This window comes from Actinomyces sp. Marseille-QA0893, from assembly GCF_976954355.1.
Genome location: NZ_CDRJSY010000006.1, coordinates 1 through 57,671, shown reverse-complemented (window position 1 = coordinate 57,671; position 57,671 = coordinate 1). Strand labels below are relative to the sequence as shown.

At 57.0% G+C, this 57,671-nt stretch carries 52 protein-coding genes (1 of these 52 running past the window's edge); 25 read left to right on the top strand and 27 right to left on the bottom strand.

What is annotated here, in order from left to right; all coding sequences use genetic code 11:
- A protein-coding gene (hemQ, locus tag ACWNMW_RS07695) for a hydrogen peroxide-dependent heme synthase (protein WP_449490542.1) crosses the window boundary here: on the bottom strand, nucleotides 1-2,160 show its 5' portion. The gene continues 51 nt to the left of window position 1, outside the view; 2,160 of the gene's 2,211 nt are visible here — the first part of the coding sequence; its start codon is at nucleotides 2,158-2,160; the stop codon falls past the left edge of the window.
- 155 nt (nucleotides 2,161-2,315) lie between these two features.
- Between hemQ and ACWNMW_RS07690 the strand changes: the two genes are divergently transcribed.
- Complete coding sequence (locus tag ACWNMW_RS07690) at nucleotides 2,316-3,458, top strand: ADP-ribosylglycohydrolase family protein (protein WP_449490541.1); 1,143 nt, start codon at nucleotides 2,316-2,318, stop codon at nucleotides 3,456-3,458.
- A 141-nt stretch (nucleotides 3,459-3,599) separates the two neighbouring features.
- On the opposite strand, the gene ACWNMW_RS07685 is transcribed toward ACWNMW_RS07690, so the two are convergent.
- Together ACWNMW_RS07685 and ACWNMW_RS07680 are read right to left on the bottom strand one after the other, a co-directional pair.
- Nucleotides 3,600-4,244 carry a DUF4230 domain-containing protein gene (locus ACWNMW_RS07685; protein WP_449490540.1) on the bottom strand — a complete coding sequence of 215 codons (645 nt, stop codon included), beginning with the start codon at nucleotides 4,242-4,244 and terminating at the stop codon, nucleotides 3,600-3,602.
- Nucleotides 4,245-4,399: 155 nt separating this feature from the next.
- A complete protein-coding gene (locus ACWNMW_RS07680) occupies nucleotides 4,400-4,717 on the bottom strand; it encodes a heavy metal-binding domain-containing protein (protein ID WP_034501898.1) in 318 nt (105 codons plus the stop codon).
- A gap of 131 nt (nucleotides 4,718-4,848) precedes the next feature.
- On the opposite strand from ACWNMW_RS07680, the gene ACWNMW_RS07675 reads away from it, so the two are divergent.
- The 4 genes from ACWNMW_RS07675 (at nucleotide 4,849) to ACWNMW_RS07660 (ending at nucleotide 8,552) form a co-directional block, all read left to right on the top strand.
- Nucleotides 4,849-5,895, top strand: a complete 1,047-nt coding sequence (locus ACWNMW_RS07675) for an alpha/beta hydrolase (RefSeq protein WP_449490539.1) — start codon at nucleotides 4,849-4,851, stop codon at nucleotides 5,893-5,895.
- A gap of 224 nt (nucleotides 5,896-6,119) precedes the next feature.
- Entirely contained in the window at nucleotides 6,120-7,043 is a 924-nt protein-coding gene (locus ACWNMW_RS07670; protein WP_449490538.1) for an ABC transporter ATP-binding protein, read from the top strand.
- The gene (locus ACWNMW_RS07665) at nucleotides 7,030-7,791 is read left to right on the top strand and encodes an ABC transporter permease (protein ID WP_034501901.1); all 762 of its coding nucleotides are present in this window, start codon (nucleotides 7,030-7,032) and stop codon (nucleotides 7,789-7,791) included. Before ACWNMW_RS07670 ends, ACWNMW_RS07665 begins: the two co-directional genes overlap by 14 nt.
- Nucleotides 7,792-7,811: 20 nt before the next feature.
- On the top strand, nucleotides 7,812-8,552 hold the full coding sequence (locus tag ACWNMW_RS07660; RefSeq protein WP_449490537.1) for a TetR/AcrR family transcriptional regulator: 741 nt from the start codon (nucleotides 7,812-7,814) through the stop codon (nucleotides 8,550-8,552).
- A gap of 271 nt (nucleotides 8,553-8,823) precedes the next feature.
- Here ACWNMW_RS07660 and ACWNMW_RS07655 read toward each other — a convergent pair whose 3' ends face one another.
- Both ACWNMW_RS07655 and ACWNMW_RS07650 read right to left on the bottom strand, forming a co-directional pair.
- Nucleotides 8,824-9,966 (bottom strand): glycosyltransferase, encoded by a 1,143-nt coding sequence (locus tag ACWNMW_RS07655; RefSeq protein ID WP_449490611.1) that lies wholly within the window; start codon nucleotides 9,964-9,966, stop codon nucleotides 8,824-8,826.
- A gap of 30 nt (nucleotides 9,967-9,996) precedes the next feature.
- Entirely contained in the window at nucleotides 9,997-10,347 is a 351-nt protein-coding gene (locus ACWNMW_RS07650) for a winged helix-turn-helix transcriptional regulator (RefSeq protein WP_449490536.1), read from the bottom strand.
- A gap of 160 nt (nucleotides 10,348-10,507) precedes the next feature.
- Here ACWNMW_RS07650 and ACWNMW_RS07645 point away from each other — a divergent pair, with 160 nt between their 5' ends.
- Complete coding sequence (locus ACWNMW_RS07645; protein ID WP_449490535.1) at nucleotides 10,508-11,143, top strand: NAD(P)-dependent oxidoreductase; 636 nt, start codon at nucleotides 10,508-10,510, stop codon at nucleotides 11,141-11,143.
- 84 nt (nucleotides 11,144-11,227) lie between these two features.
- Nucleotides 11,228-12,133, top strand: coding sequence for an SIR2 family NAD-dependent protein deacylase (locus tag ACWNMW_RS07640; RefSeq protein WP_449490534.1), 906 nt, complete (start codon nucleotides 11,228-11,230; stop codon nucleotides 12,131-12,133).
- Between the two features lie 31 nt (nucleotides 12,134-12,164).
- Here ACWNMW_RS07640 and ACWNMW_RS07635 read toward each other — a convergent pair whose 3' ends face one another.
- Both ACWNMW_RS07635 and ACWNMW_RS07630 read right to left on the bottom strand, forming a co-directional pair.
- On the bottom strand, nucleotides 12,165-12,743 hold the full coding sequence (locus ACWNMW_RS07635; RefSeq protein WP_449490533.1) for a GNAT family N-acetyltransferase: 579 nt from the start codon (nucleotides 12,741-12,743) through the stop codon (nucleotides 12,165-12,167).
- A 240-nt stretch (nucleotides 12,744-12,983) separates the two neighbouring features.
- Nucleotides 12,984-13,529 (bottom strand): N-acetyltransferase family protein, encoded by a 546-nt coding sequence (locus ACWNMW_RS07630; RefSeq protein ID WP_449490532.1) that lies wholly within the window; start codon nucleotides 13,527-13,529, stop codon nucleotides 12,984-12,986.
- Between the two features lie 192 nt (nucleotides 13,530-13,721).
- Here ACWNMW_RS07630 and ACWNMW_RS07625 point away from each other — a divergent pair, with 192 nt between their 5' ends.
- From ACWNMW_RS07625 to ACWNMW_RS07605, 5 genes are all read left to right on the top strand, one after another.
- Nucleotides 13,722-14,516 carry a protein-ADP-ribose hydrolase gene (locus ACWNMW_RS07625; protein ID WP_449490531.1) on the top strand — a complete coding sequence of 265 codons (795 nt, stop codon included), beginning with the start codon at nucleotides 13,722-13,724 and terminating at the stop codon, nucleotides 14,514-14,516.
- Between the two features lie 38 nt (nucleotides 14,517-14,554).
- Entirely contained in the window at nucleotides 14,555-15,322 is a 768-nt protein-coding gene (locus ACWNMW_RS07620; protein ID WP_449490530.1) for a hypothetical protein, read from the top strand.
- Between the two features lie 155 nt (nucleotides 15,323-15,477).
- The gene (locus ACWNMW_RS07615; RefSeq protein ID WP_449490529.1) at nucleotides 15,478-15,819 is read left to right on the top strand and encodes a DUF4357 domain-containing protein; all 342 of its coding nucleotides are present in this window, start codon (nucleotides 15,478-15,480) and stop codon (nucleotides 15,817-15,819) included.
- Nucleotides 15,820-15,822: 3 nt separating this feature from the next.
- A complete protein-coding gene (locus ACWNMW_RS07610; protein WP_449490528.1) occupies nucleotides 15,823-18,378 on the top strand; it encodes a type I restriction-modification system subunit M in 2,556 nt (851 codons plus the stop codon).
- A gap of 1 nt (nucleotide 18,379) precedes the next feature.
- Nucleotides 18,380-19,570, top strand: coding sequence for a restriction endonuclease subunit S (locus tag ACWNMW_RS07605; RefSeq protein ID WP_449490527.1), 1,191 nt, complete (start codon nucleotides 18,380-18,382; stop codon nucleotides 19,568-19,570).
- Nucleotides 19,571-19,685: 115 nt separating this feature from the next.
- Here ACWNMW_RS07605 and ACWNMW_RS07600 read toward each other — a convergent pair whose 3' ends face one another.
- Nucleotides 19,686-20,222, bottom strand: coding sequence for a restriction endonuclease subunit S (locus ACWNMW_RS07600; RefSeq protein ID WP_449490610.1), 537 nt, complete (start codon nucleotides 20,220-20,222; stop codon nucleotides 19,686-19,688).
- Between the two features lie 65 nt (nucleotides 20,223-20,287).
- Between ACWNMW_RS07600 and ACWNMW_RS07595 the strand changes: the two genes are divergently transcribed.
- Nucleotides 20,288-23,488: a type I restriction endonuclease subunit R gene (locus ACWNMW_RS07595; RefSeq protein ID WP_449490526.1), complete on the top strand. Its 3,201-nt coding sequence runs from the start codon at nucleotides 20,288-20,290 to the stop codon at nucleotides 23,486-23,488.
- 59 nt (nucleotides 23,489-23,547) lie between these two features.
- Nucleotides 23,548-24,054: a restriction endonuclease subunit S gene (locus ACWNMW_RS07590; RefSeq protein WP_449490609.1), complete on the top strand. Its 507-nt coding sequence runs from the start codon at nucleotides 23,548-23,550 to the stop codon at nucleotides 24,052-24,054.
- Here the strand turns inward: ACWNMW_RS07590 and ACWNMW_RS07585 are convergent.
- The 5 genes from ACWNMW_RS07585 to ACWNMW_RS07565 form a co-directional block, all read right to left on the bottom strand.
- On the bottom strand, nucleotides 24,051-24,977 hold the full coding sequence (locus ACWNMW_RS07585) for a tyrosine-type recombinase/integrase (protein ID WP_449490525.1): 927 nt from the start codon (nucleotides 24,975-24,977) through the stop codon (nucleotides 24,051-24,053). The genes ACWNMW_RS07590 and ACWNMW_RS07585 overlap by 4 nt on opposite strands.
- Nucleotides 24,958-25,536 (bottom strand): restriction endonuclease subunit S, encoded by a 579-nt coding sequence (locus ACWNMW_RS07580; RefSeq protein WP_449490524.1) that lies wholly within the window; start codon nucleotides 25,534-25,536, stop codon nucleotides 24,958-24,960. The genes ACWNMW_RS07585 and ACWNMW_RS07580 overlap by 20 nt, the downstream gene beginning before the upstream one ends.
- Nucleotides 25,533-26,546: a 3'-5' exonuclease gene (locus ACWNMW_RS07575; protein WP_449490523.1), complete on the bottom strand. Its 1,014-nt coding sequence runs from the start codon at nucleotides 26,544-26,546 to the stop codon at nucleotides 25,533-25,535. Before ACWNMW_RS07575 ends, ACWNMW_RS07580 begins: the two co-directional genes overlap by 4 nt.
- A gap of 152 nt (nucleotides 26,547-26,698) precedes the next feature.
- Nucleotides 26,699-27,163, bottom strand: a complete 465-nt coding sequence (locus ACWNMW_RS07570) for a hypothetical protein (RefSeq protein WP_449490522.1) — start codon at nucleotides 27,161-27,163, stop codon at nucleotides 26,699-26,701.
- Entirely contained in the window at nucleotides 27,163-27,786 is a 624-nt protein-coding gene (locus ACWNMW_RS07565; RefSeq protein ID WP_449490521.1) for a TetR/AcrR family transcriptional regulator, read from the bottom strand. The genes ACWNMW_RS07570 and ACWNMW_RS07565 overlap by 1 nt, the downstream gene beginning before the upstream one ends.
- 92 nt (nucleotides 27,787-27,878) lie before the next feature.
- Here ACWNMW_RS07565 and ACWNMW_RS07560 point away from each other — a divergent pair, with 92 nt between their 5' ends.
- Genes ACWNMW_RS07560 through ACWNMW_RS07535 form a run of 6 tightly spaced genes read left to right on the top strand, consistent with a single transcriptional unit; the run spans nucleotide 27,879 to nucleotide 32,991 of the window.
- Nucleotides 27,879-28,445 carry a TetR/AcrR family transcriptional regulator gene (locus tag ACWNMW_RS07560; RefSeq protein WP_449490520.1) on the top strand — a complete coding sequence of 189 codons (567 nt, stop codon included), beginning with the start codon at nucleotides 27,879-27,881 and terminating at the stop codon, nucleotides 28,443-28,445.
- 50 nt (nucleotides 28,446-28,495) lie between these two features.
- Nucleotides 28,496-29,002 (top strand): HsmA family protein, encoded by a 507-nt coding sequence (locus ACWNMW_RS07555; protein ID WP_449490519.1) that lies wholly within the window; start codon nucleotides 28,496-28,498, stop codon nucleotides 29,000-29,002.
- 59 nt (nucleotides 29,003-29,061) lie between these two features.
- On the top strand, nucleotides 29,062-30,486 hold the full coding sequence (locus ACWNMW_RS07550) for an AAA family ATPase (RefSeq protein ID WP_449490518.1): 1,425 nt from the start codon (nucleotides 29,062-29,064) through the stop codon (nucleotides 30,484-30,486).
- The gene (gene mcrC, locus ACWNMW_RS07545) at nucleotides 30,483-31,517 is read left to right on the top strand and encodes a 5-methylcytosine-specific restriction endonuclease system specificity protein McrC (RefSeq protein ID WP_449490517.1); all 1,035 of its coding nucleotides are present in this window, start codon (nucleotides 30,483-30,485) and stop codon (nucleotides 31,515-31,517) included. Before ACWNMW_RS07550 ends, mcrC begins: the two co-directional genes overlap by 4 nt.
- Before the next feature lie 45 nt (nucleotides 31,518-31,562).
- Nucleotides 31,563-32,141, top strand: coding sequence for a hypothetical protein (locus ACWNMW_RS07540; RefSeq protein ID WP_449490516.1), 579 nt, complete (start codon nucleotides 31,563-31,565; stop codon nucleotides 32,139-32,141).
- 4 nt (nucleotides 32,142-32,145) lie between these two features.
- Nucleotides 32,146-32,991 (top strand): class I SAM-dependent methyltransferase, encoded by an 846-nt coding sequence (locus tag ACWNMW_RS07535; RefSeq protein ID WP_449490515.1) that lies wholly within the window; start codon nucleotides 32,146-32,148, stop codon nucleotides 32,989-32,991.
- 56 nt (nucleotides 32,992-33,047) lie between these two features.
- On the opposite strand, the gene ACWNMW_RS07530 is transcribed toward ACWNMW_RS07535, so the two are convergent.
- From ACWNMW_RS07530 to ACWNMW_RS07520, 3 genes are all read right to left on the bottom strand, one after another.
- Nucleotides 33,048-34,007: a DUF5692 family protein gene (locus ACWNMW_RS07530; RefSeq protein WP_449490514.1), complete on the bottom strand. Its 960-nt coding sequence runs from the start codon at nucleotides 34,005-34,007 to the stop codon at nucleotides 33,048-33,050.
- 30 nt (nucleotides 34,008-34,037) lie between these two features.
- Nucleotides 34,038-35,060 carry a DUF5692 family protein gene (locus ACWNMW_RS07525; protein WP_449490513.1) on the bottom strand — a complete coding sequence of 341 codons (1,023 nt, stop codon included), beginning with the start codon at nucleotides 35,058-35,060 and terminating at the stop codon, nucleotides 34,038-34,040.
- Between the two features lie 136 nt (nucleotides 35,061-35,196).
- Entirely contained in the window at nucleotides 35,197-36,066 is an 870-nt protein-coding gene (locus ACWNMW_RS07520; protein WP_449490512.1) for a DUF2262 domain-containing protein, read from the bottom strand.
- Nucleotides 36,067-36,259: 193 nt separating this feature from the next.
- On the opposite strand from ACWNMW_RS07520, the gene ACWNMW_RS07515 reads away from it, so the two are divergent.
- Nucleotides 36,260-37,225: an Abi family protein gene (locus tag ACWNMW_RS07515; RefSeq protein WP_449490511.1), complete on the top strand. Its 966-nt coding sequence runs from the start codon at nucleotides 36,260-36,262 to the stop codon at nucleotides 37,223-37,225.
- 283 nt (nucleotides 37,226-37,508) lie between these two features.
- Here ACWNMW_RS07515 and ACWNMW_RS07510 read toward each other — a convergent pair whose 3' ends face one another.
- From ACWNMW_RS07510 to ACWNMW_RS07470, 9 genes are all read right to left on the bottom strand, one after another.
- A complete protein-coding gene (locus tag ACWNMW_RS07510; RefSeq protein WP_449490510.1) occupies nucleotides 37,509-37,739 on the bottom strand; it encodes a hypothetical protein in 231 nt (76 codons plus the stop codon).
- Nucleotides 37,740-37,823: 84 nt separating this feature from the next.
- On the bottom strand, nucleotides 37,824-39,395 hold the full coding sequence (gene guaA, locus ACWNMW_RS07505; RefSeq protein WP_449490509.1) for a glutamine-hydrolyzing GMP synthase: 1,572 nt from the start codon (nucleotides 39,393-39,395) through the stop codon (nucleotides 37,824-37,826).
- Between the two features lie 73 nt (nucleotides 39,396-39,468).
- Nucleotides 39,469-40,926, bottom strand: coding sequence for a cell division protein PerM (locus ACWNMW_RS07500; protein ID WP_449490508.1), 1,458 nt, complete (start codon nucleotides 40,924-40,926; stop codon nucleotides 39,469-39,471).
- A complete protein-coding gene (sucD, locus tag ACWNMW_RS07495; protein WP_072456406.1) occupies nucleotides 40,923-41,846 on the bottom strand; it encodes a succinate--CoA ligase subunit alpha in 924 nt (307 codons plus the stop codon). The genes ACWNMW_RS07500 and sucD overlap by 4 nt, the downstream gene beginning before the upstream one ends.
- 18 nt (nucleotides 41,847-41,864) lie before the next feature.
- Nucleotides 41,865-43,037 (bottom strand): ADP-forming succinate--CoA ligase subunit beta, encoded by a 1,173-nt coding sequence (gene sucC / locus ACWNMW_RS07490; protein WP_449490507.1) that lies wholly within the window; start codon nucleotides 43,035-43,037, stop codon nucleotides 41,865-41,867.
- A gap of 82 nt (nucleotides 43,038-43,119) precedes the next feature.
- Nucleotides 43,120-45,816, bottom strand: coding sequence for an ATP-dependent helicase (locus ACWNMW_RS07485; protein WP_449490506.1), 2,697 nt, complete (start codon nucleotides 45,814-45,816; stop codon nucleotides 43,120-43,122).
- Between the two features lie 2 nt (nucleotides 45,817-45,818).
- A complete protein-coding gene (locus tag ACWNMW_RS07480) occupies nucleotides 45,819-47,309 on the bottom strand; it encodes a DUF1846 domain-containing protein (protein WP_449490505.1) in 1,491 nt (496 codons plus the stop codon).
- A 107-nt stretch (nucleotides 47,310-47,416) separates the two neighbouring features.
- Nucleotides 47,417-48,073 (bottom strand): LuxR C-terminal-related transcriptional regulator, encoded by a 657-nt coding sequence (locus ACWNMW_RS07475; RefSeq protein ID WP_072456414.1) that lies wholly within the window; start codon nucleotides 48,071-48,073, stop codon nucleotides 47,417-47,419.
- A gap of 27 nt (nucleotides 48,074-48,100) precedes the next feature.
- Complete coding sequence (locus ACWNMW_RS07470) at nucleotides 48,101-49,396, bottom strand: ATP-binding protein (RefSeq protein ID WP_449490504.1); 1,296 nt, start codon at nucleotides 49,394-49,396, stop codon at nucleotides 48,101-48,103.
- 128 nt (nucleotides 49,397-49,524) lie between these two features.
- On the opposite strand from ACWNMW_RS07470, the gene ACWNMW_RS07465 reads away from it, so the two are divergent.
- Both ACWNMW_RS07465 and ACWNMW_RS07460 read left to right on the top strand, forming a co-directional pair.
- Nucleotides 49,525-51,033: a PspC domain-containing protein gene (locus tag ACWNMW_RS07465; RefSeq protein WP_449490503.1), complete on the top strand. Its 1,509-nt coding sequence runs from the start codon at nucleotides 49,525-49,527 to the stop codon at nucleotides 51,031-51,033.
- A gap of 11 nt (nucleotides 51,034-51,044) precedes the next feature.
- Nucleotides 51,045-51,689, top strand: a complete 645-nt coding sequence (locus ACWNMW_RS07460) for a hypothetical protein (RefSeq protein WP_449490502.1) — start codon at nucleotides 51,045-51,047, stop codon at nucleotides 51,687-51,689.
- Between the two features lie 113 nt (nucleotides 51,690-51,802).
- On the opposite strand, the gene metG is transcribed toward ACWNMW_RS07460, so the two are convergent.
- Complete coding sequence (metG, locus tag ACWNMW_RS07455; protein WP_449490501.1) at nucleotides 51,803-53,644, bottom strand: methionine--tRNA ligase; 1,842 nt, start codon at nucleotides 53,642-53,644, stop codon at nucleotides 51,803-51,805.
- Between the two features lie 86 nt (nucleotides 53,645-53,730).
- Between metG and ACWNMW_RS07450 the strand changes: the two genes are divergently transcribed.
- Nucleotides 53,731-54,303 carry an isochorismatase family protein gene (locus tag ACWNMW_RS07450; protein WP_449490500.1) on the top strand — a complete coding sequence of 191 codons (573 nt, stop codon included), beginning with the start codon at nucleotides 53,731-53,733 and terminating at the stop codon, nucleotides 54,301-54,303.
- Between the two features lie 18 nt (nucleotides 54,304-54,321).
- On the opposite strand, the gene rsmI is transcribed toward ACWNMW_RS07450, so the two are convergent.
- Entirely contained in the window at nucleotides 54,322-55,176 is an 855-nt protein-coding gene (gene rsmI / locus ACWNMW_RS07445) for a 16S rRNA (cytidine(1402)-2'-O)-methyltransferase (protein WP_449490499.1), read from the bottom strand.
- 65 nt (nucleotides 55,177-55,241) lie between these two features.
- Between rsmI and ACWNMW_RS07440 the strand changes: the two genes are divergently transcribed.
- Nucleotides 55,242-57,092: a phospholipid carrier-dependent glycosyltransferase gene (locus tag ACWNMW_RS07440; RefSeq protein WP_449490498.1), complete on the top strand. Its 1,851-nt coding sequence runs from the start codon at nucleotides 55,242-55,244 to the stop codon at nucleotides 57,090-57,092.
- Nucleotides 57,093-57,671: the final 579 nt, after the last annotated feature.

Here is a 57,671-nt window from a genome sequence, read left to right as displayed (position 1 = left end):
CGTGAAGAACGGGGTGTCCTCACGCACATAGAGGCGCGCCTCGGTGTAACGCTGGGCGTGCATGACGCCCTCGAGGCGGTCTAGCGAATCGGCCTCGAAAGCCAAAACCCACTCATAGTCGGAGAAGCCGAAAGCCGACAGGGTTGAGCCCTTGACATCGGGGTACTGCGAGAAGCCGTTCCGCCCATGCTCAGCCATGATCCGCGAGCGCTCTTCGGGAGCCTTCAGATACCAGTCGTAGGAGCGCACGAAGGGGTAAACCATCGCCCAATCACGCGGTGCAACCCCTCCAAAGCACGCAGGAATGTGGCGCTTGTTGAACTCGGCGGGAGTGTGCAGACCCATGCAGGACCACACGGGTTCCAAGAACTTGCCGAGCGCGCTGGCACGCAGGCGGTGGTAGGCGTCCTGCAAGACCTCGGGGTCATCATCAAGCCACCACACCATCAGGTCCGCCTCAGCGCGGAAGCCGGACACGTCATAGAAACCGCGGATTTCCGCGCCCGCGCCCTTCACGTAGTCCAGGGATTCGGCGACGATGCGGCCGCGCTCACCATCGTCGGCGGGCAGGGACTCACCCAGTGCGAACACGGAATACAGCGCGTAGTGCTGCTTGCCGTTGACCTCGTCTAGGTCAATATCTGTCCTATCGCGCGGGTCGGGAACGTAGGAGTGCGCGGCGTGGTGGTGCGGAGCATGCTCGGCAACGTGTTCGGGCGCAGCCTCAGAGTGAGCGCTGTTTTCGGCATTTTCAGCGGGCTGTGCCGCACGACGGTTCAAGAACGCCATTGATTCCTCCTGTTGTATGGCGGATTGACCGGCGACTCGCTCAGGGCCGTCGGAAGAAAGTGGGGCATGCGAGCTCATGTGCTGAGCGCCCGTTTCTGCAGAATGCTGGGAATGCGCGGGCCGGGCCGGAGCTAGGCAGCAATCCTGGGGGCACACCGTATGGAAAGGCCCCGTACCCGTCACGGTTATGCGGAAGGGGTTTTCTCCCCTCGCTTGAGCCGCGCGTTCTTCCAACACGTCCACCAGCGATGAGACAAACGCGGGGTCCGTAGAGATGGTTTCTGCGCGCTTATACGCAATCCCAAGCTCCGCAGCGGTTCCCTTCGCCTCGGTGTCCAGATCGTAGACAACCTCCATGTGGTCGCAAATAAAGCCGACCGGCACGACGACTACACCGCTTGGCTTTCCACTTCCCGAGGCCTCGTTTCCTTTCGGCATTCCCTGGCCTTCCGGGGCAATGAGTTCGCGGAGGAAATCGTTGATGTCGGGCTCCAGCCAGCGCGCTTGCGGCGGGCCTGAACGCGAACAAAATGCTAGGTCGTACCCCAAATCTTCGCGTCCCAAGACCCGACGTACTTCCGGCATGATCGCTTGAATCAGTGCATGGTGCTGGGCCACGTAACTAATTTCGGAAGCGGGAGTACCTAGAGATGAGTTTTCTTCAACTTCAAGCTCTTCACTGGCCTCGGTAGCGGGGGAAGAAACAGCCGAAGGGAAGGGGAAGGGAGAGGACCCTTCTTCCATGCTCACGGGGATGGAGTGGGTGACGAAAATCAGTCGGATCCCGTTTGGATCAGCCCCACACTCAACTAGGGCCGACCACGCGCGCCGGATAGAGGCAATTTCAGCACTGGCCATGCCGGGCGTCGAATAGTAGGGGCGCACTTTATCGACAATGATGTCGGCGCTCGGGTTGTCCGCACTGTCCTCTGCGCCAAGGACGATACTCCCCCACTTTTCGCTGAGGGACCGCGCGGCCTCGGCAAGGTCTTCGCGGTACTGACGGCACCCCGAATACGAGGCATACGCGGAAGTCGGGAGCACAAGGATGCGTCGCGCGCCAGCTTGGGCGAGCTCGTCCAGGCCCTCGGCGACGAAGGGATGCCAATTGCGGTTTCCCCAGCCGACGGGGATGTCATATCCGCGACGCGAGAGCTCGGCGGATAGCTCAGCGATCAGGCGCTGATTACAGGCATTAATGGGCGAAATTCCACCGAAACGCTCGTAGTGCTTCGAGACTTGAAGAAGGCGTTCGTCGGGGATTCCACGGCCTCGCGTTGCGTTGCGCATGAAGGGGAGGACATCCTCCATGCCGTTGGGGCCACCGTAGGACAGCAGCATGATTGCGTCATAGGGTTCCAATCCCGGCACTGTGAGGCCTCCTTCGTGGGTAACGTGGCAAGTTTAGGACTGCACGCCCGCCCTTCGCAGCGACAAAGTGTCAGAAAAACGCGAGATTGCGCCATTTTTGCGCACGTGCTGGCCAATCCGAACACTGTAAAATATTCATGTTCTAAGGAGGATTCATGGACAAACGCGATCGCTACCGCGGCGCACTCATTGGCGAGGCCGCCGGAGACGCCTTGGGCTACACCGTCGAGTTCCTCCGCGAACCACAGATTTTCCACCGCTTTGGCCCTGCAGGAATTACCGATTGCGTCCTTGATGAGCAGGGCGTTGCGCGTTTTTCTGACGATACTCAGATGACTCTCTACACCGCGGAAGGCTTGCTTTTTGCGCATACCCGAGGGGCCTTGCGCGGCATTATGGCGTCGATCAGCTACTACATGTCCTTCATGTATCAGGATTGGTACCGGACGCAAACCGAGGAATTTAGCGAACGCACTCGCTGCGCTTGGGTCAGCGGGTTCCCCGAGCTTTTTGCGCGGCGAGCGCCCGGGACAACGTGCATGACGGCATGCGCTGCGGGGGCTAACGGAACTCTCGAGTCCCCGATCAACGATTCAAAGGGCTGCGGTGGGATCATGCGCGTTGCACCGGTCGGCCTCTTTTACTCAAAGAGTTTTTCAAACATGACTCGCCACATGACCTACGCCGATATCCAGCTCCAGGGCGCGGAAATTGCGGCCCTCACTCACGGCCATGAGCTGGGGTGGCTTCCCGCGGGAGCCTTCGCGCAGATCGTATCGATGATCGTCCATGAGGATTCTTCCCTTCCCGAGGCCGTCGCCGCCGCGAGCGCAACCCTTCCCGAGGCATTCCCCAAGGCGCGGATGATTGGCGCCTTGCAAGAAATCATGGAACGCGCAGTTTCACTGGCGTCTTCTAATTTGAGCGACCTCGAAGCGATCCACGAGCTTGGCGAGGGCTGGGTTGCGGAAGAAACCCTGGCGATCGGGGTCTTGTGTGCGCTGCGCCATCAGGGGGATTTCGCGGGAGCGATCGCCGCGGCCTCGAACCACAACGGCGATAGCGATTCAACCGCCGCGCTCGCGGGCACGATCATAGGTGCACAAATTGGTTACGAGGCAATTCCGCATCGCTTTATTGATCCGCTTGAATTGCACGAGGCCATTGTTGAAATTGCCGATGACCTATCGACCGGCTGCGGCCACCTCAGCGAGTTCGCACCCCTCGACCGCGCGTGGGCGCACAAGTACATCCACCACGACTACGTTCAGTGGAGTCGTGAGGGAAGCAAATACTGAACCTAAGCTGCGCAAGAACTGGCGTCGCTACTTGAGACAACCTGCGCCGCACTCCCCACCGACAGCGGTACTCTCCCAACTCTGCCCGAGGCGAATGCAGACGGGGAGCTTTCTCCCAAAAGCTAGCCCCGGCCTCGGCAATCAGTTCTTCGACTCAGCGACGCTTACGCTCACCTCGTAGTCCTTGGCCTCGTCACCCAAAACTGCCTTGACGTGACCGGTGACGATTTCGTCCAGACGCTTTTGCGCCTTTTCAAGCAGGCCACGCTTCACGGCGTCCTCGGATGCGCGCTTCTCCTCATTCGCAAGGAAGCCAGTGACTTCATTGACCTCAAGGCGGTTTGCCAAACTAAAGGTCTGGTCGTAGGTCTTGACCGAGGAAGGATCGATTTTAGTCGAGATCACCTGGGCAGCCGGCACGGTGACCTTAATGGTTTTCTTGCTTTCGTCCCGTTCAACCTTGATCGCGCTGATATCGGTGATGCCGGCTTTCACTTCACCCGAGTAGGTGATGAGGAATGACGCTCCTGTTCCGGGAACCTCCAGGCCAAAAATCTGCGTTCCTTGCTCAGAGTATTTACCAACCTCAGTGAAGATATAGGACTCAGTCGCAAGCTCGGCGATATCAGAGAAAGAGTTGGTGATGGTCGTGGTGTCGGTCGTGACCTTCTTGGAATTAAATCCCAAGAATCCCAGGTAGGGGGCCATTTTCATTCCGCCGAGGAAGACCAGGGCAATAACGACAAGAGCACCCAGTACTCGAAATAAACCGCGAAGTTTCGCCATGACACAACCACCATTGCTTGTTGATACAGGATTGAATACTGTGCGATTTTACAGAGTTCGCCAAGGGTAAATCAAGGAAGCAACAAGAAATATCCCCACACCTCGAGCCGCGAGATTCCGCCTGAAGTGCGGGGATTCTTAGTGAATAAATACGCTCACACCTCAACAGCAGTGCCCGTGGCGATTGCTGCGAGCATTCCATTGTCAGCTCCGGCGGTGAAGTAGTCGACATGCACGCCGACGACCGCGTTCGCGCCCATTGCCTTCGCGCGCTGACACATCTCGTCGATCGCAGTTTTCGAGGCCTCGGACAGCTCCTCTTCATAGTTCGTGGCCCGGCCGCCAAAGAGGTTCGACAAACCCGCGCCGATGTCCTTGAAGAAGTTCACACCCGAGATCGTCTCTCCGGAAACAATTCCGATGTAACGCTTAATGGGCGTTCCTTCAAGGGTCGGGGTCGTAACAGCAATCATGGCAACTCCTTTGTCCAGTTGTTATGCCAATCCTATCTGCCGGCGGCGAAGGCGCATTCGCAGTGCCACACTCGCGGACCTAAAATCGACCATATGAGGTCAACACGCACAAACTACACGGAACTTCACCGATGAGCACTCCGACCTCACCCGCCCCCGAAACCTCAGCGAGCCCGGCGCGCCAGCCACGGCCTCGTAACCGAAAGGGGACGATAGCGCTTGCCGTGGGCACCCTGGTGGCGGCAACTGGCTTGGTGAGCGCAGCAGGATACGAGGCCTACCATGCTTCCCAACCCTCTCCCACAGTTACCCACCACGAGAAGGCGGACGGGACAACGGTGATCATTCCCGCGGCCTCGGAGAATCCGATTCCCTTGCACGGGCGGATCGACACCGTGGATTATCAGCAGGAGTATCAGGGCGTGACCTACAAGAAGCAAGCCCTGGTCTACCTTCCGGCAACATACGTACAGGGAATGCCTGCCAATATCGCGTACCTGACTCACGGATGGATGAGTAGTGCGGAAGAGATGGCAGACGAGGTCTCGCCGGCCATTGATGACCTTGAGCGCAGCGGCGCGGTCTCTCCAACAATCGTTGTTTTTGCGACGTATTACCCTGATCGTTCTTTTGTGAACGATGATTTTGAAACGGATTATCAGCTCAACCGTTTCTTTGCGACCAGCGAGATCAACACTCTTATTGACACAGTCGAGTCGCGCTACTCAACCTACGCGGGCGGCGACACCACAGATGAATCCTTAAAAGCTAGCCGTATGCACCGCGCGTTCGGCGGTTTTTCCATGGGCGGGATTACGACCTGGGATGTTTTCGCCCTGAACCCGGACTATTTCTACGGTTATCTGCCAATGGCCGGAGAGTCATGGATTGGCCGCGATCATGACGCGCCTCTACCCCAGATTGCCGACGAAGTAACCTTGGGAGTACGCAGCCGCAACATGGGGCAACAGGATTTCCGTATTATTGCCAGCGTCGGTTCGGACGATCCAGCACTGGACGACATGAATCCGCAGCTCGATGAGTTTTACCGCAGGCATCCGACGCTAATGACGCCCCAGAGCTTGCAGGTGTGGATCGACGAGGGTGGGACGCACTCCTTGGCCTCGGTTTCGCGCCAGCTCAGCCACGCCCTGCCGCTGCTTTTCCCGCGCCAGTAGGCGCGATCGACACCAGCAGGCCGGATTGACACCACTTGGCGACATCGCATACCCCAAAAACCGCTCGTTCAAAGCTCCAACTGGTGTCAATGCCTCCAAACGCTGTCAGTGAGCCAGTGAGCCCTTTTCCTTCATTCTTTCGGACCGCATTGCATCCGTAAGTTAACAGTGTTAACCTCTATCTTGACACAAAGTTAACGCTGTTAACCGATGGGAGAATGACCGTGTCACAACCACACTCACCCGCCCTAGAAGCTCAGGGAATCTACAAGAGCTACGGCACCCACAAAGTTCTGCGCGGAGTCGACCTTCGCGTCGAACCAGGGCAGATCCTTGGACTGCTCGGACGAAATGGCGCCGGAAAATCGACGCTCATCACCATTTTGTGCGGGCTGAAGCGAGCAGACGCCGGCAGCGTTCGCATCTGCGGAAAGAATCCTGCAGCGCACAACATCGGCCAGCTGCTCGGATATGCACCGCAGGATCTCGGCATCTACCCCGACCTCAGCGTTGCCCAGAATCTCACCGCTTTCGGAGAGCTACACGGGCTTGGCCGCCGCGAGGCCACGGCGCGCGCCGGCGAAGTGATGGAGCTGCTTGGCCTGAGTGAAAAGCAAGACCAACGCGCCTCGCACCTCTCGGGTGGCCAGCAACGCAGACTCCACGCGGGAATGGCGATCATGCACAAGCCTCGACTGATCTTCATGGACGAGCCCACGGTTGGGGCGGATGTTGAAGCGCGCAGCCAGATCCTGAGCGCGGTCCGTCAACTGGCCGAAGAGGGCGCAGCCGTCGTCTACACCTCGCACTACCTGGCAGAGTTCGAGGAGCTTGGCTCTGACATCGCAATCCTGAGCGAGGGTCGAATCGTTGCCCGCGGAAGCCTGGAGGACATCATTTCCGCCCACGGCAGTGCCGAGGTCACGCTCACCTTCGACCGCACCGTTCCCCCGCTCGAGGGGTGGAGCGCCGACGGTAACGTACTGCGCCACAGCGGGGACGAGGCCGACCCGGGCTCGCGCATCGGCGAAGTTTTGGCCTCGCCAGCCCTGGCGGGAGCACGCCTCGTCGATGTGAAGATCGACCAACCGAGCCTGCACAACGCATACCTGCACATCATCGAGGAGAGTGACCATGTCGCAGCTTAAGCAACTATGGGCAATGACCCGCTTGAATATCCGCCTTCAACTCACCGATCCCGCGCCAACATTGATTCTGACGGTGATCCCGCTCGTCTTGATTCCTTTCATGATGCCGGCGTTTAAATCAATGCTCCTAGCCGACGGATACACGGGAGCCACCGGCGCCGAACAAGCGGTTCCCTCGATGGCGATTCTCTTTTCTTTCCTCGCCGTCCAGAACATCATTGGCTCGTTTTTCAACGAGCATTCCTGGGGAACGTGGGAGCGCCTCGAGGCATCTCCGACCTCGCGCGCATCCATCCTGACCGGCAAAGCGTTGGTTGCCTACATCATGCAGACCGTGCAGATCACGGTCGTGCTCGTGCTCGGTGCAGCGATTTTCGGATATCGCCCGAAGGGCTCTTTACTTGCACTGATGGCGGTACTGCTGAGTTTTTCGGCGGTCCTATCGGCCCTGGGTGTTGCAATTGCCCTGTGGTCACACAGCCGAGATGCCGCACTGTCCATGTCGAATATCGTGGGGATGCTCGCGGCAGGAATCGGTGGTGCATTCTGCACTGTTTCTTCCTTCCCCGACTGGGCTCAGCACGCCGCGCGCCTCTCCCCCGCCTACTGGGCAAACGCCGCAATCAACAAGGTGAGTTTGGATGGTCTTGGATTCGCTGATATCGCCCCACAAATCGGCGCACTGTTGGGATTCTTCGCCGCGTTCGCCGCGCTTGCACTGATAAAGTTTCGTTATCACAAGGAGTAATCCACCCGAGCGGAGAGTCCATGCCATCATCAAAGCCACGCGCGCTATCGCGAGACATCATTTTGTCTGCTGCGCTCGAATTGGTTGATGAGGAGGGGCTCTCCGCCCTATCTCTGCGGTCTTTGGGAAAGCGCTTAGGCGTGTCCCAGGCCGCGTTTTATCGCCATATTCCCGACAAAGCTGCTCTACTAGAGGGAATTTCGGAACAGGTTTGGCGCCTGACTTTCGACTCATTCTTGGCTCGCGTTGAGGGCGGAAAAGTGGACGCGCCGGAACGCTCTGAGTCCACAGCTTCGCCCGAGGCGACGCCCGGCACGCCAGGAGTACCCCAGGCCGCCTCGGCCTCGCCACTGCTGGCTTACATGCGCGAGTACGCGCACTGCCTGGCCGCCACACTTCGCGCGCACCCGGGCACGGTCATGTTGCTGCTCACTCACCCGATGTCGACTCCCGAGCAGCTCTCTCAGCTGGCGCGCGTGTTCGTTGCACTCGCGCGGCGAGGTTTCACGCCGAACGCGGACATGCTCGGATTGGTCAATGCCGTGTCGATCTACACGACGGCTTTCGTTGCCGCCGAGGTCGTTCCGCCCGTAGGCGGCACCCCCGAGCAGCCTGTCGATTTGCAGGCCGCGAGCGCCGCATTGAGCCCGGAGGATGCGCAGGCGTTGCGACCACTTATCCAGGATCTCCTTGAGGATCGCTACGATTTCGTCACCCAGTTTGAGCGAGGCCTCGAGGCAATCCTGCGCGGGTGGAACTAAGAGCGTCGGGAAGGGACCCGGCTCCTGTTGCAGCGTCGATTGACAGCAGTAGGCCAGATCGACACCACTAGGCGCAATTGACACCACTTGGAAGCATCGCATACCCCAAAAACCGCTCGTCCAAAGCTCCAACTTGTGCCAATGCCTCCAAACGGTGTCAATGAGTCTGGGGAATAGCGCAGTTCAAGTAAGAAAGCCTCCGCTCAGGCCAACTAGGCCCACTCGGCCCACTCGGCCCACTAGGCCCCAGCATCTGCCACCGGGGCAGGTCCTACAAGTAGGGAATCTCCTCAACCTCACTGACAATCCGCTCAGTTCCGCCCAATGCCGACAGTTCGTCACGCAGCTTTGTAAGCCCACCACTCAGGGCCACTTCATTAACGAGGCGTAGCGCGGCCTCGGCAATGAGAGCGGGCTTGGGTGCGCGCACGCTCAGGCCACAGCGCGTGCGCTCGACGGCCTCGGCGTTGAATTGGCGCTCAAACACGCGCCCGGGTACGACGACTTGGGGGACTTCGTAAGCCAGCGCGTCCATCATCGAGTTTTGCCCGCCATGATGGACCAAGACGCGGGCGCGCGGCAGGAGTTCGGCAAAGTTCAGGCGAGGCGCGCAGTGCACCTCGCGGCCAGCTGCGGCGTAGACCGCTTCGGGCACACCTGCGACGTACACATCGCAGCCAAGCGCGCTCGAGAGCTGCCGGCCAACTCGCACGGCGACTCCCGCAGGGACACTGCCCGAGCCGAGGTAGACCACCGCGCAATCGCGATCGGTGCTGCGAGCATCCAGCTGCGGAACTTCGCCAAGAAAACCGCAGTAGATTGCCCGCTCCCCCGCCTCCGGTTCCAGCGAGGGAGAGCTCGGGATGAAGCGCTGTTTCATCCCCTCAAGGATGGTCAGGGACGAGGCCGGGGCGGGCATTCCCATCTCGCGCAGTAGGCGTCGAATTCCTGCGGATTTGCGCGGGTTAGAGGCGTAGGCGACGGTCGTCGGCTGCGAGCCGCTGCCCACACATGGGATTCCCTCGGCGCGGGCGGCGATCACTGCAGCCAAGTTGAATTCCGAGTAGACGACGTCGGGGCGCCAGGTGTGCATGAATTCGCGGAGTTTCTCAACGATCGTGCAGCTGTAGCGATAATCCAGGGAGCCCGTCAACCACAGCACTTCTTCGAAACTATGAACGGGCTTGCGCCCCATCAGCCCCAGGCGCGAGGCCAGCGGAAAGGTGTGACGGGCGATGGCCTCGGGAAGACCAAGTGGCGAAGGAACGGGAATTTCAATCGTTGGGGCAACCGGATCGACGCAGTTTCCGTCATCTCCCCACGCGAGAGTGACCTCGTGGCCGCGGCTAAGGAAAGCGCGGGCGATCTGCTGCGCACGCGACCATGGACCACCCATCCGCGAGCGGGCCAGCATGGGGACGACAAGGATTTTCACGGTTTAAGGCTAAGCCCGGCGCGGAAGAGCACCCAACTGCTGCTTATAGTTTTCACCCCACACGCGCATGGCCTCGAGGACGGGCTGCAGGCTGTGGCCGAGCTCGGTGAGCGAGTACTCCACGCGAGGCGGAACCTCGGCGAATACCTCGCGGTGGACAATGCCCGCGTCCTCCATGGTGCGCAGATTCGTCGTCAAGACTTTTTGCGAAATTGATCCGATCGAGCGCTGGAGTTCTTTGAAACGCATGGTTCCCTTGTCGCTCAGATCTCGCAAGATCAGCACCTGCCATTTGTTCCCAATCAGGGTCAAAGTTGTCTCTACTGGGCATGGCGGCAAGTTTTCAAGCTGTGAATTCATTTTCTTTCCCTTTGATCTTCGCAGGTCAGCGCTAATAGTTACTTTTAGGTACCTATAGCACAAAATAGTGCCTACTTCCGCATTGCTTGCATTAATTTTACGCTGTCATACGTACGAAAAACAGAGTGATTTACTCGCACAAATAATCGAAGGAAAACTCATGACTCTGTCAATCGCGGTCGTCGCAGCAAACGGAAAAGCCGGACAGTTCATCGTCAAGGAAGCACTGGAACGCGGACATGATGTGACCGTCTTTGTCCGCTCTGAAAACAAGACTCCCGCCAAGAAGGCCGTCATCAAGGACATTATGGAGCTCACCGCTCAGGACCTGGAGGGCTTTGACGCGGTTGTTGACGCTTTCGGCGCCTGGACCCCGGAAACCCTCCCTCAGCATTCAACGACTCTGGCTCACCTGAGCGATATCCTCTCCGGCAGCAACACTCGCCTGTTGGTCGTCGGCGGAGCGGGCAGCCTCTACGTGAACCCCGAGCACACGCTGACGGTCGCTCAAACCCCTGATTTCCCCGAGGCCTTTAAGCCGCTTGCCCTTGCGATGGCCGAGGCCCTCGCCGAGCTTCGCGAGCGCAAGGACGTCCGCTGGACCTACATTTCGCCCGCTTGCGATTTCCAGGCCGATGGTGAGCGCACCGGCGAGTACATTCTTGGCGGCGAGGAACTCACGCTGAACGACCGCGGAGAATCCATCATTTCCTACGCTGACTTTGCCGTGGCTATGCTCGACGAAATCGAGTCCGGCAACCATGTAGGCCAGCGCATAAGCGTTGTCCGTAAGTAAGGGGTGCATCTAGCACTCACAATCGGGCACGCATTCGAAACAGCCCCAATCCATTACACGATCGGAAAACCCGTAGGAGTTCCAATGAACCAGACAATGAACGCCGAGATTTCGCGCCTTGTGGATGCGATCAGCGCAGCGGATGCTGTCATGGTCGGTGCGGGCTCAGGTCTGTCAGCCGCTGCAGGTTTCACCTACAGTGGTGAACGCTTTCAAACCTACTTCGCGGATTTCATTGAGACCTACGGGTTTTCCGACATGTACTCGGCCGGTTTTTATCCATTCAAAACGTTGGAAGAACAGTGGGCGTATTGGAGCCGACACATCTGGTACAACCGCTATGTTGAAGCCCCAAAAGACACCTACGACAAGCTCCTTCAACTGCTCACAGGCAAGGATTTCTTCGTCCTCACAACGAATGTTGACCACCGCTTCCAGCTCGCAGGATTCCCTAAAGAGCGGCTGTTCTACACCCAAGGCGACTACGGCCTGTGGCAGTGCAGCGTTCCTTGTCACGACTCAACCTATGACAATTTCGAGGCCGTGGCGCGCATGATTAAGGACCAGCATGACATGCGAGTCCCCAGCGAGCTTGTCCCATGCTGTCCGAGGTGTGGCGAGCCCATGAGCATGAATCTGCGCGCTGATGCGACTTTCGTTGAGGATGCGGGATGGCATCAGGCTGCCCACCGGTACCAAGATTTTCTCGAGGCACACGCGGGTAGCAGGATTGTCTTCCTTGAGCTTGGTGTTGGGGCGAATACGCCGGGAATTATCAAGTACCCGTTCTGGAATCACACCTACGCCAATGCCTCGGCAACTTACGCCTGCGTGAACTTTGACTACGCGCAGGCCCCCGCCGAGATCCGCGATCGCTCGATCCTCATCAATGGGGATATCCACGAGGCGCTCACCCTGGCCTTGCAAGCGCGGGCGATCTGCTGCGCACCCACACACCGACCAGGGATGGTCCACCCTGAACACCAATAAGGTCGAGAACGTCGACTGAGCGCCTACGCCGCTAGCGGTCCAAGCGCTTGACGAAGCGGAACATGTAGTCGGCCTCGCCCATCGGCTCGCCCGCTCCGCGGGGATGCGAGGTGTCGGTGTGATGTTCGTTGAAGAACTCGACAATGTGGAAGCCGCACTTGTTGACGTAGAAGTGGATGTTGCGCACCTCGAAATAGGGCGTCACCAGGGTCCATTCCCTCACCTGCGGGTGGGCGGCCTCGATGGCGAACCAGGCGCGCGTCCCCACTCCCCTGGAATGAACCGAGGCCTTCATGGCGAACAGGAGAACCTCGCCTCGATGTCCGTCAACGGTGAGGATCACGTTGCCCACGACATTACCGTTCTCATGGATGCGATAGGCGAGCGCTCCCGGCGCATTCAGGGACTCCTCAATGTCGGACAGTGGGAGAATCGGCTGCGCCGTTGCACTGCCCTCACTGGGACCAGACGGATGCTGCTCACGCGCGGCGAGACGCTCCCCCACGAAGGATCCCTCCGGGTTGCCTTGGAAGTGCTCAAAAGATTCCTGGAAGTCCGAGATCAGCGCAGGACGCTCGGTCTCAGTCAGGGGCACAAGCATGATCGTCATGGGCTCATCGTATCTGTAAACGGCTGCAAAGCTGACAACAGGGGTCTCTTTCCTCAGCGTCTTGGAGATGGGGCCCAACGACGCGAGCCTCCGAGAGCCAAAGGGGTACACATGGAACGCCTGTTCGCCATGCCATTAGTCATGCACATCATCAAGGTGCCCCCACTCGTTTCGACTAAAGGAACTGGGGTTTTAGGCTCCTCAAGCTAGACATGTAACCGCCAGCTACACTCCGGGGCGCTACAACTCCAGCCTCATATACACGAGCTCCTGGTATCCCGCAGACGCGGACTTGTAGCCCCGGGGGTTGCGCCCGTATTCCTCGAAACCAGCGCGACGGTACAGAGACACTGCCCGCTCGTTGTCCGCCACGACTTCGAGCTCGAGCTGGGTGTAGCCCGCCTTCCGGGCACAGTCAATGGACGCTTCCATCAGGACCCGACCGATCCCCATCCCCCAGTACTCCTTGAGGATGCTGATCCCAAAACGCGCCCGGTGCGCGACCTTGCGCCGACTGCGCACTGCGGAAACTCCTGCGCTTCCAACAATCTGCTTATCGATCACGGCAACGAGTTCAACCTCGTTGCTGCTGCGCTCTGTCTCTTCTAGGGAACGGGCCTCTTGTTCATCGTCGATGTTCTGCTCATCCGGGTAAGACAGCAGGTAGTCGGTCTCCGCATGGGTGAGTTGCGTGGTCTCACGCAGCGCGCGAGCGTCCGAGGCGACGGCATTCCTCACGAGGAGTTCCACTCCGCCCTTCAAGACCACCGTCTTGGCGTACCTCATTGTCGGACTCCATATCTGCCGAGGAAATACCGCCAATTTATACCGCCAATGGCGGTAATCGGGCGGCACCGATGGCTGTCAAGACGAAAAACCCACGCGTTATCCGGGTTCATGTACATGCTGCTGAAACAGCGTTAGCCTATCACCGACGTGGATTTACACTGTTGTCACCCCTCGTCTTTTGGGAAAGGAATGCTTATGTGGCCCAGCCGGAAGCTTGAGCTGTTAACCCCACTGATTGCGAGACTGTGCGAGGAGCGCGGTATCCCTGTGCCCGAGCCGACCGGGGTCGATGAGATGTGGGGGCAGTTCCGCGCGCTGGTCAACACGCGCCCGCCCATGCCTGCCTCGCCGCAGTGGCTGGCTTTGCAGGACCAGTTGCTCAGTGAGTTGATTGCCGGGGACGGCGTTGTTTCCATTGACGAGGCCGAGGTCGCGCCCCTGCACCCGAACATTCGCCTGTGGCGCGGTGACATTACGAGGCTCGCGGCGGATGCGATTGTGAACGCGGCGAACTCGCAGATGCTGGGGTGCTGGGAGCCTGGGCACGCGTGTATTGATAACGCGATTCATACTTTCGCGGGCGTCCAGTTGCGCTTGGAGTGCGCGCAGCTCATGGAGGAGCAGGGCCACGAGGAGCCAACGGGCAGGGCGAAGATTACGGGCGCGTATAACTTGCCCTCGCAGCGCGTCATTCACACGGTCGGACCGATTGTGCCAGCTGGCGAGAGCGCTGACATGTACCGTTTCGAGCTGATGAGCTCGTACCTAAATTGCCTGGATTTGGCACAGGAAAGCGGTATGGGTTCTCTTGCTTTCTGCTGTATTTCGACGGGCGTTTTTGGCTACCCGAAGCAGGCCGCTGCCGAGGTCGCGGTGGACGTGGTCAATCAGTGGCTCACTGCAACCCAGTCCCCCATGGTCGTTGTGTTTGATGTCTTCTCAGGTGAGGACGAGGCGATTTATCGAAGGCTGCTGGGGTTCTAGAGTTTTAGGGCTCCAAGCACTTCGAAGGGCGGGCAAGCGTGGATAAGAAGGCTGTTCAGATTCTGAATCGTTTAATGGACGATCGGAAGAAGCATTCGGTGAGTGCTGAGGACCTTGCTTATGCCCGGAAGATGGGCGTCGTTGTCGAGGACCAGCCGATTACTCATGACCAGGCGATTGATATCTTGGAGCAAGTCTTTGAGGCTGTGTCCTTAGAGGATGCGACGCAAGCGTTTTTATATAGCTTGTCCTCACGCGACGTAGATTACCGCTATGTTTTGGCGTCCTACGCGTATGCGCGCAGTTGGTTATCTTTTGACCGAGGCCGGACTCAAGAGCTTCCAGAGAAGCTGACCGGCTCTTTCTTTAACTGGGTGAAGCACAAGGGCGGCGGTATCTGGGGAACGATCGGGAAACCGATCTTTTACTTGGAGCAGTTCGCGTCAATGGAGCTGCGAGTTGCGAGTGATGTTGATGTGGAGATTTTGCGGTCGATCTTGGAGCTGGCTGATTCCATGGAAGACGAGGCCAGTGGAACCGCCTTGGCGACCGCTATCCGCACCGCGAAGTTACTTCCCTGCAACCAGGCCGAGGCCGTTGGGATCCTTGAAACTCTGGGAATATGCGGGATTTTAGATGTGCCAGGACATCCCGGTTTTCTGCATTCATTCACTCCCCCACTGGAACGCGACACCGGTGACCTCAGGCAGAGCCTGTCGTACCCCTTGAACTGGTGGCACGGGGCCGATGGCGTGAATTGGGAGAATGCAGTCGAGGTGTTTGGGACTGATTTCAGACGATTTTGAGAATTTGACTCCAAAGTTTTCACAAGGCGGTGCCAGCTGAGTGTAAACTGACAGTCGGCTTCTGTTTCACACAGCCTTTTCAAGGCGGAAAGCGCACCGGTAACTTACGAACGAACCGCAGACAGATAGACCCTAAAGAAACAAGGGAGTTTCACATGCCACTGTCACAGGTAGCATCGATAAGAATTCAAGGTCGTGTATTCGGTGAACGAAGCACCGAATTACAACTGTTTGAGAAGCCAGACAAGAATCGCCTCAGTTTTATATTCGGCGAAAATGGTTCCGGAAAATCCACAATCACACAGTGCCTCGTGCAGAAACAGCGCGGAGAAATCTTCGGCGATTCGGCCGGCATCTCAGAGCTCGTCGAGGACCTCGAGTTCCCAACTCCCAGCGCCGCGGCGGTGTTCGTGCTCGGCGGCAGCCAGAACGGCTGGACTGAATGGGTGAACAACGACGGCGAAACGCTCAACCAAGTTTACAGAAGCGAGGATTAATAGATGAACAAGCAGCAATTGGCATCAAAGATATGGGAATCCGCCAACCAGATGCGCTCGAAAATCGAGGCAAATGAATACAAGGATTACATCCTGGGCTTCATCTTCTACAAGTTCCTCTCCGAGACCGAAGTCGCCCGCCTGAAGGCACGTGATTTCGCCGAGGAGGATTTGCCGAGCCTCGTGGAAGACGACGAAGAAACGGTCGAGTTCGTCAAGGGCGAGTGCGGCTACTTCATCGCCTACGAGAACCTCTTCTCTACCTGGGTCGCCAAAGGCGGCGACTTCGAGATTTCAAACGTTCGCGACGCCCTCTCTGCCTTCAGCCGCAACATCGACCCTGCCCGCAAGCACGTCTTCGACGGCATCTTCGACACGCTGCAGACCGGTCTCTCCAAGCTCGGCACCGATACGCGCAGCCAATCCAAGGCTGCTCGCGACCTCATCTACCTCATCAAGGACATTCCGATGGACGGTCGCCAGGACTACGACGTGCTTGGCTTCATCTATGAGTACTTGATCAGCAACTTCGCCGCCAACGCCGGTAAGAAAGCTGGCGAGTTCTATACGCCGCACGAAGTCTCCATGCTTATGAGCGAGATAGTCTCGTGGCACCTGGCCGGACGCGAAAACATCACTATCTACGACCCCACGAGCGGATCGGGCTCGCTACTTATCAATATCGGCAAAGCCGTGGCACGACGCAACGGCGACCCGGATTCCATCAAGTATTATGCGCAGGAGCTTAAGGAGAACACGTACAACCTCACGCGTATGAATCTGGTCATGCGTGGAATTCTTCCCGACAACATCGTGGCACGCAATGGCGACACGCTCGAAGACGACTGGCCCTGGTTCGACAGCGTCGAGAACAAGGATGAGACCTACGATCCGCTGTTCGTCGATGCCGTGGTGTCGAACCCGCCGTACTCCCAGAACTGGGATTCGGAAGATAAGGAGCTCGACCCTCGCTTCAAATTCGGCGTTGCCCCTGAAAGAAGAGCTGATTATGCCTTCCTTTTGCATGATTTGTACCACTTGCGCCCCGACGGCATCATGTGCATCGTTCTGCCCCACGGCGTGCTGTTCCGCGGCGACGAGGGCGCCATTCGCAAGAACTTGGTGGAGAACCGCCATATTCAGGCAATCATCGGGCTTCCTGGCGCGATCTTCTTCGGCACCGATATCCCTACCATCGTCATGGTGCTCCGCAAGCAGCGCGAGAGCAGTGACGTGCTGGTTGTGGACGCTTCGAAGCATTTTGTGAAGGAAGGCAAGAGCAAGAAGCTCCGTGCGAGCGATATACGCCGCATCGTGGACGCGGTTACGACTGGTGCGACCGTCGACAAGTTCAGCCGACTGGTGACCATCGATGAAATACGCGCCAACGATTACAACCTCAATATTCCGCGTTACGTGGATTCGTCTGACGCTGCTGAGAGTTGGGACGTGTATGCCACAATGTTCGGCGGGATTCCGAAGGCCGAGGTCGATTCTCTTGATTGCTACTGGAAAGTGTGGCCGAGCCTGAAGGCTCAGCTTTACATCGAGGGCGGCGGGTCGTGCCTTGCTTCCGTGACGGACAACGTGGCGGCAACGGTGAAGGCGAACGTCGACGTCATCTCATTTTTGGGCGGCTATCGGGATACGCTGGCGCATCTACCTGCGGAGCTGCGGAAAAGACTGGTAGACCGCGCGTCGCAGGTCGATACCCTGGCAGAGGAGGATCATATCGCGGAGCTGCTCCGCGACGCCCTCTCCGGTGTCGCGCTCGTCGACGGGTACGATGCCTACCAGGCTCTCGACGATGCGTGGACGGTCATCTCCGGCGACCTAGAGGTCATCCAGACCGAGGGGAAAGGCGCTGTGCGCAAGGTGGACCCGAGAATGGGGGGCAAGAAGAACGGCAAAGACGTCGAGGGACAGGACGGCTGGGCTGGCCGCATCCTGCCGTTTGCGCTTGTGCAAGAGCACCTGCTTGCCGAAGACGTCAAGAAGATTACTTCCCGTGATTCCCGCCTAGGCGAGATATCGCAGGAAGTAGACGAGATTCTCGAGAGCTTCGACGAGGAGGACAAGGGATCCTCTGCTGCTGTCAACGACAAAGGTTCGTTTGTGCCGGCTGAGCTCAAGAAGGCTGTGAAGGCTATCGGAAAGCACCCTGAAAGCGATTTCGAGCAAGGTCTGGTTCGCGCGCAGATCCTGCTCGATGAGGAAAAAGGTCTCAAGAAGGCGAACAAGGAAGCGAGAATGGCTCTTGAGGAGACGACCAAGGAGGTTATCGAGGGCCTGACCGATGCCCAGTGCGACGATCTACTGGCCGCCAAGTGGATAGAGCCGCTGCAGGTTGAGCTTCTGGCCCTTCCCGAAACCGTTGTGAGCGACTTCATCGCGAAGGTAGCTGCGCTCAACGCGAAATATGCGACAACCTACTCGGACGTGTGCAACCAGATAGATGATGCAGAAAGCCAGCTGGCAGACATGCTGGGGCAGCTTACGGGCAACGAGCACGACATGGCAGGCATTGCTGAGCTGCGAAAACTGTTGGGAGGTGAATAGCATGGCGGAAAAGACCAATGTGCCCGAAATCCGTTTCGCTGTCTTTACTGCCCCTTGGGAACAGCGTAAGCTCGGCGATGTGGGCAAGGCCCGCTCCGGAGTAGGCTTTCCCGACTCCGAACAAGGCGGTGCTGTTGGAATACCATTTTTCAAAGTTTCAGACATGAATAGCGATGGCAATGAGAATGAAATGACTGTCGCCAACAACTATGTTACAGATGCTCAAATTGCTTCTCGCAGATGGTCGCCGATAGAGGATCTACCAGCCATTTTCTTTGCGAAGGTTGGAGCTGCAGTAATGCTGAATCGTAAGCGTTTATGCCGCTTTCCTTTCCTTTTGGACAATAATACAATGGCATATTCGCTCGATAAAAATGTCTGGGATAGCGACTTCGCAAAAGCACTTTTTGAGACCGTCGATTTAACGTCACTTGTTCAAGTCGGAGCCTTGCCGTCCTATAATGCCGGTGATGTTGAAGCGATGGAAGTAATGCTCCCGTCAACGGCAGAACAGCGGGAAATCGGTGGGCTTTTCGCTCGTCTCGACACCCTTATCACCCTTCATCAGCGTGAGTGTGACAAGCTCGCTCAGTTAAAGAAATCAATGCTTGATAAGATGTTTCCCAAACCGGGTGAGCGATTCCCCGAAGTCCGTTTCGCTGGCTTTACTGACCCTTGGGAACAGCGTAAGGTCAAAGAAGTAACTGACAGATACGATAATTTGCGTATTCCTGTTGCCGCAAGTTTACGAGTTGCGGGAACAACTCCTTATTATGGAGCAAACGGAATACAAGATTATGTTGAAGGATATACCCACGATGGCGAGTTTATTCTTGTCGCAGAGGACGGAGCAATTGACCTCAAAAATTATCCCGTAAAGTGCGTAAAAGGGCGCATTTGGGTAAATAATCACGCCCATGTTCTTCAAGGAAAGTGTGCTTGTGCAGATAATCAATTCCTTGCCTATGCAATAAGTCAGGCAGATATTGAATCACTATTGGTAGGTGGCGGCCGTGCTAAACTCAACGCAGAAACACTAATGGACATTGAATTGCTGTTGCCGAGCAAGGACGAGCAAATACAAATTGGCCATTTTCTTGCTAAGCTCGACCACCTTTTCACCCTTCATCAGCGTAAGCTTGAGCTATTGAGAAATACTAAGAAATCGCTGTTGGATAGGATGTTTGTTTAATAGCTATCGTGAGTTGCTTCTAATTTCGAGCCCCGAAGCCGCCGATTTCGCTATATCGAATCGGCGGTTTTTCGTTTTGGCGAGAAAAAATGTCGTTCGCAATGTCAACGAGCTGTCACTGATGAAGGGTGATGAGGTTGTCGAGGCCCTTGAACAATTGACCGATCTTATTCTGTTCAGCTTCTGATGGCAGTAAAATCGGTGTCATTTTGCCGCTCTCAATCGTGTATGTTCCTACGGTTCCTATACCAGCAGAATCTTTAATAAAGTTCTGAATCTGTGCAGCCGTGAACGAATAATAGAAGAAATCACCTTGTATTTTTCCATTGTTCTGGAACCAAATGATGTTGCCGTCTTTGAAGTAAAGAGGCGTCAAATCCTTGATAAGATAAGGGATTCCAATGGTTCCCACGCCAGTAACAAGCAGGTCATCAATTGCCACTTTGCCAACCAGTGCACTGTACTCCTCGTACTTTTCCCGTGAGATGTACAGGAGGTCTTCCACCTCTTCGTGTTTGTAGTCTGCAACAATATCTCTTGCTCTCAGGAATCTTACGCCCTCAGTGGTCCAATCAGATTGGTGAATGCGCTTTACGGAGGTGACATTCATCAGTTCCCCCAACTTACGCTGTTCCCAGGTAGATGCATCTATGTCTTATAATGATTGGGAATAGTTAAGTGTATAACTTTTTGCAATTTCGTAGATCGGTTTCTCCGATGGTTTTCGATAAAGAGGCTTCTTTCGAAGAAGCAGTCATCACCGTGCTGAAGCAGCACGGCTGGGACGACGCGGGGGGCGTGCTTCGCTATCCCACCGAGCAGGACCTCATCGATAACTGGGCGAAGATTCTGTTCCAGAACAACGCCGACATAGACCGCCTGAACGGCTGCCCGCTCACCCAGGGCGAGATGGCACAGGTCATCGAACAAATCGAAATGCTCAAGACCCCGCTCGCACTCAACGGGTTCATCAACGGAAAGACCGTCGCCATCACGCGCGACAACCCCGACGATGTGCTTCACCTTGGCAAGGAGGTAAGCCTGAAGATCTATGATCGTCAGGAGATCGCAGCCGGCCAGAGTCGCTACCAGATAGCTCAGCAGCCTGTCTATCCTGCAAAGAGCAAGATCTTGAACGACCGTCGCGGAGACTTGTGCCTGATCATCAACGGCATGCCGGTCATCCATATCGAACTCAAACGCAGTGGCGTACCCGTAAGCCAGGCAACCGGACAGATCGAAAAATACGCGCACGAAGGTGTGTTCACGGGTCTCTTCCGCCTGGTTCAGATCTTTGTGGGAATGACCCCCGATGAGGCGCGGTACTTTGCCAACCCTGGAGCAGGCGCGTTCAACCCCAACTTCTATTTCCATTGGGAAGATTTCAACAACGAGCCCGTCTGCGCAGGTGACAAGCCCGGCACTGACGAGTGGAAGCGCTTCACCTCGACGCTTCTCTCTATCCCCATGGCGCATCAGCTCATTGGGTTCTACACCGTGGCTGACAGGTCGGATAGCTGCCTAAAAGTCATGCGCAGCTACCAGTACTACGCCGCCGCGGCCATCTCGGACAAGGTCCGCAGATGCAAATGGGATGAGCCGCGGCACAGCAGCACACCAGGTCGCCCAGGCGGCTATATCTGGCACACCACTGGCTCCGGCAAAACCATGACCAGCTTTAAATCGGCCCAACTTATCGCCGACTCTCATGATGCCGACAAGGTCGTGTTCCTCATGGATCGCATCGAGCTGGGCACGCAGTCGCTCTCGGAGTATCGCTCCTTCGCCGACGATGCCGACGACGTGCAAGGCACCGAGAACACGCAGGTCCTCAAGTCCAAGCTTGCCAGTGACGACCCCAAGAATCGCCTTATCGTCACCTCTATCCAAAAGATGAGCAACTTGAAGGCCGGTGAGTCTAGAATCACCCAAGCCGAGCTCGACCGCCTGGCCGGCAAGCGTATCGTATTTATCATCGATGAGTGCCACCGATCCACCTTCGGCGAGATGCTCCAGGACATACGCCGCGCCTTCCCCAATGCCCTCTTCTTCGGTTTCACAGGAACGCCAATCCTCGACGAGAACCAGAAAAAGGGGTCGACCACGGCTATGGTATTCGGCGAATGTTTGCACCGATACAGCATCGCCGACGGCATCCGCGACGGCAATGTGCTGGGCTTCGACCCCTACATGGTGACGACGTTCAACGACCACGACGTACGCAAAGCGGTTGCCCTAGAGCAAGCGAAAGCCACAACAGTAGACGAAGCCATCTCCGACGACCGGAAGAGCAAGGTCTTCTACTACTATATGGACTCGACAAAGGTCCCCATGGGGCCGATGGCCGACAGCGCCGGCAACCGCATCAAGGGAATTGAGGATTTCCTCACCCACGCCCAATACCGGCCCGGCACCCCGCACCACGGAAAGGTCATAGAGGACATCCTGCGCCGTTTCCCGGTGCTCTCCCACGGCAACAAGTTCCATGCAATCTTGGCGACGAGCTCCATCCCAGAAGCGATCGACTACTACCGAGCCTTCAAGGAACACGCCCCGCAGATGAAGGTGACCGCCCTTTTCGACCCGAGCGTTGACAACAGCGCCGGCTCCACGGTGAAGGAAGATGCTCTGGTCGAGCTCATAGAAGACTACAACGAGGCATACGGTCAGGAGTTCACCATCCCCACGTGGCCCGCCATGAAGAAGGACATCTCAGCGCGTCTGTCCCACAAAAAGCCCTACATCAACCTCGACTCCAACCGCGACTCCCGTATCGATCTGCTCATTGTGGTGGACCAGATGCTCACGGGCTTCGACTCCAAATGGCTCAACACTCTCTACCTAGACAAGGTCATCGACTACGAGAGCATCATTCAGGCGTTCAGCCGCACGAACCGCCTGTTCGGCCCAGACAAGCCCTTCGGCACGATCCGCTATTACCGTCGTCCCCACACCATGAAGGGCTATATCGAAGCGGCAGTGAGGCTGTATTCGGGAGACCGCCCGCTCGACATGTTCGTCCAGAAGCTCCCGGACAATATCGCGCTGATGGACGCGCGGCTACAGGAAATACTCATGGTGTTCGAGGCCGCGGGCGTTGGCGACCTCTCGAATCTTCCCGCATCGCAAGAGGCCAGGCGCAAGTTCGCCAAGGAGTTCGTCGAGCTCAACGAGTTCCTCGAAGCCGCGAAGGTGCAGGGCTTCACATGGGAGCAGGACACCTATGAGTTTGAGGAGGAACCGGAAGAAGGCGAGCTGAGTAGCAAGTCCTTCTTCGTCCAGCCCATCATCGACAAGCGAACCTATCTCGTCCTCGTGCAGCGCTATAAGGAGCTGTTCGCAGGAGGGGGCGACCCTGGCGATGCGCCCGAAGTACCCTACGAGCTCGATGGTCATATAACCGAGATCGACACGGGGCTCATAGACAGCGACTACATGAACGCGAACTTCGAGAAGTGGCTGAAATACCTTGAGAAGGACGACGAGGGGCTTGCCGCAGCGCGCGAGGAGCTCCACCGATCGTTTGCGTCCCTAAGCCAGGATGACCAGCGCTTCGCCGAGCTGTTCCTTCACGATGTCGAGCGAGGGGACGCCACCCTGGAAGCCGGCAAAACGTTGAGGGATTACATCACGTCCTATGCCCGCAAAGCGAAAAACGCTCAGGTCGAGCGAATCGTCGAGGCGCTCGGCATAGACGGCGAGCTTCTTGCCACCATGGCCGCACTCGACCTGGCGGAATCGAACATTAACGAGTTCGGGCGCTTCGACGATTTGAAAGACTCGGTGGACAAGGCACGCGCCAAGGCATTCTTTGAGCAGAAAGAAGGTAAGACGCTCCCCTTGTTCAAGGTGAACACCCGTGCGGCGGCGCTGTTGAAGAAGTTCATCCTGGAAGGCGGCTTCGACATCGACGAATAATCGGCGATTTTGAACAGGCGAAATCGAAAGTTTGTCTATCCGAGGGGGCGCATGTGACCATGCGTCCCCTCGTTTCATCTTGGGAACAGCGTAAGGTTAAAGAAATAACTGACAGATACGATAATTTGCGTATTCCTGTTGCCGCAAGTTTACGAGTTGCGGGAACAACTCCATATTATGGAGCAAACGGAATACAAGATTATGTTGAAGGATATACCCACGATGGCGAGTTTATTCTTGTCGCCGAGGACGGAGCAATTGACCTCAAAAATTATCCCGTAAAGTGCGTAAAAGGGCGCATTTGGGTAAATAATCACGCCCACGTTCTTCAAGGAAAGTGTGCTTGTGCAGATAATCAATTCCTTGCCTACGCAATAAGTCAGGCAGATATTGAATCACTATTGGTAGGTGGCGGCCGTGCTAAACTCAACGCAGCAACACTAATGGACATCGAATTGCTGTTGCCAAGCAAGGACGAGCAAATACAAATTGGGCATTATCTTGCTAAGCTCGACCACCTTTTCACCCTTCATCAGCGTGAGCCTCGGTTTGCTGATGCAGCTTAAATAAGAGTCGAAAGAGCCCTCATGACGATGTCAATGTCCTTGTTCTCGAGCTCTTGAATGACGTGCAGATAAGTTTCCTGAGTGGTGGTCATGCTTGCATGACCAAGCCTTCGGGATACGCTGGCGATGGAAACGCCAGCGAACAGCAAGAGTGATGCATGTGTATGCCGCAGCCCGTGGACGGAGATGGCAGGCACGCCAGCATTTTTGCAGTGGCGCGCTAAAACGCTGTTAGCCGTCGAGTTGTAGACCTTCCCCTTCGCAAATATAGGCTCAGTCGGCGGAAGGTCTTTGAGCAGCCCAGAAAGTTGCATGATGAGTTGCCAGTCGAGTTGAACCTTCCGCACCGATGAGGCGTTTTTCGTGGGGACGAATCCGCCGCCGTTCTTGTAATCCCAGGTCTTGTTCACCGAGAGCGTTTGATGGGCGAAGTCGAAATCTTCGGGAGTAAGCCCAAGGGCTTCGGAGAAACGAAGGCCTGTTTTAGCGACTATGAGAATAAGCCAATCCCAACTCGGCCCGCCTGATAAATCAAGGTCGCCTAGCATGGCATGAAGCTCAAACTGGTTGAGATACTTGATCTTTTTCGCACGCGGCCGCTTCCCTTTGATGATAGCCTTGCGCGTAGGGTCGCGGGGGATGAGTCCTTCGTCAACTGCGTCAAGGATCGCCCCTTTAAGCTGATGGTGGAAGTCCATGGTTGTCTGGCGCTCGTGGTGCTCTGCGTAACCATTGATGAGCTGCTGGTACGAGGTCCGGTCCAGATCTTTTATCTTAAGGTCTGGAATTAGCTTAGCGAGCCAAGACTGAGTGAGCCGGTACTTTCCCATGGTCACCTCACGGATGGCCCCTTCTTTGTAGACGCTAATCCATTGTGAGTAGTAATCGCAGAAAAGCGATTCTTCATTGATGCTGATTGGCATTTTTACCCTCTTTCAATATATGAGATGGCTCACGCTGATGAAGGGTGATGAGGTTGTCGAGTTTTCGGAAATAGTCTGCAAGAGCATGCTGTTCCGGAATACTGGGCATCATGAGTTCAACGCTGCTGTATTCTTCGTATGAAATATTCAGCAGACCATCCATACGCGCACCAGATGAAATAATCCTTCTAAGCTGGTTCTCGACACGGCTTCCGTTAAGCTCCATAGAGATAAACTCAGGGTCGTTCTCGCCTACACTGAAACAGTGATAAACAAAGGGGATACGTGCATTTTCTGCTGTTGTAAGCGCGAAACATGAACCGTATGGACGGAGCTTTGAAGCACCGTGATTATATGCCATCTCACCCTTTTCAAGAAGGATATACTTCTTTAGACTCTCTCCGGCGTTATTGAATGCGTAACGGTCTAACTGCTCAATAAAGCCGTTGCTCGCTGTGATCATCATGACAGGCGCATTCGATTCCGGGTCAGTGCGCGTGACTTCTTCGGCAATACTGGACAGCTTACATTGTTCCCAAGATGAAGTTTCCTGACTCAAATAACCGCTTGGGAACAGCCTAAGCTGGGGAACTCTGCACTATTTCTAAGGGGCATAGCTACAGCAACGCCGACATTAGGGATGCTGGCACCCCACAGATCTTGTAATGGACGCTCGTATACCCAATATGAATCACGTATTGAGGACGTGGAAACTATTGCCGCTGAGCAAGAGGGATCGCTTCTTTCAAAGGGCAACGAAGTAATCGTTCCCACATCCGGGGAAACGGCAGAAGATATTGCCGTTGCATCATCCGTGCGCAGGTCAGGAATCATTTTCGGAAGCGATTTGAACGTCGTCGCTCCAGTGAAAACACATCGCATTCCATAAAGCGGATGTCCCTCATCAATACAATCTGTGGTTGCGACGATATCTTTCGCCTTTAAATGACTTCCTGAGCCTGTCCCCCGTGCGAAAGAATTCGCATAAGTCGCTTCATCCCCAAAGCTCTCAATCACGATGTCACGCATACGCAAATAGCACTGCACGGTTGCCAGAGCATCACCGTAGGCTCGATGTTCGCCTTCGTTGATTACCTCAAAGACCTCGCAAAGGTCAGGAAGTGTTCGATGCTGGAGCTGTGGAAGCGCTCGGCGAGCTACCCGCAACGTATCAACGTAGTTGTTCCTGAGGGGCTTACCCAAAGCACGCTCGTAGGCCGTGTAGAGAAAATTCATATCAAAAGACGCATTGTGTGCCAACAAAATTGAATCACCCACGAAGGCATCAAAGTCAGTCATCACTTCATTAAGTGGCGGAGCATCGGCCAGCATTTCATCGGTGATACCCGTTAAATGCACGATGAATGGAGGCAGCTTCTCATCGACCTTGATAAGAGTTTTGAAACTGTCAACAATTTCGCCATTGTCGACTTTGACAGCGCCAATTTCGATGATGTTGCACAGGTCAAAATCAAGGCCCGTTGTTTCCGTGTCAACTGCGACAAACGACGTTGGTAGGGAATAAAGATTCGCCCCACCTTCGGGCCTGCGTGTGCGTCCATGACTCATATGCGTTCACCTTCGATGCATAAGATTTTCTCGATATTTTCAGGATAACGTCAGTTTACTCTTTTCCAGAGCAACAAAAGCTCGGCCTCGTCCTACGCTCACAGGACGAGGCCGGGCAGCTTAAACGCTACTCACCGCATGGGAAACAACAACTACTCCCCCACCCTTTGCTTATGGAAAGTCCACCCTTCACCAAACGCTCGATGCAGCAGGAAGCTGGCCCCCGCCAAGGTCAGAGCACACCCCAGTCCCGTGTAGAAGAATGCGAAGAACCAGGTAGGGATGAGTCCACTTAAGCGCAGCCCGAAGCCGAAAGACATCATGAATGCCATGATCAGGTAGCCCTTGAGGTCCAAGAATCGTAAGAAGTTCAGGCGTTCTGCGTCCAGACTTCGGATCCTCTGGGCATTCTTCAGGACGAGTTTGCCGAACATTGCGTGGAAGGCGAAGAAAGCAGCAACAGCACCAACAATCAAAGCAACGACAACACCGACAGATGCACCACTCATTTCAACGGCCGAACGTACACCAATCAGTGCGACGTTCATACCCGCCAGCAGCCAAACCACTCCGACCACGGTAATCAGGTTTTCTTTCTTCATTTTGAGCAGTGCCATCAGCAATCTTTCTTTTCAATCGGGGCCGCAGCGCCGCTTCCAGAAGCAACACGCTCAGCCACGGCCTCGTACAAGCTGGTATCAAGAAGGGCGAAAAGGGGCTCACAATCAGAGCCCTCCATGAGCGAGGTAAAGATCGTCCCCAGAACAAAAGAAGACAGTTTCTGGGGGCTCAGCGCGCCAACCAAGCGAGAGCGAACGACCGCCGGGTCCGCATCCAACACATATTGGAGGCCCTGTTCCATGTGAGCCATCATCGGGCCGCGCGCAGCTTCTAAAGCCTCGTGCTCACTGCAGGGAAGGCGGCGCATCTCGGCAAACCAATCAACGTCCATCTGCGCCAAAGCCTCACCCAAAGCACCGTGCAATTTCCGCACGTAGTCCGTGAAACTCTCGCGCCCGTCAACTCGGCAGCACTCCTCGAAGAGCGCCTGGCCAAAGAACCGCGTAAATACTGCGGCCGTCAGGTCCGCTTTTGTCGGGAAGTACATGTAGACCGAGCCGACGGCGATTCCGCATGCCGCGGCCAGTTTTCGCACGGAGAGTGCGGAGATTCCTTCGCGCGCGGCAATCGAATACGCCTGGTCGATGAGTTTGTCTTTCTCGATGACCTGCTTGGGCACGGAAGTCCCCCTTTCTCCGGTTTCACCCTATAATGAACAGTGTTCAGTATAGACACATCCCATCCCCGACACGTCAGGCGAGGAACCCACAAGTGAGTACTCTCGACCACAAAGAGCGCATCATCCAAGCCGCCTACAAAATCGGCGCCAGGGGCGGCCTTGCCGCGATCTCCGCCCGAGCGGTCGCCGAGGACGCGGGAGTTTCCGTCGGATACCTCTACAAAGTCTTCCCCTCCAAGAGCGACATCATGGTCGCCGCCGCGCGACGCTACTTTGAGTTCTCACTCTCGCAAGAACTGTGCCGAATCGAGAGCAATGAGTCCTTCGTGCAGTTTTGCCGCAGACTCTGGGACCAGACGAAAGCAGCCTTTGCGTCCTTCCACCGCGAGTGGCTCCGCGACCACGAAGAGCTGCCCAAACAGGACCTTTTAGCCGCGCACGAGGCCATGGGATCCGTCCTCGCACACGCGCGCGCTCAGCTCGAAAGCGTCCTCGAGCAGGACACGCGCATTAACTGGGCGCTACTCCCCCAAGGAACTGCAGCCTCGGCAATCGCAGAATTCACCATGCGATCACTGCTCACCTCCCTTGAGAAGGGGGACGAGGACTGCGAGCTTTTGCTAACTTTCCTTGAGCGAGGACTCTACAACGCGAAGTAAAAGCCTCGCGTGAACATCAGGGGATTGTTGTTCACGCACGCGTTCCTAGCATGGATGACAGATCCATCAATCAACGGAACGGGACAACCATGATCGCAATCGCCTCGACGGCTATCACTCTGGCACTTGTTTTCTACACGATCGGCGTCTTTGCCGAGCGCCGAGCGGGCACGCTCAAGCTCGGACACATCATCTTCTTCTACATGGGCCTGGTCTTTGACACCGCGGGAACTACTGCCATGTCTGTAATCGCGCGAGGCAACTTGGCGAATCTTGCGCACGCCACCACCGGATTGCTCGCGATCATCCTCATGATCATCCATGCCGCGTGGGCAACCATCGCCTACGCGAAGAAGAACCCCGAAACGCTTTCACGCTTCCACCGCCTGAGCATTGGCGTGTGGCTGGTGTGGCTCGTGCCCTACGTATGCGGGATGCTCATGGGAATTCCGGCGCTCAAGCTCGACTCGAATGTCGCCTTTGCAAGCGCGATCGCCACTTCTGTTGTCGCTGGGCTACTGGTCTTTGGGGCCGAGGCCAAGCGCCTGCACCAATAACGCCCCAACGCAAACTAGCATTAGACCCAGGTTTACAAGCGCGTTCAAGGAAGGCCGCTATGGATATGGGTCAATTCACCTCCAACATCAGGACTACTGAAAACTCCCTCGGTGACGCTGATGTTGAAACGACTCACTACTGGCTCTACGCGCCAGGCAAGGGCGCGTGCATGTGGGAGGACTTCTACAGCCAGGGAGTGATGGGACTTGCCTGGGAAGAAGCTGGCGACCTTTCCGCGTACGCAAGCAAAGAAGAGATCCACCTTGCCTTGGTCAACTCAAGCAGAGGAACGACCAACCCTCGCAACGACGCTTACGCGCTCTGGCAGTTCGCCAACGATCTCAAGCCCGGTGACATCGTTTTCGTAAAGGGAGGTCGAGGGAAGATCCTCGGACGCGGCCTCGTTACCGGAGACTACGAATACGACGAGGCCCAGGGACACTTCCCCAACCTCCGCAGCGTTGAGTGGACGCACAAGGGCGAGTGGGCAATTGATCGCATACTTCCGTTGAAAACACTGACTGACATCACGGATGACACCACGCTTGTCGCAGCCATTGAAACTCTTTTCGAGGTCGAGGCCGATGAGGTCATCGACGACCAGCCTGCGATCGAATACCCCGCATATGACAAGGAAGATTTCCTCTCGGAAGTTTTCATGTCCGAACAGCAATACGACACTCTCACCGGGCTACTTCGCGCGAAGAAGAACGTCATCTTGCAGGGCGCACCCGGCGTCGGCAAGACCTTCGCAGCAAAACGACTCGCGTATTCGATGATGGGGGTGAAAGACGCCAAACGCGTCATGATGGTGCAATTCCACCAAAGCTATTCCTACGAGGACTTCATCGAGGGCTACCGCCCCTGCGCGGACGGTTTCGAGCTTTCCAAGGGCGCGTTCTATACATTCTGCAAGCAGGCAGCTGATGACAATGAGCGCGATTATTTCTTCATCATCGACGAGATCAACCGCGGAAATCTTTCGAAGATCTTCGGTGAGCTCTTCATGCTTATCGAGAACGATAAGCGCGGTGAGAAGAACAAACTCCAATTACTCTATTCGCGCGAACGTTTCTGTGTGCCAAGCAATGTGTACCTGATCGGATTGATGAACACTGCGGATCGCTCGCTTGCTTTGCTGGACTATGCACTGCGTCGCCGCTTTGCATTCTTCACCCTCAACCCGGGCTTTTCTTCCGCTGGTTTCACGCGCTATCGCGAGGCCGTGGGCAGTGCCGCTTTCGACAATTTGGTTTCGTGCGTGGCCAGGCTGAACACCGAGATCGCGAGCGACGAGTCTCTTGGTGAAGGCTTCATGATCGGACACAGCTACTTCTGCGGATTCACTGGAACCCCAACCGATCACGCCAGCCTTTCAGCGATCGTTGAATACGAGCTCATCCCCATGCTTGGCGAGTACTGGTTCGACGATCAGGAGAAGGTCCGCCTCTGGTCTGAGGCTCTTCGCCGCTCGATCCAATGATTCCGATTCGTAACACCTATTACATGCTTGCGTACGCCTTCCAGGTGCTACGCCAGCAGGGGTATCGCGATATAGCAACCGAGGAATTAACTTCCACTGCGGAGCTCTTGGCGGAGATCCTGATCCGCGGCGTGCGCTCCCAACTTAAGCGAGGCCTCGGACGTTCCTATGTCGACGTTACAGAGCCACTGTCGTCTTTGCGCGGGAAAATCGAGGTTACGGAGTCCCTCAAGACGCGCTCAATTCTGCGTCGGCAGTTGGTGTGCAGTTACGACGAGTTTTCGCTCGACACGCAGATGAACCAGATCATCAAGGCGACGTGCGCCGCCTTGCTGCGTTCAAGGATCTCGAGGCCTCGGAAGAAAAAACTGCGCAGACTACTCCCCTTCTTCGCAGAGGTTTCGGATATCGAGCTCAGCGCGGCCAACTGGCGCATGCGTTTTGACCGCAATAATCAGACCTATCGCATGCTCATCAACGTCTGTTGGCTGATTTACTCGGGGCTTTTGCACACCAATGAAGGCGGAGAAACTCGGCTTACTGAGTTTTTGGATGAGCAGAGCATGTGTCGCTTGTACGAGAGATTTATTTTGGAGTACTACCGCCAGGAGTATCCAGAAATTCAGGCGAGTGCGCCACATATTGCGTGGGCGCTTGATGATGGTTTCGATGACATGCTGCCGACGATGCGATCCGATGTGACTCTGAGGTGCGGGGAGACGGTGCTCATTATTGACGCGAAGTACTACGCGCATACTACGCAGGAGCGTTTCGGTACGCGGAGCCTGCATTCGGGGAACCTCTATCAGATCTTCACGTATGTGAAGAATATGGAGGCCTCGTATAACGGCGAGGCGCACAGTGTGTCAGGAATGCTCTTGTATGCGAAGACCGATGAAGAGGTCTACCCCGATGGCGTGTATCAAATGAGCGGGAATGCGATAAGTGTGAGGACGCTCGATCTCAATCGCCCTTTTGAGGAGATTCGCGCACAACTCGATGGGATTGTGGAGGCGCACTATTCACGGTGATATCCTCGCCAGTAGAGCAAGTTTTCACCAGAAAGAAGGCTCGCCGTGTACAAAGTCGTGCGCACCGCCTTACCGCTCCTTTTCATCGCTGCGGTCTACAGTGGCGGGCCCTTTTATGACGTCTTCGGCTGGGGAACAGACTGGCCCACGTGGGGTGTTCTCCTACTAATCATAGGGATCGCAAATATCCTCTGCGCATGCTTCGATCGAGCAGAAAGCAGCCCGCGCAGACTGGCTTTTTGGGATCTGATCCTGAAACTCTGCATGATCCCCTTCTACACACTGATATTCCTCTACGCCACGGGGATCGCTACGATCTTGTTCGTCATCCCCGGGCTTTTTCTTGCAGCACCTTTCGTCGTGGTTCCTTTGCTGGCAATGTCCTACCTTCTGATGCTCGCGACATCCTCCTACGGTTTCGCGGCCTCGATTCGCGCGGCAAAACGCGGACTACTCCCCAGCTCCTTCGCAGCAATCCACATTGCGCTGCACTTCTTCGCCGTCGCGGACTTCTTTTCCGCTGCTGTCCTCTACCTGCAGCTGCGCAGGGCGCACAAAGCACGCATAGCCAGCGCCGATGCCTCGGCAAGCACCCCGCACCAACATCCCACCGGCGTACAATGACCAAATGACTGAAACAAGCAGACGAGCGCAGTGGTTTTCCGATAACGAACGCAACTGGGACGACCGCGCGGAGCTGCACATGGCTGGCAACTACTGCGACTACCAGCGTCTTCTCGAGGACCCGACGGCAATTAGTGACGAACTGGCCCAAGATATCGAAAAATTCGGCGACCTCACAGGCAAAGAGGTCATCCACCTGCAGTGCCACGTCGGAACGGACACGATCGGGTTTGCGCGCCGCGGGGCCTCGCGCGTCATTGGCCTCGATCTGTCCGAGGCCTCGCTTGCCCACGCGCGCAGCATCGCCGAGCGCGCGGGCGCTGAGGTCGAGTTCGTTCACGCGAACGTGTACGGCGCGCGCGAAGCAGTGTCCGGCACCTTCGATCTGGTGTATACCTCGATTGGTGTCCTGTGCTGGCTACCCGATATCGCCCAATGGGCGCGAGTCGTTGCTTCCCTGCTTAGACCCGGCGGCGCCTTCTTCATCCGCGACGACCACCCGATGTTCATGACAATCGGTGAGGACATTTCCGACGGGCTCAAGATTGAACAGCCCTACTTCGAGCAGGACGCTCCGATGACATGGGATGACGATTCAAGCTACGTGGATTCCCCCGGCGCACCGCGGATTACTCACACAACGAACCACCAGTGGAATCATTCCCTCGGCCAGATCGTCACTGCTCTCATCAACGCGGGGCTGGTGATCGACGAGCTCGAGGAAACCCCACGCGCGGCATGGTGTCCGTGGCCCGAACTCATGGAACAGGACTCGACCGGAGGCTGGCATCTTCGCGAGCGCCCTGAGCGTCTGCCCCTTCAGTTTGCGATCACCGCACACAAGAACTGAGAGCGCGCAGAGCTGTATCCCGGAGGAGTTTCCCTACCGGGTGCACGCCCAACACCTCACCGATTCTCTTCGACAACCTCGCGGTAGCTAGCAGTATCGGTATAAACCTCGTCCTTCAGCGGGTTCAAGTGCTGAGCGCGAATCCGAGCAAACTGGTACACAGCAAGCGCGACATTCGACGCCAAAGCCACCGCACTCACAACAAAGAATGCCGTCGGATTGTGAGTCGTCGGTATCTCCCCAAAGGTATAGAACTGCGGGCAAGCCATGGCGAACATCGCATACAACCCCAAGGTCTGCGCGCGATGCTGGAGCCACGCACCTCGTTTCGTAAAGAAAGTCGGGACGGTACAGGCGATCAACAGAGCGAGTCCCGTGTACGTCGAGTGGTCGGACATGCAGTTGTAGGTGTACGCAAAATTCCACAGATCGTAGGCGATGATCCACATCCACAACATGTCAGGCCAGATCATGTCACGGGACTTGTCCTTTGAAATGAAGATGCCGAACCACCCGCAAATCGTCACTATGTTCAAGACCCCGGCAACGGCGTTCATGATGTTCCACGGCCCGGATATCATCCACTGGTGGTCAACGACCGCACCATCCCACAGACCATAGGTGTACATCTGCACGTCACGCACCACGGCCTCGGCAATGTTGATCGCAAGGATCAAGGGCGGAAAGCACAGAGCCCAACGCTTCTCGTAAAGGTTATGCACTCCCCCATCCGCAGTGCGCCACGTGACGTATCGCAACGCCATGAAACCGACACACCCCGCGAGCGCAGAATAAGTTTTCGCCCAGTTAAACCAGTTTCCGGTCCCATAGCTGTTACCGGGAGCGGCGGTATAGGGCCAGACGAAAACCGTCAGTACGATGGGTGCGACGATGAAGAGGGCGACGCCGCCCCACGCGCTCGTGCGTCCCAACTCATTGAAGGCCATGAGGGCGAAAACAACGAAAAGCCAGATTGCCCAAACTTTCAGGTCAGTTGCTTGGTACAAGATACCCATGGAATCCTCCTTGAATCCCGAGGCCGACGCTCACTTGGGCGCGACCATTGTGCACACGCGGCCCTTTTCATCCCACGCGGCCTCGTAACCGAATTCTTCAAGGTTGGACAAAGCCGCTTCGCGCGCGTCTTCAGGAACGTCAATGTTCTCGAGGTAGACGCTGCGGAAGCGCGGGCTGTCGATGTAAAGCTCGCCCTTGAAGGGGTTACGTTTCTTCACGATGATCGTGTAGGCCTGATAGGCGAAGACACCAATGTTGAATAGGAGCGCAATGACTGAAATCGTCATATGTGCTTCAGGACGGTTCGTTGAATGCACGATGAAGCTCGGGTGCAAGAAGAACCAGGGAGCAGTCATCGTGACGATCATGTTGACCGCAAGAGTACGGACGCGGTGTTGAGCGTAGGCGCCACGTTTGATGAAGAACGCGGGGATCGTGCACGCCGCAAGAAGAACGAGGCCGCAGTACATTGAGCGGTCGGAAACACTGTTGTAGGTGTAAGCGAAGTTCCACAGGTCATAGCCGATGATCCAGAACCACAGTTGGTCGGGCCAGATGAAGTCTTTCTTCTTACCGCGGCTCACGATGATTCCGAAGAAACCACAGATACAGACTGCGTTGAGAATGCCGGCAATGCCGTTGATGACGTTCCACGGGCCGCCAACAACCATGTAACCGTCAACGACTCCGTTGACACCGGTCAATTGGAAGTCGCGTACGCAGGCTTCAAGGATGTTGATGGCGAAGACGGCGGGCGGGATACAAACAATGTACTTCTTTTGGAAGGCCGGGAAATAGACAATGAGCCATCCCAGGATCGCTCCTGCGAGGCAAGAGTAGGTCTTAACCCATTGGAACCAAGTGCCCGCACCGGTTCCGGCGACGGCAGTGTGAGTCCAGACAAAGATCGTCAGGATGATGGGCAGGGCGATAAACATCGCGCCGCCAATCCATTTGTTGAGGCGCGATAACTCATTCATGCCGATGAGAAATACGAGGTAGAGCAGGACGCTCACCCACGCTGTTGCTGAAAGCGGCTCGTAAAAGAACACGACGAATCCTCTCTGCATGTTTTCGTGAACACATCGAGGGAAGGTGCACGATATGCGATGACGCCTTCGTCGACATGTTTCGTGCTTTGAGGGAAATTTTAGCAAGGAAAACAGACTTAAGTGTGAGCTTTGACACTCACCCACCCATATGTGCCGACACGGCGCCTTTCTTTAGGGTTCCTCGCACCATGATGCAGTGTCCGAAGAACATCTGATCATCGTCGAAATAGGCGGTGAATGAGCCACCTGCGCTCACTGAGATGCTGCTGAGCTCGATTCGCTGAGCAAAACTCTCTTCTGTAATTTCTGAAGCCTCGTCGCCCCCAGATTCCTGCCAATCGCGAGCGCTTGCGGTCAATGAACGCGCCGCGCAAGCACGCATGTCGCGGTCCCATTGCTCTTGGCTTGCGAGCAGGCTCTTCATCGCTTTTCTGGCTTTCGTCCAGCTCGCCTTCTGAGCCGGGTTAACCTCCAGTGAAATGTCGATTGAAGCGCCACACCACTGTGTTTTCCCCTCAAAGATCCCCAGGGTTTTATCCAGGGTTAGCTCTCCTAGGGCCTCGTCATTCAAGATGATTGGCCTGCAGTATTCAGCCAGAATCTCTTCCAACTCGGGACACGGAGGGTTCTCTTCACAAACCTCGACAACTCGAAACTGATTCTGCGAGGAAGCAGTAACAATCTCAGGTACTTCTTCGGGGATCTTCTTGCGTACCTTCACGCGATAAATCGTCCGCTCTTTAAAGCGAGAAAATATATCTCCCGCATCATGGTCCTCATCAGTGGCGGGATAGACTAAGCGCCCTTCATTCGGAGACAAAGTACCGGTCTCGCACTCCATATACGCGAGAAAATCAACATAGACTTCCCAAAATCCGTTCCTCTTGTTGGCTCCCTGTCCCTCAGCAAGGACAACAAGAATCTCGCGTTCGTCATCCTCGAAAGTGCACTCCCATTCCGCTTGTGTCATGCGGTCTTTCGCACGCATGTACTCAAGTAAATTCATGAGGGTTCCTTCCCCAAAAAAACACTTCCACCTGAAAGAGAATTCAAGCGAGAACTCAGCGGACTGAGCCTACAACTTCAGCCCACACACAATCCACAGGCACCGTAATTTCACCGTTCAAACCACTACAGTCTGACTAGAATGGAGTCCCTAACTGAAAACCTACTGAGAATGCCATCGAAGGAGATGGATGATGACGGGGACAGAAAATCACAAGAGGCAAAAACTCGTTCCGATACACGACCAGATATTCCGTCTTGAATCAGAAGGTATTCGTTTCGACCTTCACGGGAAAAGAGATGCTGAGCATTACCTCAGCACTAAGTGCAATTTCTTTAAAATTCTTTCATACCGCGCTATTTTCACGGGATCTGTCACAGAGGATTCGCAGTTCAACAAACCAGACTTCGCTCAACTTAGATTACTGGCCTCCATCGATCAACGTTTACGTCACGCTTTGCTCGGGATGACACTGGATCTTGAGCACATTTCCAAGGTCCTAACACTCCAGAAAATGGAGAAATATGAGGGAAACGAATATGCAATCGTTACTTCTTTTCTTGAGACGCTAGATCCCCACTTCTCCCCACGCATCAACCAAGAAATCCAGCGCAGCCTGAAGAGTCCGTATAACAGCTGGATTAACGATCAATATCACGACGTTCTCCCAGTCTGGGCATTCCTAGAACTCGTCTCTTTTGGAACACTCAGAAGCTTTGTGCATTTCTGCGCAAGTCGATGGGATGATAAACAGCTCAGAAATCTCCACTACGATCTTAAGCGTGTAAATTCACTGCGAAATGCCGCCGCTCACGGCTCATGCATTGTTAACAGCATTGTGAGAAAGCAAAATGAATTCCAGCGGCGGCCATCTTCAACTATCAACCGGTTACTCGCAGAAACAGGGATTTCAAAAACCCGACGCCGGCATTGGATGAAGAACCCCGTATTACAAGAGATCGTGACCGTGATTCTTCTCCATCATTTGCTCATTAGTGAAGGAAACTCTCGCTCCCGCGCAAGCACCGAACTTAAAGCTGTATTTGATGACGTGAGTGCCAACTCCGACTTAATCAACACGAAAGACGCTGCACCTTCGTTTCTTGCCGCGTTGAGTTTTCTCAGAGAATTGACAGAGAGAGTCGGCCTGTTAAACTAGCAGACAGATAGCAAACCTTATGGTTTAGGGAGCGGGTCCGTGTTGACGGATTCGCTCCTATTTTTATCCCTAGCTCAAAGGCCCGGGAGCGCTCACCAGAGCGCTCCCGGGCCAACACGTTTAAACCAACGCGGAAAGTATTACTCCCACTCAACCATTCCCTTTATCCTAATCCATCTAAAATCTTTCCGATATCTCCATCAATGCAAATGCTTTTACCCTCAATTTTAACTACTCCGCAACTTCAAATTTTTCATTCTGTAGAAGGTTCCAAAACTGGGATTTATATATCTAATTCCTGTATTCTAATAGAGTTGCCATAAATATCTGTAATTTCACTTTTTTCTTCATCTGTAAGATCATCAATAAATATGCACCATTCATTGGGATGCCCACCAACAAATTGCATTTTAGGCATTTCTATTTGCCCCGGTTCTGTAGCCCTTAGACACAATCTATTGTCGCCCCAAAATCGTGTAAGTGCTAATCGTTGCTTCCTGTATATAACATCCACACTTTTTATCTCCTACAAATTCACAATTTAGCATTATCTATTTTCTTCATATATAAACTAAGCAATTAGAGACAAATATCTATGTCACTCCCACTCAATGGTTGCCGGCGGCTTGGATGTCACGTCCAGCACCACGCGGTTGACCTCGGCAACAGAGTTCGTGATGCGCGTAGAGATTCGAGCCAGCACATCGTACGGCAGGCGCGTCCAATCGGCCGTCATCGCGTCCTCAGAGGAGACGGGGCGCAGCACGATCGGGTGACCGTAGGTGCGGCCATCGCCCTGAACGCCCACGGAACGGACATCAGCCAGCAGCACAACCGGGCACTGCCAGATCTCCTGATCCAGGCCGGCAGCCGTGAGTTCCTCGCGGGCAATCAGGTCCGCAGCGCGCAAGATATCCAGGCGCTCACGCGTCACCTCGCCGATGATACGAATACCCAGGCCGGGACCCGGGAAGGGCTGGCGGTTCACCAGGTAGTCGGGCAAGCCCAGTTCGCGCCCAACCGCGCGAACCTCGTCCTTGAACAGGGTGCGCAGGGGCTCAACCAGCTCGAAGGTCATGTCCTCGGGCAGGCCGCCCACGTTGTGGTGGCTCTTGATGTTCGCAGCGCCCTCGCCGCCGCCGGACTCGACGACGTCGGGGTACAAGGTGCCCTGGACCAGGAACTTCACTTCGCCACCGGCAGCGCCGACCTCTTCGATGACCTGCTTCTGGGCGGCCTCGAAAGAGCGAATGAATTCGCGACCAATGATCTTGCGCTTGGTTTCAGGGTCGGTGACTCCGGCCAGAGCGGACAAGAATCGCTCGGACTCGTCGCAGGTGATGACGCGGATGCCCATGCCGCGCGCGTAGTCGTTTTCGACCTGCTCGCGCTCGCCCGCACGCAGCAGACCGTGATCGATGAAAAAGCAGGTGAGCTGATCGCCGACAGCCTTGTGAACCAGCGCCGCGGCCACGGAGGAATCCACGCCACCGGAGAGTGCACAAATCACCTGCGCGTCACCGATCTGCTCGCGGATCTTCGCGACCTGCTCGTCAACAATCGAGCCCGGCGTCCACGTGGGTTCAATTCCCGCGCCCTTGTAGAGGAAGTTCTTCAGAGCATCCTGGCCGAACTGCGAGTGGCCGACCTCGGGGTGCCACTGCAGGCCGTAGAGGTGACGCTCAGCGCATTCGAAAGCTGCGACCGGGGTCTCTGCAGTCGATGCGGTGACGGTGAAGCCTTCGGGCGCGCCCTGAACGGCGTCACCGTGGCTCATCCACACGACCTGGCCTTCGGGAGTCCCGTCAAACAGGCAGGACTGCTCAGAAACAGAGGCATCGGTGTGTCCGTACTCGCGGGTTCCCGTGCGCCCCACGGTTCCGCCCAACGCGTGAGCCATGGTCTGGAAGCCGTAGCAGATTCCCAGAACCGGCACACCCGCGGCGAAAATAGCGGGATCAATGGAAGGAGCACCCTCTTCATACACGGATGAGGGGCCACCGGAAAGAATGATTGCTGCGGGTTCTTTCGCAAGCATTTCGGCGACCGGCATGGTGTGCGGGACGATTTCCGAATAGACGCTGGCTTCGCGCACGCGACGAGCAATGAGCTGGGCGTACTGCGCGCCAAAATCGACAACAAGGACGGGATGAAGATCAGCTGAAGTCACCCCACCATGCTACCTGCTTCCTAGCCTCTTCGACGAGGCCAAGTAGCGAGCGCTCTCCCACACCCGGGTTGGTTTAGTTGCCGGGTGCGTCCTCTTCTTCCGAGGCCTGAGCCGCCTCAGCGTCATCCCCGAGGTTCTCCGCGACCTGAGTTTCGTCGGCGACGTTCTCAGCGGCTTCATCCTCACGTGTATCCACACCGTCGGCAACTTCGAGCGAATCGCCAGCAGTTTCCTCATTGGCCGCGTCTTCACTAGGAACCTCAGGCACAAGCTCCACGGTCGCTACTTCCCCTGCTGCGGCCTCGTGATGGCGATGCTCATGAACCCGAGCTTTCCCAGCGCTCACAAGCTCACGCGCCCACGCCACGCTCACGGGGTGCGAAAGCGCCACGGTCAGCAGGATCCCCAGCGCCACCTCGGCAAAAAGACACAGCGCGGAAAGCGACATACGCGGCCCAAGGAAAGCCAAGCGGCCATTTCCCAAAACCAAGGCCGAACCCAAGGAAATCACCAAGTAAACGGCTGCGATCACCACAGCCGCGATACCGCCTTGGTACAGGTCATCGAGAAGCGATTCACTGCCCTTGCGTAGGCGCAGATACACACCAAGCGCTACGCCGAACACGATCAGTGCAAGAATCACCCAGGTCCCGGGAGCACTCACAGGAGTCGCTCCAAAAAGCGGGATCGCGGGGATCGGCATGGTCGGCGCGGACGCCGGCGAATGCAGAGCATCGCTCCCCATGAAGAAACCAGGCCCGGCAAGCCAGGACAGCGCCCACACAATCGCGTTGGGAATGAAGAGCACCTGCGCGAGCGTGATCATTGTCGAATCAACCGTGGAGGTTGGCAGCAAAAGCTCGTGAATTCCACGAATCCGCGACCAGGACTGGGTCACCGAAATCAACAGGAAAAGTCCGCCATAAGCGGCCAAAACCCACGAGGCGCGCCACCCTGTGCCCACACCCGAACTCAACCACCGCGGCATTTCGAGCCGCAATTCCAGGCTGTGAGGAGAGAGGGCAACTTCCCATGCGGCCGCAATGAACGGGATTGCGATGGCCAGCGGGAATGCACCCAAGACGCGCACGTGCGTGCCAATACCGCCGGCCAAAAGCAGTGCGGTCACGGTGAAACCAGGAATCGCCATCCACTGCGCTGCCGCGGGAAAACGCCGTCCCTGCAGCAGAAGCAACTTGGTCAGACCAATCAGGACCAGCACAAACAGCAAAGGCACTGCGCGATAGGAAACCTCGCCGGAAACCACCTGCGCACCAAGAGCCGCGCCCCACAAATCCGAGGCGAAATGGAAAGCATCTTCCCACGTCGTCGATACCAGCCACTGGTTCGACGCCACCGCAGCATAGGCGATCAAGGTGGGGACAACGACCAGTGCCCACCCGAGCAGTGCGGCCTCGATTCCCGAGAGCACTGCGCGCGCCCACCCCTGCGGGAGGGCAACGCGGATCGTTGGGCGAGCCGAGACCGTTGTGACCGTGGTCCGCTCTGCTGCGGTAGTGTCTTCGCTCATCGAGCAGCCAGCGCCTCACGCGCAAGAAGCGCAGTCTGCGAGGGAGTGCGACCGACCTTCACGCCAACCGCTTCCAGTGCCTTCGCCTTTGCCGAGGCCGTGCCAGAGCTTCCCGATACGATCGCGCCCGCGTGACCCATGGTCTTGCCTTCGGGTGCGGTGAAGCCCGCAATGTAGGCGACAACGGGCTTCGTCATGTGCTCGCTGATCCAGGCTGCGGCGCGTTCTTCGGCGTCGCCGCCGATCTCACCGATCATGACGACGAGGTCCGTGTCGGGGTCGTTTTCGAAAGCTTCCAAGGCATCGATGTGAGTGGTTCCCACAACCGGGTCGCCGCCAATGCCGATGCAGGTGGTAAATCCCAGGTCACGCAGCTCGTACATGAGCTGGTAGGTGAGGGTGCCCGACTTAGACACTAAGCCCAGGCGGCCAGGACCAGTGATATCGGCAGGAGTAATGCCGACATTGCACTGTCCGGGGCTGATAATTCCGGGGCAATTCGGGCCAATCAGGCGCACGCCGCGCTCAAGCGCGTAATCAACGAAAGCGGTTGAATCCTGAACGGGAATGCCTTCGGTGATGACGACCAGGGTTTCAATCCCCGCGTCTATTGCTTCAATTGCCGCATCCTTGGCGTATGCCGGGGGCACGAAGATGACCGAGACATTCGCGCCGGTTTCTTCGCGAGCGTGTGCAACCGAACCGAAAACGGGGACCTCAACCTCACCGGCAGCGCGGTCCTCAGCGCCAGGCCCGTAGGGATCAACGTTGAAAGTAACGGTGGTTCCAGCTTTGCGTGGGTTCACGCCGCCAACGATCTTCGTGCCGGCAGCAAGCATGCGAGCGGTGTGCTTCTGCCCCTCGGAACCGGTCATTCCCTGAACGATGACGCGCGAAGTGGAGTCAATAAAAATTGTCATGATGAGTCCCGTCCCGTCTCAGGCGTTCGCGGCCAGCTCGGCGGCGCGGCGAGCAGCGCCGTCCATTGTTTCTTCCATGTGCACCAGGGGGTGTGCGGCCTCGCGCAAGATTGCGCGGCCTTCTTCAACCTTGTTGCCATCCAAGCGCACGACCAGCGGCTTAGAGGCTGCATCTCCCAGGGTTTCCAGTGCGCCGACGATGCCGCGAGCGACCTGGTCGCATGCGGTGATTCCGCCGAAAACGTTGACGAACACGGAGCGAACCTGCTCGTCTCCCAAGATCACATCGAGCCCCTTGGCCATAACCTCTGCCGAGGCGCCGCCACCGATATCGAGGAAGTTCGCGGGCTTCACTCCCCACTCTTCACCCGCCAGGGCCACAACGTCCAAGGTCGACATGACCAAGCCGGCGCCGTTACCGATGACGCCCACTTGGCCCTCCAAGCGTACGTAGTTCAGTCCGGCTTCCTTCGCCATGGCCTCGCGCGGATCCTGCGCGGACTTATCGGCGAAGGCCGCGTGTTCGGGATGACGGAAAGCGGCGTTGTTATCCAACGACACCTTGCCATCCAGCGCCAAAACATCGCCCTGCTCGGTCAGGACCAGGGGGTTCACCTCAACCAGGGTGGCGTCTTCGCCTCGGTAGGTATCCCAGAGCTGAATGAGCACCGGGGAAATCTTGTCAATCATGGAGCGCGAGAAACCAGCCTGCCCCAGGATCTGTGCTGCAACGTCCTCGTCAATTCCAACCTTCGGGTCCAGTCCCACGCGGGCTAGGGCCTCGGGGTGTTCGCGGGCCAGGGTTTCAATGTCCATACCGCCCTGAGCAGAGCACATTGCCAGCTCACGGCGTCCCGAGCGGTCCAAGAGGATTGAGAAGTAATACTCTTCGGCGATATCGGCGCCCGCAGCGATGAGAACCTTGTGGACTGTGTGTCCCTTGATGTCCATTCCAAGGATTTCCTGGGCCTTCTCGCGCGCTTCTTCAGCGGTGCGAGCGAGCTTCACTCCGCCGGCCTTCCCGCGTCCGCCGATCTTGACCTGCGCCTTGACGACAAGGAGGTCATTTTCACCAAGCAGCTTCTGTGCAGCTTCGAAAGCCTCGTCTGGCGTGCTTGCAACGATTCCCGCGAGCACGGGGACGCCGTGAGCAGCGAACAACTCCCGTGCTTGGTATTCGTAGAGATCCATTGTGTCCCTTCACTTTGTGCCCGAGGGGCGTTTGTACGCGCGGCAACTCGTTCGCGCGCTACTGTCTTAAGCCTACAGTGCCTTAGATCTTTTCCATGGGGGCCATCCGCAACAACAGGCGTTTTTTAGCTGACGCGAAGGCAACTTCCGCGATGGTTCGCTCACCGGCTCCTTCCAAGCCGATAATCACGCCTTCCCCGAGGGTCGCGTGACGGACGCGATCCCCAACCCGAGTTTCCTCAGGCTTGAGGGTCTGCTTGGGTGTGCTTGCACCGGTCGGACGCGAAACTGTCGTACGCGGGGCTGGTGTGCCGCGCGAGCCGCCGAGGCCTCGGCCCGCAAGCGGACCGCCGTCGCTACCCGCGCCGGAACTACCGCCGAAAACGTAACCACCGTCATCGTCTCGCCGTCGCGAGTACCCGTAGTCGCTTCCGTACCCGGAGCCTCCCGAATATCCGCCGTAACTCGAGCCGTAGCCCGATCCCGCGCCATAGCCGCCGCGCAGGCGTTCCATGGAAGTACTCGAGCGACGCACGTCAAGCAATTCAGCGGGAATATCATCCAAAAATCGCGAGGGCGGCATTTCTTGGGGCGCTCCCCACGCGCTTCGAACAGCGGCGCGCGTCAAGTACAGCTGCTTGCGAGCACGCGTGATGGCGACGTAGGCAAGGCGCCGTTCTTCCGCGAGTTCCTCAGGCTCACCCAGCGAGCGCTGGTGCGGGAAGGTTCCATCTTCCATGCCGGTGACAAAGACGACCGGAAATTCCAGGCCCTTCGCGGTGTGAACCGTCATGAGGGTCACCTGACCGCTTCCGCTTTCTTCTTCGGGAAGCTGGTCGGAGTCCGCGACCAAGGCAACGCGCTCGAGGAATCCCGCGAGTCCGACCTCGCCGCTGGTTGTTGCGAAGTCAAGTGCGACCGCATGCAATTCGGCAAGGTTTTCCACTCGCGAGGCATCCTGCGGATCTTGGGAGCGTCGCAGAGTCGCCAAGTATCCCGTGCGGTCAAGAACTTCTTCGAGGATCTCCGCAGCATTCGCACCTGCTTGTTCCGCGCGGCGCATGGCCTCGATCAATCCCCAAAAATCTGCGATTGCCGAGGCCGCGCGCGGGCTGAGTCCAGCCACGCCGCCTCGTGCTTCCTCAGTTTCTTCCGTGGGAAGCTCCGCGAGAGTCAGGCCAGTGCCCTCTGCTTCCCCGAGGCCTCGGCCCTGAGAAATCCAGCAATCCCTAGCGGCCGCGCCCATAGAAATCCCATAGCGATCACTGTGGGCAATGAGGTCAGCTTCAGCTTTCGGGCCGATTCCGCGGCGGGGAGTGTTCAGGACGCGACGCAATGCGACAGTGTCGTCGGGGTTCGAGATCACTTGAAGGTAAGCCAAGGCGTCTTTGATTTCCGCACGCTCGTAGAAGCGAGTGCCTCCGACAACTCGGTAGGGAATGCCCTGGCGGACCAGAAGTTCTTCGATTGCTCGCGATTGCGAGTTTGTCCGGTAGAAGACGGCGATATCAGCCCAGCGGGTCCCGGCTGCCGACAGCTTTTCCATCTCTGAAACGATGAAACGTGCCTCGTCGCGATCTGAGTCTGCGGCGTCGACCGTGATCAGCGCGCCATCCCCCGATGCCGTCCACAAATTCTTTGCGCGGCGACCCTCATTTCGGGCAATCACAGCATTTGCTGCGGACAAAATATTTTGGGTTGAGCGGTAGTTTTGCTCGAGCAAAATGGTTCGCGCACCGAGGAAGTCCCGTTCAAATTCTTCAATATTGCGAATCGTCGCACCGCGGAATGCGTAGATCGATTGATCCGAATCACCGACAACCGTGAGTTGACCGGGCTCTACTCCATCGTCCCCAGTGCCTACCAATTCGCGGACCAACACGTACTGCGCATGGTTCGTGTCTTGATACTCATCGACCAGGATGTGACGGAAGCGCCGGTGGTAGTGCTCGGCGATCGCCGGATTGTCTTTGAGCAGTCGAACCGTGCGAGCAATGAGGTCGTCGAAGTCCAGGGCGTTGGCCTGCGCAAGGCGCTTTTCGTATTCCTCATAGGCCGAGGCGACGACCCGCGAAATCGGGTCATTCGGCGCGACATCTCGGTATTCCTGCCAGGTGACGAGCTCGTTTTTCAGGTCAGAAATACGCGCGGCCACAAGCTTCGGAGTGAATCGTTTAATATCCACGTCCGCCGCTTTCAACACCATCTGAATGAGGCGCTGAGAATCCTGCGAATCATAAATACTGAAAGTCGATCGCAAACCTGCTGCGCGGTATTCCGCACGCAGCAATCGCACACAAGCCGAGTGGAAAGTCGACACCCACATTCTGCGCGCCGCTCCCCCGCCCACCAGAGCCTCGACGCGCTCACGCATTTCAGCGGCCGCCTTATTGGTGAAGGTAATCGCCAAAATTTCACCCGCGCGAGCCTGGCCGGTCGCCAAAAGGTACGCGATTCGATGCGTGAGGACGCGAGTCTTCCCCGAGCCCGCACCGGCCATGATCAGCAGCGGTACTCCGCGGTGCTCGACCGCCGCACGCTGTTGATCGTTGAGTCCCGCAAGCAAGCTTTCGGGGTCTTTCTGCTGCGACGAGGCCGCTGCCCACGGTGCGCCGGTGCTCAGGGGATCGCTATCGCTCCCGAGGCCTCGGCTATCGGCGACTGAACCCCAGTTTCCCGCCGCCTGCGAGGTTGGGTCGTACAGGGGCAGGTCTTCCTGGGAATCGCTGCCGAAATCGAGGAAAGAACCGAGATTGGGAAGTGAGTGTTCCTGATCCATTTTCAGTGCTTGTGGTAGACGCCCTTGGTCGCGTGAACAGGTTCAGCAGTGACATTCATGCCGAGTTGGCGCAAAATCCCCTCATCAACGCTGCCCAGCAGAACCGAAGAGTGAACATCGCAGCCAGCCAGCTGCGACAATTGCTTGAGAGCCAGAGCGGCGCGTTCATTGGAGCGCGCGGAACCGGCAAGAGCGATCAGGACCTCGTCAGTGTGGAGACGAGGATTGCGGCTGCCCAGGTGCTCGGTCTTGAGCTTTTGGATGGGCTCAATCTGTTCGGGGGCAAGGAGCTTCTCATCATCGTCAATGCCTGCAAGGAGCTTCATCGCGTTCAAGAGCATTGCGGAGCAAGGACCCAGCAGGTCCGAAGTCTTTCCGGTGACAATGCGCCCGTCGGCCAGTTCCATTGCGGCCGCTGGGTAGCCGGTCTCTTGCGCGCGCTTCAGGGCGGGCGCAACAACGGGGCGATCCTCGCTGGTCAGGTTCATTGCCGTCATCAGGCGCGCGGCACGCTCAGACTGAACGGGAGGAAGATCTTCTCGCGCTTCCAGGGCCAAAGCCTTGTACCAGCGGCGAATGATCTCCTGCTTGGAGGCTTCACGGCAGGCCTCGTCATCGCTAATGCAAAAACCGGCCATATTGACGCCCATGTCGGTGGGCGACTGGTAGGGGGAAGTCCCCATGATCTTCTCGAGGAGTCGACGAAGGACCGGGAAGGCCTCGATATCGCGGTTGTAGTTGACCGTGGTTTCGCCGTGAGCCTTCAAGTGGAAGTGGTCGATCATATTGACGTCGTCCAGGTCCACGGTTGCCGCCTCGTATGCAACGTTCACCGGGTGATCCAGGGGGAGGTTCCAGATCGGGAAGGTTTCAAACTTCGCGTATCCCGAGGTCAGTCCGCGCTTGTGATCGTGGTAGAGCTGAGAGAGGCAGGTTGCGAGCTTGCCGGAGCCTGGTCCGGGAGCGGTAACAATCACCAGCGGGCGAGTCGTATGAACGTATTCGTTACGTCCCAGCCCCTGATCGGAGACAATGAGGTCGATATTGTTCGGGTAGCCTTCGATGGGATAGTGGCGTGCGACGTTGATTCCACGGGCTTCAAGCTTGCGTTTGAAGGCGTGTGCCTGCTCATTGGAGTCGCTCCAACGGGTGATCACAACGTTGCCAACGTAGAGCCCGTATTCGCGGAACATATCGATGTGGCGGAAGACGTCGTCTTCGTAGGTGATTCCCAGGTCTTCACGCATCTTGCGGCGCTGGAAGTCCAGTGCGTTAACGGTGACGACAATTTCGGCCTCTTCAGCAAGCTCAGCCAGCATGACGATCTTGTTGTCGGGGGTGAAGCCAGGGAGCACGCGGGAAGCGTGCATATCGTCGACGAGTTTCCCGCCGAACTCTAGGTAAAGGGTTCCTCCGAACTGCTGACGGCGCTGCGCAATATGCTCGGATTGAAGGGCCAGATACTGATCGCGATTGAAACCAATCTTGTGCATGAACGCCACTCCCTGGGCATCGAGTTCTGGGGACTTCTCATGGTATCGCCGTTGACACTCAACTCCCACTGGAGCACGCCAGAGCCGAGGTGAATTGCACCGCAACCCTAGATAATGTGTCTCTGCATGGCCCAGTGCGTGAGTTCGTTTCGATTAGAAAGCTGGAGCTTGCGAAGCACCGCAGACACGTGTGTCTCAACGGTTTTAATCGAAATAAAGAGCTCGGATGCGACCTCTTTGTAGGGGTAACCGCGAGCGATCAAACGCATCACTTCTTGCTCGCGCGCGGACAAAAGGTCCAGTTCATCGTCGTGGGCAGCAATCGGGGCATTCCCGCCACCGAAAGCATCAAGCACGAAACCCGCTAGGCGCGGCGAGAAAGCCGCATCCCCCGCTGCAACGCGGCCAATGGCCTCGACCAGTTCGGGGGTCGAAATTGACTTGGTGACGTAGCCGCGAGCACCCGCGCGGATGACCGAGACGACGTCCTCGGGGGAATCCGAAACGGAGAGTGCAAGGAATCTCAACCCCTCAACATCCGCGCACGAGGCCGCAACTTCAGCGCCGCCACCGCCCATTCCTCCTGGGAGATGAACGTCGAGGAGCGCGACATCGGGGTGGAGCGCATGGCAGGCGGCAATTGCGCCTTCGACGTCACTGGCCTCGCCAACGATTTCAAGGTCGGCGCCGCTGGATTCCAATTCACTACGCACTCCTGCGCGCACGAGTGCGTGATCATCAATGACCAGAATCCGGATCGTCATGACGGTGTTCTCCTTCGTGAAGTGCGCTTATTCCAGTGTAGCTGCGGGCATGGAGAGGTGAACTTCTGTTCCACTGGGAAGATGGCGGATCGAGGCTTTCCCACCTGCGCGTTCCATGCGGCCAATGATCGAGTTACGAACCCCGTGCCGATCTTCGGGAATTTGCGAGAGATCAAAGCCGTCGCCACAGTCTTTGACGTAGATATCGGACCCGCCCGGCCCGACTTCCAGGTAGACACTCAGGGGCGGCTTCGCGTGGCGAATCGCGTTTGATACTGCTTCCGATGCGGCAGCGACCATCGCGAGTTCGCCGGGACCTGGACGCGTATCAGAAACGGTCACGACGCCCACTTCCACACCAAAGGTGGTCTCCAGGGCTGAGACGGCTTCCCGCAGGGCCTCGGCAAGAGAGTCCGCGGCTTCTTCGCGTCCGGTGTACAGCCACGAGCGCAACTCGCGCTCTTGCCCAAGCGCCAGAGCGCGCACTGACGTTGGATTATCAGCGTTATTGCGGATCAATGTGAGGGTCTGAAGGACGGAATCGTGCAGGTGCGCGGCCATATCCGCACGCTCGGCCTCGCGCTTTTCACGTTCCTTGCTGCGCGCACTGTCTTGGGAGGTGCGCACCCACAAGGGGATAATGGCCACTCCCAAGGCAAGGATCAGGGAGGCACCCAAGATCGCACCTCGGGCAAGATCCCAGGGCGATTGCCCGCGGAAGAAGGCCAGGGCCAAGCCCGCGGCGACCAAGAGCATCCCCGCGAAAGTGATGAGGATAAACAGAGGACTCTTCCAGCTGTGTGCGCGCGTGCTTTGGGTCCACACCGCGGAGATTCCGCCGATGACCAAAATCGCGGAGGCGATGTCGCGCAGGCCCGCAATCCCCGCAAAGAGCAGGTAGGCGATCGCGAGTGCGAGGCCAAGCGATCCGAGGCCCACCAAGAGCATGCGCAGATTGCGCTGTTGGCTTTCACGTCTGGCGATTTCTTCTGCCGAGGCCAGGGGCGAGTGCAGGCGGCCAGTCCCGCTTTGTTCGCCACCTGAGTCCTCGGGAACAGTGAGCCAGAGCCAGAGGTAGACGATGAGAGAGAGCCCGTAGGCGGGGAGTGCGATGAGGAAGGCGAAACGTACGACGCGCACTGAGATACCGAGCATCGAGGAGATTCCCGCGCACACGCCCCCAATCCAAGGAAGAGGCATATCCGTCGAGTGCGCGCTGGAGCGTCGCAGGGCGCGCTGAGGCGGCACGATTTGAGGCGGGGTCCACTCGTACCCCGTCTGCCTGCCTTGAGGCGCATCGGTATTGTCCTGCAGGTGACTCACCCGTTTATCTTCACACGTTTTCTGCGATTCGGGGGAAGAGAAAGCGACAAATCGGGGATAGATCAGGGCATCCCCCTATATCTTCTTCGTGCATCTTTGGGCAGAGTTGAAGCATGGATAAAGGATTCATGAACACATTGCGATACTCCGGTTTCTTCCGTGGTGAGCCTCGCGTCATCGGCGGCGTGTGTCAAGGTCTGGCACAACGCTACGGATGGGACGTGAACTCGGTGCGGATCCTCATCGTTGTCCTCGCCTTCCTCTTCCCTGTCGTGTGCATTTTCTATGCATTCGCATGGGTCTTCTTGCCTGAGGCTCGCGATGGTCGAATCCATGTCGATGAAATGCTCAAGGGGCGTTTCGATATGGCGATCGTCGGCGCTGCCTTCATGGCGATCTTCGGCGGCGGTGCTTTGGGTATCACGACGGTCTTCTTCAGGGTGCCTTTCTTCCTCATGCTCCCCGCGGCCATCGTCATCATCGCCATCTTGCTATCGAAATCAAATTGGACTGTCCAAGGAAACACCATGCCTCAATCAACTCCCGACTGGCGAACTCAAGGGGGCCCTGAACAATTCCCGGGATCCCAGCCTTCGCCAGAGGCAGCCTCCACCACGTCCTCCCCTTTTAGCGCCTCGACTGCAGGCACCTATCCCCCTCCTGCCTCAGATGCTCCTGGCCCCCAGATGCAGGGGGATCAATGGAGGCAACAATGGAACGCCTCGTACGCGACCTCGGGACACACAGTTCCGCAAAGTGCCGGAACGCGTTTTACTCCCTTCCCCACCCAAGCCCCACTCCTTCCTCGCCGTCTTTCACGCGCAGCGGTCTTGAGCATCTACGGGCTGGTCATGTTGGTGCTCGCTGGAACCTTCTGGCTCATGTACCGCAATGGTCTAAAGACAACAAGTGCGGCTGACAGTTGGGTGCAGATCGGATTAATTGGCGGTGGCATCTGCCTTCTCATCGTCGGTTTTGCTCACCTGGTTGCAGCGATTCGCGACCGCTCCTCCGCAGCACTCAGCGCTCTATCAACCATCGGTATCTTCTTAGCTATCCCCGCAGGTCTGGGTGGAATTGGCTACGCGGCCGTCACCACTACAGACGGCTGGCACTGGGGAAATGTTTCAACCTCCAGTTACGATGCAACGTGGAAGTCTGACGAGATCGCTGGCCAAAACGGTTCTCAGGTCGTCGTTCTTGACTTGGATCTCACCCATGCGCCTGATGGGCTCACGAAGGATATCCACGTCCGCGGAAATCTCATCCCCTCTGCGAATATCCAAGCGCGTCAAGACCAGCCGGTACGGGTGGTCGCACAGAATCGTCCCCTGAGCGTCACTCTGGACATGAATGGAGATGCGGATTGGCAAGGATTCAATGATTCCACGCCAACAATCCTCAAGTCCCCGACCTGGAAAGAAGGCGAAGGAATCACGGTTTACCTCGATGCCCCACAGATCCTCAACGTGAACGTCGAGGAAAGCGGGAGCTCCGTCAATCGTGATCCCTGGCCATCGGGAACGCCTTCACCTTCACCAGCGACGCCTTCACCAAGCGCATCAACTGGGCAAGGGGCAAGCCCAACGCCTTCCGCTTCCCCTAGTGCTTCTGAGTCCGCCGCAGGCGCGCACTGAAAGGATCCGACATGAGTGTCAACGACTTTGATCAGACCGTTCCCCTGCCCACGAACGGGGAAGAAACGACCCCGCTTCCCGTGGGAAATGATGCTCCCGAGGTCCCCCAGCCCGCCAGTGCCTCGGATGAGACCGCAACGCTTCCCTCCGGCCTCGTCTCGGAAACACGGGAACTTCCAGTGACCGAGGACGCGGCCCCCTCTTCCGCTGAACAATCCGAGGCCGACGCTGAAGTATCTGACGCCCCTGCTGTTCCTCCCAGTGAGAGCGCGCCTCACGCATCTTCAGGCGCGTCTTCGACGTACACCAGCCATCAGGCTGGGGCGAGCGCTGCGAGCGGGGCTGCGGCATGGGCAACAAGCACGGACCAAACACAGACACCACACTCAACGCCTCACTCAGGTGTTATTCCTCCCACCCGAGTTTGGTCTGCGGAGGAACTCAAGGAAGCGCCCTATCGCGGAGTACGCATCGGGCAGCTGGTGTGGGCATGCATCGTCATTTTCACAGGCGTTGTCCTCATCGCACTGGCCTTTGCGCGAATGATGGACTTCGCTCTGATTGCGATCTCCACCCTGGCTGTCTTGGGCGTTCTACTCATGACAATTGCGGGAATTAGTTCGTTTACATCGCGAAAGAAGGGGTCAAGCAAGTAAGGACGAATGCCTGAAAAGGACTTCTCGACACAAAGAGTTGGCGCCAAACAGCGGAATACACCGTCTGCTTGGCGCCAACTCTTAGCCAGATCAGTGGCTCAACGAAGCCTCAGTCACGCTCCGGTCACGTCATCGGGGCGAGACTCCGCGTAGCGCGCGAGTTCTTCTTCTACGATGGCCTCGTCAAGCTTTTGGAAGACCGGGGTCGGCTTCTCGATCGGGGTGCCAACGACAATGTCGTGACGCTCCCACGTGGGAACATTCGTGTAGTCGCCGGTAATGACCGGGTAGCCTGTACGACCAGCGAAATCGGCGGGAAGAACCTCGGGGTCCAACTCCTCAACTTCCTTGATGTAAGGCATGGGAGCGATCTCACCCGCGCCACCCATGACGCGGTCGACATCATTTGCCGCGTGGGGAAGGAAGGGCGAAAGCATGAGGTTGAGGTCAGCCACTGCCTGCGCCAGCGTCCACAGCACGGTCGCCAAACGCTCGCGCTCTTCGGGTGCCTTGAGTTTGAAGGGCTCGGTATCGGCAACGTACTTATTGGCCTCGCCAACCAGACGCATCGCAGCGGCAAGAGCAGCCTTCTGGCGGTGGTGACGGATCAGGTCCCCGACCTCGTCAAAGCCTGCGGCAATAGCATCCAGCAGCGCGCGGTCGATCTCTTGGAGTTCGCCCGGCGCGGGGATCTCGCCGAACTTCTTGTGGATCATCGACGCAGTGCGGTTCACCAGGTTGCCCCAACCGGCGACAAGCTCACCGTTCGTGCGGCGCACGAATTCTGCCCAGGTGAAGTCAGCATCAGAGGACTCAGGACCCGCAGCAGAAATAAAGTAACGCAGCGCGTCAGCCTGGTAGCGGCTGAGCATGTCACGCACGTAGATGACGATGCCGTGAGAAGAAGAGAACTTCTTGCCTTCCATGGTGAGGAATTCAGAAGAGACGACCTCAGTGGGAAGGTTGAGAACGCCCAGATCGCCGGGCTGGCCGCCCTTTGCTCCCTGACCGTTGTAACCCAGCATTTCGGCCGGCCAGATCTGCGAGTGGAAGACGATGTTGTCCTTGCCCATGAAGTAGTAGGTCAGGGCTTCGGGATCGTTCCACCACTTGCGCCATGCTTCGGGATCCCCCGTGCGGCGTGCCCACTCGATCGAGGCGCTCAGGTAGCCGATGACCGCGTCAAACCAGACGTAGAGGCGCTTTCCGGGCTGATCTTCCCAGCCGGGAACCGGGATACCCCAGTCGATGTCGCGTGTCATTGCACGCGGGCGAATGTCCTCAAGGAAGTTCTTCGAGAACTTGATGACGTTGGGGCGCCATGTGCCGGAACGATCACGGTCATCCAGCCATGCTGAAAGCGCATCGGCCAGTGCGGGAAGATCCAGGAAGTAGTGGACGGACTCCACGAATTCGGGGGTCTCGCCATTGATTCGCGAGTGAGGGTTGATCAAATCGGTGGGATCGAGCTGGTTACCGCAGTTATCACACTGATCGCCGCGAGCGCCTTCCGCACCGCAAATCGGGCAGGTACCTTCAATGTAACGGTCGGGAAGAGTGCGTCCGGTCGAAGGCGAGATTGCCGCGCGGGTGACCTGCTCGATCATGTAACCGTTATCGCGAACAGTTCGGAACATGTCCTGGACGACGCGGTAGTGGTTTCCCGCAGTAGTACGCGTAAAGAGGTCATAGGACAGGCCCAGCTGGACCAAGTCTTCGACGATGAGTCGATTGTTCTGGTCGGCCAGCTCACGCGCGCTGATACCCGCGCCATCGGCGGCAACCAGAATGGGGGTTCCGTGCTCGTCAGTTCCGGACACCATCAGTACGTCGTGCCCGGCCATTCGCATGTAGCGAGAGAAGACATCGGAGGGGACTCCGAAACCGGCGACGTGACCAATATGGCGGGGACCGTTGGCATAAGGCCAAGCAACGGCAGACAAAATTCGACTCATGGTCCCCTAGTTTAATGCCTATTGGCGCTCGAGTCGTCTCTGCCCTATTCTCAAGGTATCTGCCGCTTATTTTTCGGGAGGATCCAATGCCCCGCGCGCTTGTCATTGTCGATGTTCAGCCTACTTTTTGCGAGGGAGGAGCTCTTCCCGTTGAGGGCGGAAACGCCTGTGCTCAGCGCGTTGCGGACTTTGTTGCCGCTCACGCCTCGGATTACGACTGCATCGTAACCTCGCAGGATTGGCACATCGATCCGGGTTCGCATTTCTCTGACAATCCCGATTTCGTTGACACGTGGCCCCCTCACGGCGTCGCAGGTACCGCCGAGGCCGAGCTCCACCCCGCTCTTGCCGACCTCCATGCCGATGTGACGATCCACAAGGGCATGTACGAGGCCGCCTACTCCGCTTTCGATGGCGAGGACGTGGCAACGAAGCGTCCCTTGCTTGAACTTCTTCGAGACAACGGCATCGATTCTTTGGACGTCGTGGGCCTTGCTCAATCCCACTGCGTGTGTGAAACCGCGTTGGACGGGGTGAAGGATGGCTTTAAGGTGCGAGTCTTCACCGACTTGACCGAACCCGTCAGCCCCGAGTTGGGCGAGCTTGCCGCCGCACGTATGGCCGAGGCCGGAGTTGAGCTGGTCCCCTCTCAGGCCTGATTCGCCTACCGCACTCCCCTAGTTCGTGCGGGCGAGAGCTGCCCGGTACAGCTCGTTCTTGCGTAATCCTGTCGCTTCTGCGACTTCCGCTGCAGCGTCCTTAAGCCGCATGCCTTCTGCCGCCAAGGCCAGCACGGCCTCGACGTGGTCATCGGCATTGCCCTGTGCTCGCCCGGGAGCAATAACCAAGGTGATTTCCCCGAGGACCTCTCCTTCGGTGGCTTCAACCAGTTCCGCGAGGCTTCCGCGAATCACCTCTTCATAGGTCTTTGTGAGTTCCCGGCATAGCGCTCCCTCGCGGTCTGCGCCGAAAACCTCAGCCATAAGGGTCAGGGTTTCATGAACCCGCTTGGGGGATTCAAAAAAGATCAGGGTGTGTGGGTCGGCGGCAAGCGCCTTCAGGTAGCGCGTCGCTTCCCCCGTCTTGCGCGGGAGGAAACCCTCAAAAGCAAAGCGGTCGGAAGGAAGCCCTGAAACCGCGAGCGCAGTGACCGGCGCGGAGGGACCAGGGAGGGCACTGACGTGAACTCCAGCGGCAGTGGCCTCGTGAACGAGGCGGAACCCGGGGTCTGAGACGGTGGGCATTCCCGCATCGGAGACCATGACGACGCGTGCGCCGGCCCGCGCTTGTTCGACGACTGCCGAGGCCTTGGCGGATTCGTTGTGGTCGTGGAGGCTGATGAGTTTCGCGCTGAGGTGGATTCCCATTCTCGAGGCCAGGGCAAGAAGGCGGCGTGTATCTTCTGCGGCGATGATGTCGGCTTGCTCGAGGGCTGGGGCCAGACGCGAAGAGGCATCGCGTACGTCACCGATTGGGGTTGCTGCTAGAAGAATCGAGGCGGGGGCCTGAATAAAATCCTGGTCTTCACTCACGGACCAATCGTCCCACCTTTGGGTGTACTACTCCAGTTGAGGGTGGGCATCGGTAGACTGAACTGGTGAACGACGAAACTCTTTCCAATTCAGATATCCCTGAAGCCGAGGCGACAGCTGGCGACGCGCACACAGAAGAGCTCGCACATAGTGACGACAGCGCTTCAGCTCCTCCCGTGGCTGCGTCTCAGGAAAAGCCTGAGTCCGAGGCTGATGCGCGAGCTGCGGATGCCGGTACGACGGTTGATGGAGACGACGAGGAGTCGGCCTCGGACAGCGGGGAAGAATCTGCAGAGATTGAGTCTTCCCAAGAAGTGAGCGAGGCCGAGGCGCACAGGTGGAAACCCGTCGCTATCCCCCGTTGGGCGCAGCTACCCATGTCTGCGCGTGCGGGTTGGATCGCTACGTGGGTGACGACGATTCTTGCCGCTTTTATTCGTCTTCCGGGACTTGGAACTATCCGAACGCTCATTTTTGACGAGACCTACTACGTCAAGGACGCCTACTCTCAAATCGCTTTGGGATATGAAGGAAGTTGGGCGAAAGATACCGACCCCGCATTTATTTCAGGCGATTTTTCGGGACTTTCTGCCGAGGGAGGCTACGTCGTTCACCCTTCGGTAGGAAAGTGGCTGATCGGACTGGGAATGCGGGCATTTGGTCCGACGAATCCTGTCGGTTGGCGCATCAGCGCCGCGATCGCGGGAATCATTTTGGTCTTCTTGACTGCTCGTATTGCACAGCACCTGTTCCGTTCCCCTGCTATTACTGCACTTGCCGGATTCTTCATGGCTACCGATGGCATCGCGATTGTTTTGTCGCGAACGGGCCTATTGGACGTCTTTTTAGCAATGTTCGCCGCAGCGGCTTTCTTGGCGGTGCTGAAAGATCAAGAGATTACTCATCCGCGATTGGTCTCAAGGCTCTCCGAATGGACGCCCGATCCCGATGATCCCAAGAGAATTGGACCTCACGCAGGTTCACGTTGGTGGCTCCTCGCTGCTGGTATTTTGAGTGGATTGGCGATGTCGGTCAAGTGGTCGGGCCTCTATGTCCTGGCTGTTCTCGGTTTATTTGTTGCCGTCCGCGACTGGATGACTCGCAGGCGAATGGGTCATCCGCGGGCTTTTTCTGCAACGCTCATCAACGACACTTCAGTCGCTTTCTTGGCGATGGTTCCTCCGGCGATCATTACCTATATCGCCTCGTGGTTCGGTTGGTTTGCTCATTGGAATGCGTATGGTCACCGCAATCACGGCATTGCCGGAGCCTTCCAAGACTTGTGGGATTACCACGTGGGAATGTTCAAGTTCCACACTGGGCTGACGACACCTCACACCTATCAAGCGCATCCTGCGCAGTGGTTTGTTCAGGCGCGTCCGACGTCTTTTGCCTGGGACAAGGTCGCGTCTGGCGCCTGCGATAAGTCAGACTGCGTCCACGCGGTTCTAGCTTTGGGTAATCCGCTCCTGTGGTGGGTCGGGGCCGTGGCCTTCTTTATCCTGCTCTTTGTCACGCTGCGGGATCGCAACTGGCGCACTGGATTCGTCGTCTGCGGTTACCTGGCGCTCTACTTCCCGTGGTATCTCAATGCGAACCGAACGATCTTCAACTTCTACACGATCGCCTTCGTTCCCTTTGTGTGTTTGAGCGTCGCCTGGCTGCTCGGTTATATGTTGGACCAGACACGCACCTGGGTTGATCCAGACCGCATGTATGATTCTCAGCCCCTTGAACCCGGCGATTACCGCTGGATGGGCGCCGATGCCGGTGTCCGTCAGCGCTGGGCGCTAGGAGCTCTGGTAATTACCGCGCTCATTACCGCTTCCGCGGTATTCTTCATGCCGCTCTGGCGAGGAGATCTGATCTCCTATAACTTCTGGCACTTCCACATGTGGTTCCCGACGTGGATCTAAAGTGATCTGCCGTTGTTGGTAGATGCCGTTGTGCCCGCGAACTTCCGTTCGCGGGCACTTCTAATCCCACCGCTGAAAGCGCACGACGGTACTCGTTTGGCCAGCACACGTCATCTGCTCGCCCCGTTGGCAACAACCTAGCTCAGCGACTCAGTGCCGCTTAAAGTGCCTACGTCCTTGTAGATACGAAACCTATGTCCGCGCTCATGGGTACAGCGCTTCTCAAAGTGCACGGCAAAGAGTCAATCTTGAGGTTCTCAAGTGTGAGTAATGTTGCCTCGAGCGGCGCTGAACTTGCCTCTTTCTCGCGGCAACGTTGCCTACTCGTCCCCGTCTAAGCGGCTGCATTCAACTCATCACGGAACTGCGACATAGCGCTTAAGGATTTGGAAACTTCACTCATACCTCGACTTTAACGCTGGAGCAGGAAGGCTGCTGAGAGAGCAAGTCGTGCTAGTGGTAGCTGGGGTGGTGTGTGTTGTGGGTGTAAGAAATGCGGTGGGGTCTTGGAACATTGTGTTCCAAGACCCCACCGCTAGAGGTTTGGCCCCGGGACCGTGTGGGTTCCGGGGCCAAACT

Bases quoted from the DNA above. Each gene is read 5' to 3' on its own strand.
- ACWNMW_RS07690 (WP_449490541.1), top strand. From the start codon at position 2,316: ATGGACAAACGCGATCGCTACCGCGGCGCACTCATTGGCGAGGCCGCC.
- ACWNMW_RS07685 (WP_449490540.1), bottom strand. From the start codon at position 4,244: ATGGCGAAACTTCGCGGTTTATTTCGAGTACTGGGTGCTCTTGTCGTT.
- ACWNMW_RS07680 (WP_034501898.1), bottom strand. From the start codon at position 4,717: ATGATTGCTGTTACGACCCCGACCCTTGAAGGAACGCCCATTAAGCGT.
- ACWNMW_RS07675 (WP_449490539.1), top strand. From the start codon at position 4,849: ATGAGCACTCCGACCTCACCCGCCCCCGAAACCTCAGCGAGCCCGGCG.
- ACWNMW_RS07665 (WP_034501901.1), top strand. From the start codon at position 7,030: ATGTCGCAGCTTAAGCAACTATGGGCAATGACCCGCTTGAATATCCGC.
- ACWNMW_RS07660 (WP_449490537.1), top strand. From the start codon at position 7,812: ATGCCATCATCAAAGCCACGCGCGCTATCGCGAGACATCATTTTGTCT.
- ACWNMW_RS07655 (WP_449490611.1), bottom strand. From the start codon at position 9,966: ATGCTGGCCCGCTCGCGGATGGGTGGTCCATGGTCGCGTGCGCAGCAG.
- ACWNMW_RS07650 (WP_449490536.1), bottom strand. From the start codon at position 10,347: ATGAATTCACAGCTTGAAAACTTGCCGCCATGCCCAGTAGAGACAACT.
- ACWNMW_RS07645 (WP_449490535.1), top strand. From the start codon at position 10,508: ATGACTCTGTCAATCGCGGTCGTCGCAGCAAACGGAAAAGCCGGACAG.
- ACWNMW_RS07640 (WP_449490534.1), top strand. From the start codon at position 11,228: ATGAACCAGACAATGAACGCCGAGATTTCGCGCCTTGTGGATGCGATC.
- ACWNMW_RS07635 (WP_449490533.1), bottom strand. From the start codon at position 12,743: ATGACGATCATGCTTGTGCCCCTGACTGAGACCGAGCGTCCTGCGCTG.
- ACWNMW_RS07630 (WP_449490532.1), bottom strand. From the start codon at position 13,529: ATGAGGTACGCCAAGACGGTGGTCTTGAAGGGCGGAGTGGAACTCCTC.
- ACWNMW_RS07625 (WP_449490531.1), top strand. From the start codon at position 13,722: ATGCTTATGTGGCCCAGCCGGAAGCTTGAGCTGTTAACCCCACTGATT.
- ACWNMW_RS07615 (WP_449490529.1), top strand. From the start codon at position 15,478: ATGCCACTGTCACAGGTAGCATCGATAAGAATTCAAGGTCGTGTATTC.
- ACWNMW_RS07610 (WP_449490528.1), top strand. From the start codon at position 15,823: ATGAACAAGCAGCAATTGGCATCAAAGATATGGGAATCCGCCAACCAG.
- ACWNMW_RS07605 (WP_449490527.1), top strand. From the start codon at position 18,380: ATGGCGGAAAAGACCAATGTGCCCGAAATCCGTTTCGCTGTCTTTACT.
- ACWNMW_RS07595 (WP_449490526.1), top strand. From the start codon at position 20,288: ATGGTTTTCGATAAAGAGGCTTCTTTCGAAGAAGCAGTCATCACCGTG.
- ACWNMW_RS07590 (WP_449490609.1), top strand. From the start codon at position 23,548: ATGCGTCCCCTCGTTTCATCTTGGGAACAGCGTAAGGTTAAAGAAATA.
- ACWNMW_RS07585 (WP_449490525.1), bottom strand. From the start codon at position 24,977: ATGCCAATCAGCATCAATGAAGAATCGCTTTTCTGCGATTACTACTCA.
- ACWNMW_RS07575 (WP_449490523.1), bottom strand. From the start codon at position 26,546: ATGAGTCATGGACGCACACGCAGGCCCGAAGGTGGGGCGAATCTTTAT.
- ACWNMW_RS07570 (WP_449490522.1), bottom strand. From the start codon at position 27,163: ATGGCACTGCTCAAAATGAAGAAAGAAAACCTGATTACCGTGGTCGGA.
- ACWNMW_RS07555 (WP_449490519.1), top strand. From the start codon at position 28,496: ATGGATGACAGATCCATCAATCAACGGAACGGGACAACCATGATCGCA.
- ACWNMW_RS07550 (WP_449490518.1), top strand. From the start codon at position 29,062: ATGGATATGGGTCAATTCACCTCCAACATCAGGACTACTGAAAACTCC.
- mcrC (WP_449490517.1), top strand. From the start codon at position 30,483: ATGATTCCGATTCGTAACACCTATTACATGCTTGCGTACGCCTTCCAG.
- ACWNMW_RS07535 (WP_449490515.1), top strand. From the start codon at position 32,146: ATGACTGAAACAAGCAGACGAGCGCAGTGGTTTTCCGATAACGAACGC.
- ACWNMW_RS07530 (WP_449490514.1), bottom strand. From the start codon at position 34,007: ATGGGTATCTTGTACCAAGCAACTGACCTGAAAGTTTGGGCAATCTGG.
- ACWNMW_RS07520 (WP_449490512.1), bottom strand. From the start codon at position 36,066: ATGAATTTACTTGAGTACATGCGTGCGAAAGACCGCATGACACAAGCG.
- ACWNMW_RS07515 (WP_449490511.1), top strand. From the start codon at position 36,260: ATGACGGGGACAGAAAATCACAAGAGGCAAAAACTCGTTCCGATACAC.
- ACWNMW_RS07500 (WP_449490508.1), bottom strand. From the start codon at position 40,926: ATGAGCGAAGACACTACCGCAGCAGAGCGGACCACGGTCACAACGGTC.
- sucD (WP_072456406.1), bottom strand. From the start codon at position 41,846: ATGACAATTTTTATTGACTCCACTTCGCGCGTCATCGTTCAGGGAATG.
- sucC (WP_449490507.1), bottom strand. From the start codon at position 43,037: ATGGATCTCTACGAATACCAAGCACGGGAGTTGTTCGCTGCTCACGGC.
- ACWNMW_RS07485 (WP_449490506.1), bottom strand. From the start codon at position 45,816: ATGGATCAGGAACACTCACTTCCCAATCTCGGTTCTTTCCTCGATTTC.
- ACWNMW_RS07480 (WP_449490505.1), bottom strand. From the start codon at position 47,309: ATGCACAAGATTGGTTTCAATCGCGATCAGTATCTGGCCCTTCAATCC.
- ACWNMW_RS07475 (WP_072456414.1), bottom strand. From the start codon at position 48,073: ATGACGATCCGGATTCTGGTCATTGATGATCACGCACTCGTGCGCGCA.
- ACWNMW_RS07465 (WP_449490503.1), top strand. From the start codon at position 49,525: ATGAACACATTGCGATACTCCGGTTTCTTCCGTGGTGAGCCTCGCGTC.
- ACWNMW_RS07460 (WP_449490502.1), top strand. From the start codon at position 51,045: ATGAGTGTCAACGACTTTGATCAGACCGTTCCCCTGCCCACGAACGGG.
- metG (WP_449490501.1), bottom strand. From the start codon at position 53,644: ATGAGTCGAATTTTGTCTGCCGTTGCTTGGCCTTATGCCAACGGTCCC.
- ACWNMW_RS07450 (WP_449490500.1), top strand. From the start codon at position 53,731: ATGCCCCGCGCGCTTGTCATTGTCGATGTTCAGCCTACTTTTTGCGAG.